General features: G+C 49.0%; 48 protein-coding genes (1 of these 48 cut by a window edge). 11 read left to right on the top strand and 37 right to left on the bottom strand.

Features of this window, described 5'->3' with window-relative positions; all coding sequences use genetic code 11:
* The 6 genes from DXD92_RS17645 to DXD92_RS17620 all read right to left on the bottom strand — a co-directional run.
* Nucleotides 1-120 carry the beginning of a biotin--[acetyl-CoA-carboxylase] ligase gene (locus tag DXD92_RS17645; RefSeq protein ID WP_118641179.1) on the bottom strand. Its footprint begins 873 nt before the window's first position, so only the first 120 of its 993 coding nucleotides appear in the window; its start codon is at nt 118-120; its stop codon lies off the left edge, out of view.
* Between the two features lie 166 nt (nt 121-286).
* Nucleotides 287-1276: an ornithine carbamoyltransferase gene (gene argF, locus DXD92_RS17640; RefSeq protein ID WP_118641177.1), complete on the bottom strand. Its 990-nt coding sequence runs from the start codon at nt 1274-1276 to the stop codon at nt 287-289.
* A gap of 320 nt (nt 1277-1596) precedes the next feature.
* Nucleotides 1597-2565: an SPFH domain-containing protein gene (locus DXD92_RS17635; protein WP_117510131.1), complete on the bottom strand. Its 969-nt coding sequence runs from the start codon at nt 2563-2565 to the stop codon at nt 1597-1599.
* A complete protein-coding gene (locus DXD92_RS17630) occupies nt 2562-3029 on the bottom strand; it encodes an NfeD family protein (protein ID WP_118641175.1) in 468 nt (155 codons plus the stop codon). Before DXD92_RS17630 ends, DXD92_RS17635 begins: the two co-directional genes overlap by 4 nt.
* Nucleotides 3030-3145: 116 nt before the next feature.
* Nucleotides 3146-4732 (bottom strand): glycosyltransferase, encoded by a 1587-nt coding sequence (locus tag DXD92_RS17625; RefSeq protein WP_118641173.1) that lies wholly within the window; start codon nt 4730-4732, stop codon nt 3146-3148.
* 29 nt (nt 4733-4761) lie between these two features.
* Nucleotides 4762-5025: a PqqD family protein gene (locus DXD92_RS17620; RefSeq protein ID WP_158581803.1), complete on the bottom strand. Its 264-nt coding sequence runs from the start codon at nt 5023-5025 to the stop codon at nt 4762-4764.
* 235 nt (nt 5026-5260) lie between these two features.
* Here DXD92_RS17620 and DXD92_RS17615 point away from each other — a divergent pair, with 235 nt between their 5' ends.
* Nucleotides 5261-6424 (top strand): nucleotidyltransferase domain-containing protein, encoded by a 1164-nt coding sequence (locus DXD92_RS17615; RefSeq protein WP_158581802.1) that lies wholly within the window; start codon nt 5261-5263, stop codon nt 6422-6424.
* A gap of 236 nt (nt 6425-6660) precedes the next feature.
* On the opposite strand, the gene DXD92_RS17610 is transcribed toward DXD92_RS17615, so the two are convergent.
* On the bottom strand, nt 6661-7635 hold the full coding sequence (locus DXD92_RS17610) for a cell wall hydrolase (protein WP_118641167.1): 975 nt from the start codon (nt 7633-7635) through the stop codon (nt 6661-6663).
* Between the two features lie 562 nt (nt 7636-8197).
* Between DXD92_RS17610 and DXD92_RS17605 the strand changes: the two genes are divergently transcribed.
* Nucleotides 8198-9325, top strand: a complete 1128-nt coding sequence (locus tag DXD92_RS17605; RefSeq protein ID WP_118641165.1) for a hypothetical protein — start codon at nt 8198-8200, stop codon at nt 9323-9325.
* Nucleotides 9326-9414: 89 nt separating this feature from the next.
* Here DXD92_RS17605 and DXD92_RS17600 read toward each other — a convergent pair whose 3' ends face one another.
* The 6 genes from DXD92_RS17600 to DXD92_RS17575 all read right to left on the bottom strand — a co-directional run bounded on the left by DXD92_RS17600 (nt 9415) and on the right by DXD92_RS17575 (nt 14481).
* Entirely contained in the window at nt 9415-10140 is a 726-nt protein-coding gene (locus DXD92_RS17600; RefSeq protein WP_118641163.1) for a glycosyltransferase family 2 protein, read from the bottom strand.
* A 98-nt stretch (nt 10141-10238) separates the two neighbouring features.
* A complete protein-coding gene (locus DXD92_RS17595) occupies nt 10239-11168 on the bottom strand; it encodes a nucleotidyltransferase family protein (RefSeq protein WP_118641161.1) in 930 nt (309 codons plus the stop codon).
* A 15-nt stretch (nt 11169-11183) separates the two neighbouring features.
* The gene (locus DXD92_RS17590) at nt 11184-12443 is read right to left on the bottom strand and encodes a M20/M25/M40 family metallo-hydrolase (RefSeq protein WP_118641159.1); all 1260 of its coding nucleotides are present in this window, start codon (nt 12441-12443) and stop codon (nt 11184-11186) included.
* Between the two features lie 38 nt (nt 12444-12481).
* Nucleotides 12482-13228: a copper homeostasis protein CutC gene (locus DXD92_RS17585; RefSeq protein WP_118641157.1), complete on the bottom strand. Its 747-nt coding sequence runs from the start codon at nt 13226-13228 to the stop codon at nt 12482-12484.
* Between the two features lie 87 nt (nt 13229-13315).
* The gene (gene spoIIID, locus DXD92_RS17580; RefSeq protein WP_055220903.1) at nt 13316-13573 is read right to left on the bottom strand and encodes a sporulation transcriptional regulator SpoIIID; all 258 of its coding nucleotides are present in this window, start codon (nt 13571-13573) and stop codon (nt 13316-13318) included.
* Nucleotides 13574-13641: 68 nt separating this feature from the next.
* Nucleotides 13642-14481: a C39 family peptidase gene (locus tag DXD92_RS17575; protein WP_118641155.1), complete on the bottom strand. Its 840-nt coding sequence runs from the start codon at nt 14479-14481 to the stop codon at nt 13642-13644.
* Nucleotides 14482-14795: 314 nt separating this feature from the next.
* On the opposite strand from DXD92_RS17575, the gene DXD92_RS17565 reads away from it, so the two are divergent.
* Nucleotides 14796-15176 (top strand): 4Fe-4S binding protein, encoded by a 381-nt coding sequence (locus DXD92_RS17565; RefSeq protein WP_022463049.1) that lies wholly within the window; start codon nt 14796-14798, stop codon nt 15174-15176.
* Between the two features lie 221 nt (nt 15177-15397).
* Here the strand turns inward: DXD92_RS17565 and pulA are convergent, their stop codons facing one another.
* The 6 genes from pulA to DXD92_RS17540 all read right to left on the bottom strand — a co-directional run bounded on the left by pulA (nt 15398) and on the right by DXD92_RS17540 (nt 25611).
* Nucleotides 15398-19363, bottom strand: coding sequence for a type I pullulanase (gene pulA / locus DXD92_RS18630; protein ID WP_158581801.1), 3966 nt, complete (start codon nt 19361-19363; stop codon nt 15398-15400).
* 19 nt (nt 19364-19382) lie between these two features.
* Nucleotides 19383-19937, bottom strand: coding sequence for a hypothetical protein (locus DXD92_RS18385; protein WP_147399313.1), 555 nt, complete (start codon nt 19935-19937; stop codon nt 19383-19385).
* A gap of 15 nt (nt 19938-19952) precedes the next feature.
* The gene (locus tag DXD92_RS17555) at nt 19953-20831 is read right to left on the bottom strand and encodes a sugar ABC transporter permease (protein WP_227094136.1); all 879 of its coding nucleotides are present in this window, start codon (nt 20829-20831) and stop codon (nt 19953-19955) included.
* On the bottom strand, nt 20831-22153 hold the full coding sequence (locus tag DXD92_RS17550; protein ID WP_243104946.1) for a carbohydrate ABC transporter permease: 1323 nt from the start codon (nt 22151-22153) through the stop codon (nt 20831-20833). The genes DXD92_RS17555 and DXD92_RS17550 overlap by 1 nt, the downstream gene beginning before the upstream one ends.
* A 163-nt stretch (nt 22154-22316) precedes the next feature.
* Nucleotides 22317-23888, bottom strand: coding sequence for an AAA family ATPase (locus DXD92_RS17545; RefSeq protein ID WP_117761311.1), 1572 nt, complete (start codon nt 23886-23888; stop codon nt 22317-22319).
* A gap of 148 nt (nt 23889-24036) precedes the next feature.
* On the bottom strand, nt 24037-25611 hold the full coding sequence (locus DXD92_RS17540) for a carboxylesterase/lipase family protein (protein WP_117805276.1): 1575 nt from the start codon (nt 25609-25611) through the stop codon (nt 24037-24039).
* 299 nt (nt 25612-25910) lie between these two features.
* On the opposite strand from DXD92_RS17540, the gene DXD92_RS17535 reads away from it, so the two are divergent.
* Nucleotides 25911-27272, top strand: coding sequence for an MATE family efflux transporter (locus DXD92_RS17535; RefSeq protein WP_118641153.1), 1362 nt, complete (start codon nt 25911-25913; stop codon nt 27270-27272).
* Between the two features lie 114 nt (nt 27273-27386).
* On the opposite strand, the gene DXD92_RS17530 is transcribed toward DXD92_RS17535, so the two are convergent.
* The 8 genes from DXD92_RS17530 to DXD92_RS17490 form a co-directional block, all read right to left on the bottom strand.
* On the bottom strand, nt 27387-28097 hold the full coding sequence (locus tag DXD92_RS17530) for an HAD family hydrolase (RefSeq protein WP_117801642.1): 711 nt from the start codon (nt 28095-28097) through the stop codon (nt 27387-27389).
* A gap of 311 nt (nt 28098-28408) precedes the next feature.
* Entirely contained in the window at nt 28409-29293 is an 885-nt protein-coding gene (locus tag DXD92_RS17520) for a homocysteine S-methyltransferase family protein (RefSeq protein ID WP_055220913.1), read from the bottom strand.
* A gap of 215 nt (nt 29294-29508) precedes the next feature.
* Nucleotides 29509-29796, bottom strand: coding sequence for a hypothetical protein (locus DXD92_RS17515; protein WP_055220917.1), 288 nt, complete (start codon nt 29794-29796; stop codon nt 29509-29511).
* Nucleotides 29797-30043: 247 nt separating this feature from the next.
* The gene (locus DXD92_RS17510) at nt 30044-31453 is read right to left on the bottom strand and encodes a SurA N-terminal domain-containing protein (RefSeq protein WP_118595553.1); all 1410 of its coding nucleotides are present in this window, start codon (nt 31451-31453) and stop codon (nt 30044-30046) included.
* 187 nt (nt 31454-31640) lie between these two features.
* The gene (mfd, locus tag DXD92_RS17505) at nt 31641-35165 is read right to left on the bottom strand and encodes a transcription-repair coupling factor (RefSeq protein ID WP_118595552.1); all 3525 of its coding nucleotides are present in this window, start codon (nt 35163-35165) and stop codon (nt 31641-31643) included.
* A gap of 5 nt (nt 35166-35170) precedes the next feature.
* Complete coding sequence (pth, locus tag DXD92_RS17500; protein ID WP_022462621.1) at nt 35171-35755, bottom strand: aminoacyl-tRNA hydrolase; 585 nt, start codon at nt 35753-35755, stop codon at nt 35171-35173.
* A gap of 220 nt (nt 35756-35975) precedes the next feature.
* Nucleotides 35976-36935 (bottom strand): TIGR03943 family putative permease subunit, encoded by a 960-nt coding sequence (locus DXD92_RS17495; protein ID WP_022462622.1) that lies wholly within the window; start codon nt 36933-36935, stop codon nt 35976-35978.
* Between the two features lie 198 nt (nt 36936-37133).
* Nucleotides 37134-38339 carry a GTP-binding protein gene (locus tag DXD92_RS17490; RefSeq protein WP_118641151.1) on the bottom strand — a complete coding sequence of 402 codons (1206 nt, stop codon included), beginning with the start codon at nt 38337-38339 and terminating at the stop codon, nt 37134-37136.
* Nucleotides 38340-38565: 226 nt separating this feature from the next.
* Here DXD92_RS17490 and nhaC point away from each other — a divergent pair, with 226 nt between their 5' ends.
* The 3 genes from nhaC (at nt 38566) to DXD92_RS17475 (ending at nt 42064) form a co-directional block, all read left to right on the top strand.
* Nucleotides 38566-39981 carry a Na+/H+ antiporter NhaC gene (gene nhaC / locus DXD92_RS17485; protein WP_022462624.1) on the top strand — a complete coding sequence of 472 codons (1416 nt, stop codon included), beginning with the start codon at nt 38566-38568 and terminating at the stop codon, nt 39979-39981.
* 73 nt (nt 39982-40054) lie between these two features.
* Nucleotides 40055-40930 (top strand): MBL fold metallo-hydrolase, encoded by an 876-nt coding sequence (locus tag DXD92_RS17480; RefSeq protein ID WP_022462625.1) that lies wholly within the window; start codon nt 40055-40057, stop codon nt 40928-40930.
* 294 nt (nt 40931-41224) lie between these two features.
* Nucleotides 41225-42064: a TraX family protein gene (locus tag DXD92_RS17475; RefSeq protein WP_118641149.1), complete on the top strand. Its 840-nt coding sequence runs from the start codon at nt 41225-41227 to the stop codon at nt 42062-42064.
* A gap of 143 nt (nt 42065-42207) precedes the next feature.
* Here DXD92_RS17475 and DXD92_RS17470 read toward each other — a convergent pair whose 3' ends face one another.
* A complete protein-coding gene (locus DXD92_RS17470) occupies nt 42208-42711 on the bottom strand; it encodes a GNAT family N-acetyltransferase (protein ID WP_117761329.1) in 504 nt (167 codons plus the stop codon).
* 215 nt (nt 42712-42926) lie between these two features.
* On the opposite strand from DXD92_RS17470, the gene DXD92_RS17465 reads away from it, so the two are divergent.
* Nucleotides 42927-43388 carry a hypothetical protein gene (locus DXD92_RS17465; protein ID WP_022461593.1) on the top strand — a complete coding sequence of 154 codons (462 nt, stop codon included), beginning with the start codon at nt 42927-42929 and terminating at the stop codon, nt 43386-43388.
* Between the two features lie 22 nt (nt 43389-43410).
* Here DXD92_RS17465 and DXD92_RS17460 read toward each other — a convergent pair whose 3' ends face one another.
* The 5 genes from DXD92_RS17460 to DXD92_RS17440 form a co-directional block, all read right to left on the bottom strand.
* Nucleotides 43411-44076, bottom strand: a complete 666-nt coding sequence (locus tag DXD92_RS17460; protein WP_055225761.1) for an MBL fold metallo-hydrolase — start codon at nt 44074-44076, stop codon at nt 43411-43413.
* 113 nt (nt 44077-44189) lie between these two features.
* Nucleotides 44190-46160 (bottom strand): 1,4-alpha-glucan branching protein GlgB, encoded by a 1971-nt coding sequence (glgB, locus tag DXD92_RS17455; protein ID WP_082424829.1) that lies wholly within the window; start codon nt 46158-46160, stop codon nt 44190-44192.
* Nucleotides 46161-46174: 14 nt separating this feature from the next.
* Nucleotides 46175-47536: an alpha-amylase family glycosyl hydrolase gene (locus tag DXD92_RS17450; RefSeq protein WP_118601732.1), complete on the bottom strand. Its 1362-nt coding sequence runs from the start codon at nt 47534-47536 to the stop codon at nt 46175-46177.
* A gap of 25 nt (nt 47537-47561) precedes the next feature.
* Nucleotides 47562-48143 carry a TetR/AcrR family transcriptional regulator gene (locus tag DXD92_RS17445; protein WP_022461597.1) on the bottom strand — a complete coding sequence of 194 codons (582 nt, stop codon included), beginning with the start codon at nt 48141-48143 and terminating at the stop codon, nt 47562-47564.
* Between the two features lie 551 nt (nt 48144-48694).
* Complete coding sequence (locus tag DXD92_RS17440) at nt 48695-48898, bottom strand: hypothetical protein (protein ID WP_243104942.1); 204 nt, start codon at nt 48896-48898, stop codon at nt 48695-48697.
* 93 nt (nt 48899-48991) lie between these two features.
* Here DXD92_RS17440 and DXD92_RS17435 point away from each other — a divergent pair, with 93 nt between their 5' ends.
* Together DXD92_RS17435 and DXD92_RS17430 are read left to right on the top strand one after the other, a co-directional pair.
* Nucleotides 48992-50026, top strand: a complete 1035-nt coding sequence (locus DXD92_RS17435; RefSeq protein WP_055225768.1) for a threonine aldolase family protein — start codon at nt 48992-48994, stop codon at nt 50024-50026.
* Nucleotides 50027-50158: 132 nt separating this feature from the next.
* A complete protein-coding gene (locus DXD92_RS17430) occupies nt 50159-51007 on the top strand; it encodes an LD-carboxypeptidase (RefSeq protein WP_022461125.1) in 849 nt (282 codons plus the stop codon).
* On the opposite strand, the gene DXD92_RS17425 is transcribed toward DXD92_RS17430, so the two are convergent.
* The 3 genes from DXD92_RS17425 to coaBC all read right to left on the bottom strand — a co-directional run bounded on the left by DXD92_RS17425 (nt 50989) and on the right by coaBC (nt 55248).
* Nucleotides 50989-52992 (bottom strand): NlpC/P60 family protein, encoded by a 2004-nt coding sequence (locus tag DXD92_RS17425; protein WP_022461124.1) that lies wholly within the window; start codon nt 52990-52992, stop codon nt 50989-50991. The genes DXD92_RS17430 and DXD92_RS17425 overlap by 19 nt on opposite strands.
* An 85-nt stretch (nt 52993-53077) precedes the next feature.
* Nucleotides 53078-53848: a TatD family hydrolase gene (locus DXD92_RS17420; protein WP_022461123.1), complete on the bottom strand. Its 771-nt coding sequence runs from the start codon at nt 53846-53848 to the stop codon at nt 53078-53080.
* A gap of 203 nt (nt 53849-54051) precedes the next feature.
* Nucleotides 54052-55248: a bifunctional phosphopantothenoylcysteine decarboxylase/phosphopantothenate--cysteine ligase CoaBC gene (gene coaBC, locus DXD92_RS17415; protein WP_117813435.1), complete on the bottom strand. Its 1197-nt coding sequence runs from the start codon at nt 55246-55248 to the stop codon at nt 54052-54054.
* A 166-nt stretch (nt 55249-55414) separates the two neighbouring features.
* On the opposite strand from coaBC, the gene DXD92_RS17410 reads away from it, so the two are divergent.
* Nucleotides 55415-56200, top strand: a complete 786-nt coding sequence (locus DXD92_RS17410; RefSeq protein WP_022461121.1) for a type III pantothenate kinase — start codon at nt 55415-55417, stop codon at nt 56198-56200.
* A 488-nt stretch (nt 56201-56688) separates the two neighbouring features.
* Here DXD92_RS17410 and DXD92_RS17405 read toward each other — a convergent pair whose 3' ends face one another.
* Nucleotides 56689-57399 (bottom strand): hypothetical protein, encoded by a 711-nt coding sequence (locus DXD92_RS17405; RefSeq protein ID WP_118641147.1) that lies wholly within the window; start codon nt 57397-57399, stop codon nt 56689-56691.
* Between the last annotated feature and the right edge of the window lie 272 nt (nt 57400-57671).

Raw genomic sequence — 57671 nt, 5'->3', positions numbered from 1 at the left:
CATCATTTTCCATACTGCGGTGCGGGAAATCCCAAAATGTTCACACAGCTCCTGTCCGGAAACATTTTTCCCGGATTCCCGCAGAAGGCGCAGCGTCTCGGCTCTCTTATTTTCCAGCATATCGTATCTTCACACTCCCTGTGTCGCTTTCTCACATAAGAAGCACGCTTTCTTCGTTTCGTAAATTCAACAGCAGCGCTGCGGAAGAGTTTTCCGCAGCGCTGCTGTGCGTGTTTCTTCGTTATTCTATTATACACAGTCTATTCCGGTTTTTCCACCCAAAACTTTATGCTCCGAGAGTCGCTGCCATAACTGCTTTGATCGTATGCATACGGTTCTCTGCTTCTTCGAATACTCTCGACTGCGCAGATTCAAACACCTCATCGGTTACTTCCATCTCATTCAGGCCGTAGCGGTCGTGGATCTCTTTTCCGATCTTTGTTTTCAGATCGTGGAAGGACGGCAGGCAGTGCAGGAATACGGCGGTATCTTTTGCATTTGCCATTGCTTCTTTTGTGACACGGTACGGAGTCAGATCGTGGATTCTCTCCTCCCATACGCTGTCCGGCTCACCCATAGATACCCAGACATCGGTGTAGATAACATCGGCATCTTTTGTTCCCTCTTTTACGTCCTCGGTGAGGGTGATGGTTGCACCGCTCTCCTTTGCATACTCCTCACACTGAGCCACAAGCTCTGCGTTCGGGAAGTATTTCTTCGGTGCACAGGCCACAAAATCCATTCCCATCTTGGCAGATGCAATCATCAGGGAATTTCCCATATTGTAACGGGCATCGCCCATGTAAACGAATTTGATGCCTTTTAAATGGCCGAATTCTTCCTTGATCGTCAGCATGTCGGCGAGCATCTGTGTCGGATGATACTCATTCGTCAGTCCGTTCCATACCGGAACTTTCGAATATTTTGCCAGCTCTTCTACAATCTCCTGACCGAATCCACGATACTCAATTCCCTCATACATACCGGCAAGAACACGGGCTGTATCTTTAATGCTCTCTTTTTTGCCGATCTGGGAACCGGTCGGATCAAGGTATGTTGTTCCCATACCGAGGTCGTGTGCGGCTACTTCGAAGGAACAGCGGGTTCTGGTGCTGGTTTTCTCGAAGATCAGCGCAACGTTTTTGCCGCGCAGGGTATCCACCGGAATGCCTTTCTTTTTCTTCTCCTTCAGCTCTGCGGACAGGTCCAGCAGATAGGCAATCTCTTCCGGTGTAAAATCCTTCAATGTCAGAAAATCGCGTCCTTTTAAATCCATGGTTTGTTCCTCCTTATATCTGCATATGGTGTATTTTATTATTTCCTATACTGTGATGTTGGGTCAAAAGGTTTTTTGCCCCCTTGGTTTCCTTGAATAGTCTCTATTATGAAACAGACCTGTTCATCTGTCAAGAGGAAAATGTATATTTTTACGCATTTTCTTTATAATATTCATGATATATGTATTTTTATGCATTCCATTGTACTTTTCATACAGAAAATTCTCCCGTGTCCGGCTTGATGCTTTTCACGGGAGAATCCTGTTTTACTTATTTCTTTATCTCTGTTTTATTTCTGATCTCTTCTAACTATTTCTGATTACTTCTGCACTTCTTTTCCTGCCGGCACTTTCTGTTCCTCCACAATACCTTTGAATGTGGTGGCCAGACTTGCCAGTCCCTGCAGATCGGACGGAACAACAATCTTTGTTGCCTTTCCATTTGCCAGAACGCCAAGTGCCTCAAGGCTCTTTAAGGTAAGAACGGCATCGTCCGCACCGGCTTCTTTGATCGCGCGGATACCATCGGCATTTGCCTGCTGTACTTTGAGGATTGCCTCTGCCTGGCCTTCTGCCTCACGGATCCGTTTCTCTTTTTCTGCCTCTGCACGAAGAATAGCCGCCTGTTTTTCAGCCTCTGCATCGAGGATGGCCGACTGTTTTTTACCTTCGGCAACAAGGATGGTCGATTTTTTCTCTCCTTCTGCAATCAGGATTGCTTCACGGCGTTCACGCTCTGCCTTCATCTGTTTCTCCATCGCTTCCTGGATGGCTGCCGGAGGCATAATGTTTTTCAGCTCGACACGGTTTACTTTAATTCCCCACGGATCGGTCGCGATATCAAGCGCAGCCTGCATCTTCGTGTTGATGATCTCACGGGATGTCAGCGTTTCATCGAGCTCCAGATCTCCGATGATGTTTCGAAGTGTTGTTGCCGTCAGGTTTTCAATTGCCATCAGCGGATTGACAACGCCGTAAGCGAACAGCTTCGGATCGGTAATCTGGAAGAATACAACGGTATCAATCTGCATCGTAACATTATCTTTTGTGATAACCGGCTGCGGCGGGAAATCCACCACCTGCTCTTTCAGATTCACGCGAATCGCTACACGCTCGATAAACGGAACCTTGAAATGAAGACCGGTTGCCCAGGTGTCCTTGTATTTTCCAAGGCTCTCTACCACGTAAGCACTGGCCTGAGGTACAATTTTCACACACGATGCTGCGATAAACAATGCCACCACAAGAAGCAAAATCAATAAAATTCCTGCAACTCCTCCACCACTCATGTTTCATTTCCTCCTTCTTTTTCTTTGACCTTTACAATCAGCTTGACGCCTTCCACACGGAGCACCGTAACGACTGCATCCACGGGAATCGTACCTCCTTCGTTCTCTGTACGCGCAGTCCACATGTTTCCTCCAAGCGAAACCTTTCCGGTTCCCGCAAGATTGGAGATTTCCTCCGTCACGACTCCTTCCATGCCAACCACACGGTCCACGTTCGTCTTCAGTGTATCCTTATTCAGAAAGCGAACGGCGAACGGACGTGTAAAAAACAGAAGTACCAGCGATACAACAAGAAACAGTACGATCTGAATCACAATCCCGGCTCCGCACATGGCAGCGATCAAAGCAACAAGCGCCCCACCTGCAAACCAGATCGTCGCAAGACCAAGTGTTGCTGCCTCAATCACTAAAAAAACGACGAGTGCGATCAGCCAGTAAACCGGCAGGTAAGCTGTAATACCCATGCGTTTTTCCCCCTTTCTGAAAAAATTGGCTGTTGTATTCATCATACTATAATGATGAAAAAATAACAAGCAAAGTTAAAAACATTCAGAAAAAAGAAAGATTTGTCAGGAATCGTCTACAGACTGTCAATTCCAAGCCGGGACATGAAAACGAGGATGGCTGACAAAAAACCATATGCGTGAATACGTAAAAATAATACGAGGGTGAAGCTTAATAGTTTCCAGAATACCGATTTGATTTGAACTCCGTAATGCAGGCAATTCCGTATCGTCAGGGTTTTTCGAACAAACGGATCTGACCCATACTGTTTCAGCAGCTTTTTGACCACAGAAACATTTTCTCCTTCATACGTCATCTCTTCCTTCGCCAGATACATTGCACCAATCACCAGGTGAAACAGCATCAGGTCACCATAATCCTTTTCAATCCTGCGTTCCTTCAAAAACGCTTCAAAGTCCGAGGCAATCTGAATCCAGTTTTGCATCAGCTTCTTTTTCGGACGAAACGTCGCAGACTGCAGATTTTCCCGGTAGAGCACAATGCTCTGCGGTACAAAAGCATATTTCGGTTCGCATGCGCAGCAGCGGAAATTGTGTGCTTTGTCCTCCGCGTAAGTATATTGCGGCACCCACAGTTCATGTTCTGTTAAAAACTCTCTTCGATAAAGTTTTCCCCAGTCGTACGATAAACTTCCGGATTGAAAGAAACCTTTAAACCGAAAAGCGATGCTATCTGGCTCTTCGTCTTCTAATGAACTTCCGCTTTCAACGCTTTCACCATTTTCCTTCCATCTGTGATACTTTCCGATTACAATATCCGCTTTTTTCTCCTCGGCCTGTATCACCATAGAACGTATCGTATTTTTCTCATCCATTTTATCGTCTGCATCCAGAAAAAGAAGATACTTTCCCTCCGCCGCAGCAATCCCTGCATTCCGGGACGCTGCACAGCCTGCGTTCTGCTGAATCAGTTTCGCCAGATCCATCTGTGTGATGACTTCTCCCGATGTGATGTGGTACAGCGGATACTTCGGGTGTTCCTCCATCATCACGCGGTACGCAAATTCGACGGCGTCGTTCTGATAGATCATCGAAAACGCGTTGCGGCTGTTGGCTGCAATCTGATTTGTTTTCAGCATCTCCAGCGTCATCTGGAAACACGGATTGTTGTCTGCTTTTCCTTTCCGCGGAATATCATGCAGATGATCAAACCGCAGAATCCGTGTGTCCATCTCTCTCGTGTCACGGTAGCTCTTGCAGATATTTTCGCCCTGCAGGATCGCCATCGCCTGAAAGCTTTTGGCGGATGCCGGTTCTGTCTCGTGAATATCCGCCATATAGGACCGGCCGTAAACTGCCTCGGAGGACAGGTAGACGAATCGTCCTTTGGGATTGAATGCGTAAGCGGACAGAAGATTGGTCAGATCCGCCGTGAAACGGACAGACTCTCTTCTTGCATCGCTCCAGTCATAGTTGGTATCATAGGCCCCGAGAAAAATCACAAGATCCGGGTTTACGTTTGAAAAGATTTCGCGGACGCTCTCGCTGTCGTACGGGAAATTGTACCGTTCAAATACGCGACGGTACTTTCCTCTTCCATCCCGCTTTCCCGTAAGCAGATACGTTTTATGTCCGTCTTTTTCCATTTTGGTGATCAGGGCATCCATCAGTCTGCTCTCGCCACCGACCAAAAATACTACCATACTTTATCCTCTTCATTTTCGTAGATTCCTCACTCCAGGATCCCGCAGTTCCGAAATGTTTTCAGCACCGCGCTGACATCCTCCTGCACTTCCTCCGCCGGCACATCGTAGGCTTTTCCAAGCCGCTCCGCAATCTCCTCTGCGGATGCGGCATCGCCGGTCTGCTCGTAAATAAAAGCAGCAGTTTCGCTTAGTGTGAGTACCTGATTCATTTTTTCTGTCGTCGCCCCATATGGAATCAGAACATATTCGTCTGCAAGCCGTCTGAGTACAAAATCACCTTTTCTGGTCATTTTTATCTCCATTCACTTAAGTTTTGCTTTTCTTCCTGACGGCAGGAAAAAGCAATCATACTAATAATTTTATTATAGCTCTAACCTGTTACATTATAAACTATATTTTACTTTTTATTGATATCTGTAATAAAGTTTTAGTTATTTTCCATTTTGTGGTATACTAAATCATATCAAACTTTTCCCAAAAAGGAGTCTCTTATGCAGCCGCTTGATACCGTTTATTTACAGATTTTTGAAAAATTTATGCACAGATTCATCTGATCCCGTCACGCTTACCGGTGTGGATGCTTCCGCTTTATACCGCCTTGCGGAAAAACACTGTTCACTTCCGTTTCTTCTGCCATATTTTGAGAATCAGCCGCAGTTTTCCGCCCTCAAACAGCAGACGAAGCAGATGCTGCTCTCCTATTATCAGTTAGAACACTTTACCAGTCTCACTTTTTTGCTGCTCCTCGCAGAGAAAATCCCGTGCTTTCTGTTAAAAGGAATCAGTCTCGCCGCCAATTATCCGGTTCCCGAATACCGGAAGCTGGGAGATCTGAATCTCTATATCAATGAAAAAGAAGCTTTTTCCCGTGCCTGCCGGATTCTCGAGGCGCATGGCTGCGTCGAGGAGCCGGAAGACAGTGACCACCACGTTACCTACCGCTATACATTCCCGGACACGCACCGTTCCTTCACGCTGGAGCTGCACTACCGCATCGTCGGCGTCTATCAGTTTGCCCGTGCGAATGAGCTGGTGGACGAGATTTTCTCCGCGGATCATCTGAAAGCATCTTCCCTTACGCTTTACGGTCAGTCCTATCCGGTGCTGCCGCCGACGGAAAATGTTTTTTACATGCTGCATCATATGCTCAAACACTATCTCTACAGTGGTTTCGGCAGCCGTCTGCTCTGCGATTTTACCTTGTATCTGAAGCAGTATGCATCTAAGATTGATTTTGAGAAAATCCACTCCTGGTGCCAGGAATCAAAAATTTTTCATCTTTATGAGCTGATTCTCGGATCCTGCCATCTTTATTTCGGTCTTTCCGCTTCGATTGACCCGCAGATTCGTTCTTCTGCCGCTGACTGTGCTGCCTTTCTGGAACAAATTCTCGCAGACGGCGACTTTGGCAGTGACACGGAGCGGAAAATCGTAAGCCGCGGCTCTTACCGGCACGCCGGTGTCCGTGCCTGGTTCCACGAAGGGCATGTTCAGATGAAGCTTCGATTTTCCAGGCTTCATAAATGTGTGTTGCTCTGGCCGGTATTTTGGGGAATCACTTTTTTCTGTTTTCTCTCCAATACCTACCGCGTCCGCCATACAACACTACGTCAGACATTAGCAGACTTCCGCGCCGATAACCAGAAAACCAAGCTGTTGAAAATTTTTGAAAATAACGATGTCCCGTAACTGGAAATCCAACAACATTTCCTGTAAAACTCCATAAGGATAGTCTGCACTTTTTGACTATCCGGTAGTATTTGTTTCAGAGTAAAAAAAGAGTAAGTGAACGTCTCCCCTTGTTCACTTACTCTTTTTTCTATACCGTCGATTCCATCTCATTTTTCATGACTTTGAACCGATCACAATCTATGGAAATGCATACTCCCTCCGCCTATCCCCTTGCGAAGGTTACACGCCTGTTTTTAATAAAAATGCTGATATCCGATCTGGATTCCGCTGCCGTAGCCGCTGTTAAAATACAGGCATCCGCCAACCGGGCTCTCGCCGGAAAGTGCTGCCTGTGCAGCTGCATAACAGTCACTTCTTGCTCCGCGGGAAAGCACGCTCTGGAAGGTTCCGGTCGCAACCGGTGTAAACTGTCCACCCTGATAAATAACGCCGGAAACACTGTTCGGGAAGGAACCGCTGTTGACACGGTTTACTACAACCGCTCCGACTGCCACCATTCCTGTGTAGCTCTCGCCGCCTGCCTCGCACTCGATCAGTGCTGCAAGCATTGCCACATCATTGCTGTCTGCGGAAATTACCGATGCACTGCCTGCTGTGGAGGCTGCTGCTGCGCTGCTTGCCACACAGGCCTGTGATGCCTGGTATTCCTCCATGGAAACAGCACCTTTTAACTCCTCTGAAAGTGTCACATAGTCTCCATGAACATATGCGCTGCTTCCGCTGTACTGGATCTGATACCAGTCAGCCTCTTCGCCGAATACGCTGACTTCACCATTCTGTGTTAGTGTTCCAACCTGCGCGGAATCTGTGGATGCTGCCTCACGGACACGAAGGCTGTCCGCCTGAACAACTCCGATGATACCGCACATATTGCGGTAATGTGCTTTTGCCTCTTCCCCAAATACCAGATATTCATTCTTTATGTAGCCTTCTACGCCATTCGAAGAAATCTTACTCCACTCGTTTCCTTTCTCCGTTACCGCAACTGCGTAACCCGGCATCAGAACTCCGACGATCTCGGAATCCACGCTTGCCTCGCTGCGGATGTTGGCATATCCTTCTACGTTTGCTGCAGCCATTGTGCTCCAGTCTGTTTTATTTAAAATGGTTTCTTCCTTTGTCTCTGCTTTTACGGGTGCAGCCATGATAACAGTCAGTGTGAGCACGCTCCCCAGGATGCCCGGCACATAACTTTTTTTGAATGTCATACTTACCTCCTAAACAATTATTACGTTTTTGTTACATCTTGTTACAAACCGATTCTACCAGTGTTACATCTTTTTGTCAACTAGAATATTTCGACAACATTCCTGTCTTTTCCCATCGTTTTTTTCATAGAACCCACAATTTTTCACCACTTTTCCGCTTTTTTGACGAATTGGATCGGTTTTTATTCCCACTTTTTCTTCTGCATGCGGCCTGCCTGGAATACTTTTCCGTGTCTTGTTTCCTTCTTTTTATTTTGCTTTTGTTTCACATTCTGCCCTTTCTGCCCTCTTTTTCCGCAAATATTTTTTAAGAAATTGTGACAGTTCTTTTTCTATTTTTCGACATGCATTACAAACCTTTTCCACTTTTGACGCATTTTCAAATTTTCTTTTAACTTTTTATTTTTACATGATATTTCTTTCTACATATGGTATAATCTTTAAAAAGAAAGAAAATTTATATTTTATCAATTATTTTTCTTTCAATTTATACGTGAAACTTACCGCAGGAAAATAAAACAGACCGACATTAGAAACCGATCAGGTGAAAGGAGGATGTCATATGTTACACAGCACACAGACAACGAAAAAACACACAGGAAATTTGATTCTGAGATTCGGAATGGCAGGCCTCCTGGCGGCCGGATTATTTTTTTCCGCTCCGTATTCGGCAGCAGCCGAGACAGTTCCAAGTGCAGAAAATACAGACGCCGGTGAAATTACCATTCACTTCACCCATTACGATGCACAGGACCTGGAATTCTATCTGAACACCGATCAGGCGGCCCTTGCTTTTACCGATGCTGCCCTGACATTTCAGGATTCCACAATGGATGCGCCGGTCACCATGTCATATCTTTCCGATGATGGTTCCTATGTCCTGTATCAGAACAGCGAACCGGTCGAGGAAGTAAACGGAACGTTCTCCGTATCGATGGTTACGGAACCTGGCTACACACTGGATATGGATCAGATTTCCTTCTATGTTAATGGACAGGCCGTTTCCAATGGCGGTTCCGTTGTGATTACGGATTCTTCGGCGGCGATGACTTCTCTTGTTTACTGTACCGCAATCCCGGAAACACCGGCAACTGACCCGGAGCCATCTCTTCCGGAAGAGCCATCTGCACCGGAAGTTCCGGAAGAACCGGCCGCTCCAGAACCATCCGTTCCGGAACAGCCATCCGCACCGTCAGAAACCCCGACCGTGGTACAGCCATCTGCTTCGGAACAGCCGGCACAGGAAAATATTCTTCCGGAAACCGCAGCTCCTGCATCCAAAACCGCACCGGAACAGGTTCCTGCATCCGAACCGATCGCAGCAGAACCGATTGCCAGCGCAGTTGTTACAGAAGACGAAGAAGTTGATCTTTCCACCATCCACCCGGAAGTTACCGCATCCGCTGTTACTTCTTCCAGCCAGCTTCCAGCCGCAACGCAGATTGTACCATCTGCCAGAACAACAGACCCGGATGCACAGATTATTACTTCGGAAACTGCAGCTCTTGAAAATGCCGCACAGGCCGAGAATACACAGACTGCACACACAGGAATCGGCTCCTGGTTCCATCAGCGAACAAATCAGATCCTCGCAGTCATGATCGCTGTGATCCTGCTTCTGATCCTGATCGAATCACTTCTGGCACTAAAGGATTCCATGAATCAGAAAAGATCGCATCGCTTCTATTAAAAATAAGGTCCATAATAAAAAATAAGCATACAAAAAGAAGGAACGTATCTCATGAAACATGGGATACGTTCCTTCTCTTATATTATTTTTTATCCTCTTTTTTTCGCAGCCGCTTTCTGAATCTCACAGAAATCGTGCAGCGCCTGACGGCCGATTTTTACGATTTTACGGATGTTGATGGAATTTGTTCCGCCCTGACGCGGCTTGAAGCTGATCGGGATGAAACGGATTTTCCGGTGAAAATACGCTCCGAAGGCAGTCAGCAGTGCGTTCGGCAGATTGTAGTTTTCCGGCATCAGCGGCAGATACTCGGCCACGTAGTCTGCTTTCATCAGACGGAACGGGGCATTTGCATCCGGCACGGATACATGGAAATAGGTCCAGAGCACCGCGCACAGCACTTTTTCCACGACAGCGCGGGAAAAGCCGTCGCCGCGGCTTGTGCGGTTTCCGAAAATGGCGTCGTAGCCCTCGCGGATCTGCCAGAACTTTTCGAACTCCGCCGGATCGGTCTGACCGTCGGAATCGGTCTGGAAGATATAGTCCGCACCGTTTTCAAGTGCATAGCGGTAGCCGTACAGAACGGTGGAACCGTGGCCGCCGTTTGGCTTCGTCAGCACGGTGAGCAACGGGCGGGTTTCGCACTCTGCTGAAGCAATTTCATACGTATCGTCGCGGCTTCCGTCGTTGATGATCACAAGACGGGACGCACCGCCGCCGTTATGCTTCTCCACGACGGGACACCATTCCTCGATCGTTCTTTTGATATTTTCCGACTCATTATAGGCTGGTATTACAATATATAAGGTATCCATTGGTATTCTCCTTGCATTTCCTTCCATCCATTATACAGGATTTCTTTTCATTGCGAAAGATGCTCTCATGGAGAAAATTTCCCAGTACCGTTCGTTTGTTATTCTTCCCACAGTTTCTGCGGATAACGGCCCTCGTCTTTTAATTTCTGCAGTGCTGCCATGACATTTTCTTTGTCTTCTTTGTACGTTACGCCGTACCAGTTATCATAGGAGCGGAGTACGGTGACTTCCGCTTTTTTCTCCTGCAGCAGTTCATCGACAACGAACGGCAGGAAGTATTCGCCTTTTAACGGGTTAGTTTTGTATACATCCTCGAGGAACGGCAGGAAGCGGCGTTTCAGCTCAATCAGGATACTCGGTGTGAAGCCCCAGAGGTTCATGGAAACGATCGTTCCCTGCGGCAGTCCGGTCCAGGTTGCGCCGTCATCCTCGGTGTATTCGGCCTGTCCGCCGTGGTTTTCGATTCTTGTGCGCTCATGAATGCCGACAAGGTGGTTCTGGTCGTCTGCGGTGCAGATACCGCGGGCTACGTGGCCATTGTCGGTCAGGGTTTTGTACAGGTCGTAGGCAACCATCGCGTACTGATAGGTCGCGCCGTCCTGCTCGGTTGTCAGCTGGCGGTAGATCTCCTCGAATGCTGTTCTTCCATAATAATCATCGGAATTGATGACGGCGAACGGTGCGCCGTCGATGGCTTCTGCCGCACAGAGAATCGCATGACCGGTTCCCCACGGTTTGACGCGGCCTTCCGGCACTTCGTAGCCTTTCGGGAGAACGTCGAGTTCCTGGTAAACATACTCTACATCCATGTATTTCTCAATTCGCTTGCCGATGCCCTCGCGGAATGCCTCGTCGATGGCTTTTTTGATGATAAAGATGACTTTCTCAAAGCCTGCCTGTTTTGCATCATAAATGGAAAAGTCGATAATCATATTTCCGTACGGGTCAACCGGATCAATCTGTTTTAATCCGCCGTAACGGCTTCCCATTCCTGCTGCCATGATGACTAATACTGGTTTTTTGCTCATGATGTTCTCTCCTTTTTATTCTCCAAAATAAGCTTTTAATCTCTCCGCAAAGTCTGCCGGGATTTCTCTTTCAAATGGAAATGGTTCTGCATCCGCCAGATACTCGGCGATTTCGCCCAGGACACCGGCGCTCCGGTTCAGTGACCAGGCGGAGATCCAGTCGATCGTATCGTGGCAGGTGTGCATGCCGAAACCATCGCGGTTCAGCGTCATCGCCGGGATGCCCTTCCATGCGAAGGTGTTGGAATCGCTGCTCCAGATGTTGTTGATGAGCGATACGCCTTTGTCCGCCTGTTTTAAGTGCTCCATGATCACGTCGCATGCCTCTTTCGTTGCTGCCACGCCAAGCACGGTTCCGCCGATGGCCTGTCCGGCGAGGTCGACGTTCATGTTGAAGCGGTGCTGCGCCAGCTCGGCTTCGTGCGCTTTCACATATGCCCGGCTTCCGCAGAGACCCAGCTCCTCCGCGCCGAACCAGATGCATTCCAGTGTCCGTTTCGGGCGGTTTTCGGCGAAGTAGTGTGCCAGCTCCATGATGATCGCTGCGCCCGCCATGTTGTCGTATGCACCAGGTCCCTGCGGAACGGAATCGTAATGAGCCGTCAGCGTCAGGATTTCCTCTGGCTGCCCGGTTCCCGGGATGCGCAGGATGATATTTTTCGACGTTCTCCTGATTTTTTTCTGCTGTAAAACGAGGCGTGCACGGCTCGCTCCCCGTTCTACCAGTTCCATCGCATCAAGATAATGAATGACGGCGCACGGCAGTTTCGGATTTTTTACGCCGCGCAGGGTGCGGTAGTCCGGCAGACGGTCCTCGTCTTTGTCCAGCGGCGTTCCGGTCAGGATCAGAAATCCGACGGCTCCTGCTTTTTCCAGTTTTTCATAGTTTTCTGCATTGGCACCGCCGTTGATCAGGACGATTTTCCCTTCTGCATGGGAAAGGCTGACCGGGTCGCCGTTTTCTACGTAGAGGAATGGTGCCTCCACGCCTTCCGGAGCGGTATTGGCTGCCGCGAAGCAGCCGCGGACGGTGTATGTTTTCTCATATGGCTCTGTGACCGTAAAGACAGCTTCGTCAACCTGCCATGTCTCAATCTCGAACGGCTCGCGGCGGATCTGCAATTCGCCCTGCCCCCATTTTTCTGCGATTTCAGAAAGTTCTTTTTCGATCCGGCAGGCTGCTTTTTCTTCGCCTTCCGTTCCGGCTTCGCGGATGTAGTTAAACTGGCTGACGAACGCATACTGCCGCTGGCCGCTGATGGTATTTGCTTTCATAATAATGTTATGTCCTTTTCTTTTCTTTTTTTATTTTCTTAAAGTTCTTCCAGTACCACTCTCGCGCTGCGTACGGCTTTGACGTCCGTGCGGTAGAGGGTGTATTCGCTTAAGGATGGAAGTCCCATGTTCACATTTTCTTTCCGGTACTGCATCGGGCTCGCCAGTTCGATTTTTCCGGACATATGGTAGGCGGTCACGCCGGTTTTCGGATACAGCTCGCGGATCGCATCCGCGCAGATACCGCCGCCCGCCTGAATACGGATGCGTCCCGCCGCCTGGCGCTGCAGTTCGGCGAGAAGCTCTGCTCCTTTTACCGCACTGTTCTGCTGACCGGAGGTAAGAATGGTGTTCATACCAAGCGATACCGCCTGCTCAAGCGCTTCTTTGGGATCGCGGCAGACATCAAACGCGCGGTGCAGCGTCACGGACATGCCGTCGGCTGCCTCCATCAGCTGTTCCATTGCCGCCATATTCATCGTTCCATCCTCTTTCAGCACGCCGATCACAACGCCCTCTGCACCGAGTTCGCGATACATCGCAACTTCCTCGCAAATTTCTTCTAATTCATATGGGGTGTAGCAGAAATCCCCGAACCGCGGGCGGATCAGTGCATGAATCGGAATGGTTGTCTGTCTGCGGATCACCTCAAACAGCTTCGAACCCGGCGTTGTTCCGCCGATCACCAGATTCTGACACAGCTCCAGCCGGCTTGCCCCGCCTTTTGCCGCCGCAAGCGCCGACTCCGCCGAGTCCACACAGACTTCCAGGATATAATCGTTCATAAAATTCCCTCTGTTTTCGTAAGTTTTCTTTCTCTATCATACCCTATTTAGGGCGATTAGGAAAGAGCTTCTTTGGTTCACTTTCGTTCACTTCTGCTTCTGATGCAGATATTTTTCTCTCGTTGCCATGCCGCCGCGAATGTGGCGTTCAGACTTGTTCACATCCAGAATTTTCCTCGCCTCTGCCGCCAGACCCGGATTCACCTGTACCAGACGTGATGTCAGATCCTTATGCACGGTACTTTTGCTCACTCCGAATTTTTTCGCCGTCTGCCGTACGGTCGCTTTCGTCTCAATCATGTAAATTGCTGTCTCCACAGCACGCTCTTCGATATAGTCCCTCACAAAAAGCCTCCGAAGACGCTGTTTTTACAGTGTATTCGGAGGCTTTGATGGGTATGTCTTCTATTTTATTATTTGTAATATACCCATACCGCTTTTGTCTGTTCCAGCACCTGATCGATATCCCAGGTTTTTTCGGAATTTTTTCTGCTGTTTGGGTCGTTGATTTTCAGTCTGCCATTCTGCAATCCGGTAAGAACGATAAAATGACCGTTGCTGGTAAACTCCCCGGGTCCCATCAGGGCAATGATGAGGTTTCCGGCCTGCAGGTTGTTTTCCACCCGTTCCCGTTCCACAGGGATTTCTTTGCTGGAAAGGCCGATCTGCCGGGCTCCTTCCAGCATCAGAGACCAGGCGGTTCCGCTGCCGTCTACGGCATAGCCGTTCTGTGAGGCAAAATCGGCGACCCAGCGCGGATTTTTTGTGATATCGCCGGTCATGAAAATGGCAACCATGGAAAGTGCTGTCGGTCCGCAGCCGCTTAATCCCATCACTTCACCGGCATATCGGTGATAGCCCCATCTCTGATCCCACTGCAAGAGAAGCGGAACCTCCGATGCGGATGACAGGTCGCTCAGGTCAATCTCCGGCTCCTCCTCTTTTTTCAACGGATATTCTTCGACGAACGTCTCCGTCTCATTGTTTCTCTCGTAAAGCGACAACAGCTCCTCCGGGTACTGATCCATTGAAATGCCGTTTGCTTTTGCATACCGTTGGATCGGATTCTGCCGGAAGCGCCGCACACCGCCCAAAAGCAGAAGACAGCCGAACAGCAATAGCAGCCCGCGGATCCGCCATACCTTTCTTTTTCGTCTCCGTGCTCTTTCTCTTCTTTGTATTATCCTTCTTTGTGTCATTCTTTTTTGTTCTGCTGTCTCTTGCCATTCCAGTGTATTGTTTTCACGGATCATGAAAAATCCCCCTCCCGATCTTATGGTGTACTCCAAAAATCTTTCTGTGCCTGATTTTGTGAGATGATTGAGAGTACATTCTTCCTTTTCATCATAACAAATTTCTGATTTTTCTTTTTGTATATTTTCCGAAGAAACACTGCTTTTTTTCCGTCTGCTTTCTTAAGATTTTTTGTATCTGTGCAAAGCCATGCGAAACGGAAGCAAAACCGCAAGCAGGAAAAAGATGGCAAATTCCGGAAATATCATTGAGAAAAAAGTTCAAAAATGGTAAAATAGGAAAAACAACATCTTTAAGCGGAGGATAAAACAAAATGAAAAAACTGAAAGTAAAAAAAGGCAGCACCTGTATGGCTTGTCTTGCCTGTGTGGGAGCATGTTCTGAGGCATTTTATAAGGTATTTGATCCGGACAAGGCATGTCTGCAGATCGTAGAGAAAAAGGCTGTTCGCCCGATCGCCTGTCCGCAGTGCGGTAAATGTGCCGAGGCCTGTCCGGAAGGCGCCATCACCCAGAACCCGAAGGGCGTTTACATGATCAACAAGAAAAAATGTACGGGATGCGGAGCCTGTGCGAAGGCCTGTCCATTTGGCCTGATCGTAAAAACCGAGGGCAATCCGGCTTCCAAATGTATTGCCTGCGGTATCTGCGCGAAAGCCTGTCCGATGGATGTACTGGAAGTTGTGGACGAATAATGATCCGAACTCTTAGATATCGCCAGGATCTCGTGTAAGCACAGATCCTGACTCATTGCTCACATAAACATAAAAATGCACTGTGGAACGTCGTCGGACAATTTCACAGTGCATTTTTATCTTAAACGAAAAACAATTGATTCCCGCTCGCTGCCTGGCAGAATGATCGATGCCCGTTTCCACAGACGGCATTCCGACAAAAAGGGACAAAATTTACAATTTTACTCCCACGCCAGCAGAACCATCGATTTTGCCGGAAGCATCATGCTTTCTTTCATCTCTGCTCCATCCTCTGCACAGCGTTTTCCATCGCAGAGCAGTTTCCAGTTTCCTTCCGGGAGTTTCTGAAAAGCTTCTTTTTCCCATGGATTGTAGAAGACGCAGACTGCGCGGCCATCCGGGTATTCCAGTTCGTAACCTGCGATCTGGTTTTCACGGAAAAATGTCTTTTTACAGTCCGGCTCGCACGTTCCGTATGCCTGAAATTTTCGGCGCAGAGCGAGAAGACCACGGTAATAGTCCACCAGCTCTTCCTGCTCTAAGGCGCGTGTCCAGTCAATTTTGTTGAGCTGCCACGACGATTTGAAGCTGTTTCCTTCGCCATGCTTCGTGCGCGCAAATTCCTCACCCGCCTGGAAAAACGGCATTCCCTTGCAGGTCATCACAATGCCCGCCGCCAGACGGTTCATCGAAAGCGTCCGCTCATCCATCTTGTCAAAATCCGGCTCCGCATCCTCCTTCCGCTTCGGATCGGACAGTTTTAATTTATCCCACAGTGTATAATTATCATGTGCCGACACATACGGAATCAGCTGGCTCGCATTGCGCGGCTCATAGGCTCCTTTTCCGTCCAGCCAGCCGTCTGTCGCGGAAAGTATTCCTGCTGAAAGACGCTCTTTTCCATTGACATAGCCTCCCTCTGCGGCAATGAAAACACTTCCCTTGATGGAATCTCTCGTATCGTCACAGAACATGGAAATGCCATCCATCAGCTTTCCGATATTCTGTTTATCCGAAGGGAAATATCCCTCCTGCATTGCGCTTGCCGCTGCTTTCCACGGTTCACCGTAAACCAGAATCTCCTCGCCGCGCGGCATCCGGTTCAGAGCTGTGCGGATCGCATTCATGGTCTCCGTGTCATGCAGTGCCATCAGATCGAAGCGGAAACCGTCGATATGATATTCCTTCGCCCAGTAACAAACCGAGTGAACCATAAAGCGGCGGAACATCTCCCGCTCACTTGCCGTCTCGTTTCCACAGTCGGAGCCATTGGAAATCGTGCCGTCCTCCCATTCACGGTAATAATAATAAGGAACTGTTTTCTGAAGCGGCGAATCGAGATTATACGTATGATTGTATACCACATCCATAATCACGCCGATGCCGGCTTTATGCAGTGCCTGAACCATTTCCTTCATTTCCCGGATACGTACCTCTCCGTGGAAAGGATCGGTTGCATAGGATCCCTCCGGCACATTGTACTGCACCGGGTCGTAGCCCCAGTTGAACGCTTCCGCATCGTCTTCCGGCACACTTCCGAAATCGAAAACAGGAAGCAGATGCACATGAGAAATGCCAAGCGACTTCAGATAATCGAGCCCTGTCGCATGAATTCCGTCTCCATTCAGTGTTGTGCCTTCTTCCGTAAATGCCAGAAACTTTCCACGGTGCTTATCCGAAACACCGGAATTCGGATCGCTTGAAAAATCCTTCACATGAAGCTCATACACACAGCGGTCCTCCGGCCGGATTTCCGGTCTTTCATCCTGCTCCCAGCCCACCGGGTCCGTCTCTGCAAGATTTACTACCATACTCCGCTCCGAATCAACACCGGAAGCCACGCCGTACGGATCGACCGTATCAAAAACGCCATCTGAGTGCAGAATGTGATACGTATAATACGTTCCATACCGCGCTCCCTGCAATGCACAACTCCAGACACCCTTTTCGCCGCGCGTCATCGCAATCGAGGCTATTTTTCGGTCCCCGTACTCCCGGCTGCTGCCACGTGAAAACAGCTCCAGCGAAACCTCCATTGCTGTCGGCGCCCAGAGCTTCCACTCTGTCACAAACTGCTCATCCTTTTTCGGCATCTGCCAGTTTCCATCACATTCCCTGCTCTTCTTCACCGAGACACCGAGGTCATCCCCTTCATACGTAAAGTTTTCCACAAATTCTTCCGATTCAAAAAAGCTTTTCCACTCCGCCGGCGTTCTTTTCACCACCGCATTCATCTTCTTTCCCTCCATTTCTTTGTAAACCCGCAGAATCTCTCCGACACTCCACGCCTGCGCATAGCAGCCCTTCGACATCACCGGCGCCGCACCATCATAAATCTCCGCCAGATGAAACAGGCATCCTTCCTGCATCCAGCTCGCAAGACGGTCCAGTCCGCGGCGCACTTCCTGTTTTCCCTCCTTCGGGAAATAGTTCAGCACCGCACGGAAATACGCCCCAAGCGGAAATCCCCAGACTGTCCCCTGATGATATGCCCTGTCACGCTCCGGCTGGCTTCCGCCGATCCATGGATGAAATGCCGGATCCTCCATCTCCAATGACCGCAGTCCTGCTGTCGTATACAGCTTTTCTTTAACCGCCTGTAAGATCCGCTGCCCCTGCTTCTGACTCATCATCTGAAACGGAAGCGCCAGCACAAAGACCTGATTGCATCGAAACTGCTTCTCTTCATACGTGCCGTTCAGCACATCCTTCAGATATCCTTCCTCTTCCATCCAGAACTTTTCGAGGAAACTCTTCTTCACCTGCTCCGCAAGCTTCCCATACGCCGATCCATCCTTTCCGACAAACGGCGCCAGCTCTTCCAGAATCCTCAGACCATTATACCAGTACGCATTAATCTCCACCGGCTTCCCGTGACGCGGTGTCGGCAGCTCCTTGTCAATCCGCACATCCATCCACGTCACCTGTTCCAGACCGCCCCCGGCCATAATCAGCCCGTCACTGTCCATTTTAATATGGAAATCCGTTCCCTTCTGATACCAGAACACAATATCCTCCATCACCGGAAACGCCTCGCACACAAACTCCAGATCTCCTGTTTCAAGGTAATACTCATACACCACATCCAAAAACAAAAGGGCCGCATCCACCGTATTATACATCGGAAGCGCATCCCCCTCCGGAAACAGGTTCGGCATCAGTCCTTCTTTTGTATATGCCATAAAGGTTCGAAGAATGCTCTTGCACTCTTCATATTCCCCAATTGCCAGCGTGCACCCCGGCAGCGAAATCATCGTATCCCGCCCCCAGTCCGCAAAATAAGGAAAACCAGCCATAATACTCTTCCCACCTGTCGATGCACGTTCCGTAATATACTGACTCGCACTCACCGCCAGCCGCTTTCCCACCGGATCAGAAATCCCGGACTTTTCCGCAATCGCCTCCTGCCGCTTCTCTTCCTCTTCTATCCACAGCGCAATCCTTTCCTCATCCCACTTATCCACATCATCCGCGAGACTATACACAACAAAAAAGACCTGCTCCCTGCCGTCTCCCGTCATCTCAAACCGAATCCGATGATTCACGACAGCACTTCCGATGCCATCTCTTCCATCCCGCGCATCCTGCTCAAAAAACAAATCCCTCCAGATCCTCTCCTTCTCCATCTGAAGCTCCCCATTCGTTCCATAAGAAAGAATCACACCATTACTCGCAATGCACTTCCGGTCCACCGCAAAATTCTGCCCCTCCTGCAGCTGCTCCCCCTTCGCCGCAAACCGCATCACCGGCCGAACCGAAAAACTCCCCTTCTTCCCACTTCTCACCCGATACCGGACAAGAACCGTATTCTCCCCCTGAACCATCCCAATCGTCTTCTCAATCTCAACCCCCTTCACCCGGTAAAACCATACCGGCAGACTCCCCATCTCAAATCCTTCCAGAAACCGAAACCCCTCCACATTCTGCGTCCGATTCACAAACTCCTGTGAAAACAGCTCCGTCTCCTCACCATCCACCTCCAACGTCTCCCAGACATTCGAAATCAGATGCTCCCGCACCGTAGGCGCCTTCAATGCTCCCATTAACAGCGCCTGATCATTCCTCGCCGCATTCCCCATCACCGTCAGCGAACAATAACCTCCCAGTCCGTTTGTCAGCAAAAAACACTTCTTTTCTCCACTCCGGAAATCCATCCACTCCGAAGCATTCAGTCGAATCCTATCCATACCCAAAAACCTCCAAATTTCACACAATATCTTCCCGAAACTTTTCTGTTCTCATAAAATCAAGCACAAAAAACTCCGAAAATATTTTTTTCATTCTATCTCCAAACTTTGCACCAGTCAACAAACTCACGCCGATTCGCCCTCCAGGCGAATCCAGCCCCTCTCCCCGTCCTCCAACACACTCTCCCCTTCCACATACAACAATCTCACGCCGATCTGCCCTCCGGGCAGATCCAGACCACTCCTCCCGTCCTCCAACCCCAGGATCTGGCTCCGGCGTCGTGGCACCTGCCGCGCAGACAGGCGCATTGGCATCGGCGGCATGCGGATGATGCACACGTGGGAGGCGGTGGATTGAGGATGACGGACGGCCATCCAGGCCGGAAGTCAAGAGGCTCTGAGACGGGAAATCATCAGATTTCCTGTCGAATAGCCTCGGTTCCTCAATCCACCGCCTCCCACACGTCATCATCCGCCCGCCGATGCCACCGCGCCCGTCTGTGCGGCAGGTGCCACGGCGCCGGAGCCAGATCCGTCCCTCCCCCCCACACAAATAGAGCAGCCGACCCCTCATCGGCTGCTCCACAAATCATCCTTTGACGGCTCCTGAAAGCCCATCTGTATAATATCTCTGCATTACAACAAACAAAATCGCAATCGGCACCGAAATGCAAACCGCTCCCGCCGCAAAGCAAGTATACCAGCTGTCGATATACTCCTTCTCCAGCATCTTCCACAGACCCAGTGCAACCGTATAATACTTCGCATTCGCCCTGCAGATAACCTTTGCGAAAATAAAGTCCAGCCACGGTCCCAGAAATGCACTCAAAGTCGTGTACACAATAATCGGCTTACTCAGTGGAATTGTCACCTTCGTAAATACCTGGAATCTCGTTGCTCCATCCAGATAAGCCGCCTCATCCAGTGCCTTCGGAACCGTATCAAAAAATCCCTTTGCAAGCAGGAATCCCGCTCCGGAACCGCCCGAGTACACCAGAATCAATGCCACACGGATCATCGATCCCTCCGAAAGGCCAACTGCCTTTAAAATATAGTAGACAGCAACCATCGACATAAATGCCGGGAACAGACCTAAGATCATCGCGATGTTCATGTAAGTCTTACGGATTTTAAACCGCATTCTCGACATGCAGTAAGAAACCGAAAGCACAAATATTGTAGAAATCAGACAACTGAACACCGCAATGATAAATGTGTTCTTAAACATCTGCGGAAAGTCTAACACCTGCGTATCTGTAAACAGACGCACATAGTTATGAAGCGTATATCCCTTTGGGAAAAAGCTGGTAACATAAGATCCCTTCTGTGTACTGAAGCTTAAGAGTGCAATCCACAGAACCGGAATCACCCACACAATCGCAAGCAGTGCCAGAACCACATGTACAATCACATCGGAAATCATTCCACGCGCTTTCATGGAGTGTGTTTTTTTCTCTTTGTTATTCATTATTGGAATCCCTCCTCGTTCTTGTAAGAACCAGTATTCCGGTACGTGATCAGTGAAACCACAGCCAGAATGACAAAGGTAAGAATACCGACAACCGCACCAACGTTAAAGTACTGTAAGTCAACCGTCAGCTTGTACAGCCAGGTAACCAGAAGGTCCGTCTTTCCGGCGGTTGCTCCGACCGGAACCGGTGCTCCTGCAGTCAGCAGATAAATAACGTTGAAGTTGTTGATATTACCCGTAAACGTCGTAATCAGATACGGAGTCGTGACAAACAGCATATACGGCAGCGTAATCTTAAAGAAAATTGTCACAGGACCTGCGCCATCAACACGGGCTGCCTCGTAAAGCTCACCCGGAATGTTCTGTAAGATACCGGTAACCTGCATCATGGTAAACGGAATACCAACCCAGAGGTTGATGATAACAACCGTTGCTCTCGCCCAGGTCGCATTTGTCAGGAACGGAAGCGGACTGCTGATCAGACCGGCCTGAACCAAGAGGTTGTTGATCAGGCCGTTGTCCTTTAACATCGTACGCATCAGAAGAAGAGAAACGAACTGCGGAATTGCAGCGGAGAGCATAAAACAGAATCTCCAGAATCCCTTGATACGGGTTGTTTTACGATTGATGACAATCGCAAGAATCATACCAAGAATATAGTTCAGGAAGGTAGCGAGCACAGCCCAGATCAGGGTCCATCCAAGAACAGACCAGAATGTCTTGCCGATCGAGTTGCCCATGCCAAGAACCGTACTGAAATTTTTCAGTCCAACCCAGTGGAAAATCGTCAGATGGTCGCCGACTTTACTGTAGCTGGTGAAAGCCATACAGATCATAAAGACCAGTGGAAGGATTGTGAAAATCACAATACCAAGAATCGGAAGTGTCAGCAGGGTCCAGTGCAGTCTCTTGTCAACGAGTGCTTCCAGATCCTCTTTGATGGTGTTGATATGTTTCCCTTCCTTTGCACGACACTCTACCTCATAAGCGCTCTTCATATTGACACGCCAGATCATAAAGAAGAGAACCGTAATAAAAATCGTTGCTACTCCGTAGAGCAGGAACAGAATTGTCATATCGCCGCCGGTATATTCATAAATACCCTTGGCCTCATTCCACACCTCTTCCTGCGCACGGCCGCCCAGGGTGATGAGATGATAGAGATTGTTGATACCGCCTTCGATCATAAACAGGAGATACGCAATTTCTACTGCCAGAAATAAAATACCCTTTACGATCTGTTTGTGAGCCAGATTTCCCAGTCCCAGAAAAATAACGCGCTCTTCCGATGTATCCGTGTCCGGGAAAGACAGGATCAGACTGTTTTTCTGCTCATCTTCCCACCTTGTCGTCTTTCCCTCAAGAATCTGATTCTCTCCCACCAGCAAATCTTCAAGTAAATCCCCAAAAAGATCCTGCAAATTACCGTTGAAGTAAAACGAATATTACGATTTTCAGTATTCATAATACCTTCTCTCCCTTTTACTTCTGATATTCCTCAATTCTGCAAACATGTTCTTTTGTCTTTTTATTATAATTAATTCCTACCAGAAGCAAGTTTCCCTGATATTCTTCCAGACTTCTGCAATATTCTTTGTCCTTAATCTGCGCAAGCGCACCCTCTGCTGTTTTGTCCCATTTCAGTTCTACAACCAGCGCCGGTTTGTCCTGGTATCTTTTTCTTGGTACGAAAACAAGATCCGCAAACCCTTTTCCCCCTGGCAGTTCACGGTAAACCGTGTAAAAATTCCGTGCTGCATACAGTGCCAGTGAAATCGTATAGCTCAACGCATTTTCATCATTGTACTGAAGCTGTGACGTTTCAAAATGTGCCAGCCGAATTCCCTCTGCTACCTGTGTTTCCTGTTTTTCCCACACAGCCTGCAGAAGATCTGCGGAATTTTTCAGTGCCTTTGAAATATCTCCCCATTGGGAAACGGTTACCGCACTGGCATATTCTGACTGTACCTCGGCATTCGGAATAAAAACATATTTATTCTGTTCCTCATAACCAAGATATCCAAGATGAATCAGCAGTGTCAGCACATCATCCTCTGTCCGGAAAGTTGTCATATCATTCGTAAAACTGCCCGTGTTCACCGGAATCTTTTTCCCTGCCATCATCTGCAGTACGTCATCCCGCAGGCCGTCAAAATTCAGATCAATATACCACTGTAGTGCTTCAAATGTTTCTGTCTGATTCCAGTAATTGCCGATTTTCCGGAATCGCATGGCATTGACAACCGAACGCGGGCTGTAAACCGAACTTTCTCCCGGGAACGAATAGCCGTCATACCAGTTTTTAATTTCTGCCAGATCCATCTGATACCGGCCGCAGAGTTCTTCTACTTCCTGCTCCGTAAATCCTACATATTCTGCGAGCGGCCCTGGATCAAGCATTGTAAATTCATCAAACATATTCAGTGCAGAATGGGTTCCATATTTTTTGATCGGCAGAATACCCGTCAGATAGGCAAGTGCTACGTAAACCTTATCTTTCAGAAAATCCCGCAGGAAATCAAGATACTCTTCCTGTGCTTTTTTATCCTGCTGATATTCCCGGAAAACACAGTCCCATTCATCAATGATAATGACAAACGACTGTTTTGTTGCCGCATAAATATCCTGCAGCGATTCTACCAGATCCGTATCGTCAAAGTAGTCCACGTCCGGATAACTGTTTTTCAGTTCCCGCAGCAGCATTCTTCGAACACGGTCAATCACCTGGCCAATTTCCTTGCTCCGGCTCAGAAATTCCTGCATATTCAAAAAAATCGTAGGATATTGATTTAAGTGCTGTGCAAATACAGCATTTTGAGAAATTTTCAATCCAGAAAAAAGTTCTCTGGAATCGCATTCCTTCCCATAATAAGCCGTCAGCATATCCGCCGTCATAGATTTTCCAAAGCGCCGCGGACGGCTGACACAGACATATCTCTGCACAGTATTAATCACCTGATTGGTATACTCGATCAGCCCTGTTTTATCCACATAAATTTCGGACTGAACCGCTTTTGCAAATTTTTCATTTCCCGGATTCAGATAAACTCCCATATTCCACCTGCGCCTTTCTCTTTCTACCTCTATCATACGATATTCTTGCCTTAAGTTCAATTTAGCATAAGTTGAAAAATGCCAGAATGTTTTTAACTGAGGCAAAACATTCTGGCTGTTTTTTCTGGGATTGCTATGAGTCAATTAATTAATGAATAAAGAACGCGTCCTCTTCCTCGTCTTCCACAACCGGTGTCATCGGGTTATACTCGGTTTCCACCAATTTTTTCACCAGCTCGTGATCGAAGTTGCGGCGGATTTCACAGGTTCTGTCGAAAATCATGGTTGCTTCATCCCCTGGGGTGCATGCCGGCCAGTTCGGGAGGGATGGGGTTTCCGGACTTCCGTAGCGGGCAAAGTTGATCCAGGCGGTGGCCATACGCTCCTGCAGACGGTCTGTTTCGCCCGGGACATTGCATACGGCGATGCGGTCGATGTTATGGAATACGAACGGAATCTCGGCACAATGCCATGCGGCTTTTCCGCCATCGATCGGGAATTCATAGGTAAACTGATAGGAATAAGTCGGCGCTTCTGTAAACTCCGATTTCTGACGAATGAATTCGATCGTGTCCGGACGGAAGAACGTATCCACAGACCACAGATCCACAATTGTTTTGTCCGGATATGCTTTTTCAAAAAGAGAAATCAGCTCCGGCGTTGCATCACCATATTTTCTTGTCAGAAACGCAATCTGTTCCTCACGGTTCATCTCATGTTTTCCCGGCACAACCGGTCCAAAATCAAACTCACCGATGTTGGTTCCTGCCAGCACCGGAATCGTTTTGGCGTGATCCGTAAATCCGCATTTGATCGGATTTCCGCGGAACCAGCCGTTCTCCATCGGTCCCTGTCCGATATAGCAGCCTTTCGCAGCAACCTCTGCCTCAACTTTATTGTACGCATTTGACAGCTCATAATACGGGATCGTCTCAAGCTTCTCCACCTCGGATTCGTCCAGATTCAGTTCTTTTAACAGAGCCTTCACAATCGCGGTGCCGTCTCCGTCCTCTTTCTGATAAACCTTTGCCTCATAAACACCGCTCTCGATGATACCCTTCTGGAACAGGCCGTCTGCTGCCGGCGTATTCATCAGCGTTGCCACCTTCATACCGCCGCCGGACTGACCGAAAATCGTAACATTCTCCGGGTCTCCGCCGAATGCCGCGATATTGTCATGTACCCACTGCAATGCAGCTACCATATCTGCGTTTCCTGCATTCGCAGAATTTTTGTATTTTTCGCCAAACGGCGAGAGATCGAGATAACCGAGGATATTCAGCCGATGGTTCACGGAAACAACAACGACATCACCGAACTCGCTTAAGTGATCCCCCTCATATGCCACATGCTCAATCGCAGAGCCGGCGCTGAAGCCGCCGCCGTGGAGCCATACCATGACCGGCTTTTTCGCACCCGGATCAAGACTCTGTGTCCAGACATTCAGGTTCTGGCAATGCTCGTCCTGCGGCCAGTAACGATGCGGTACCAGCACCTCCATGTTCGGCTCATCCTGCTTTAAAAGCGGACATACATAGCCGTATGCCAGTGCATTTTTGATTCCTTTCCATGGTTTCACCGGCTGTGGCATCTGGAAACGGTCCGCCTCAGCGTAATGGATTCCATGAAACGCGTATGTCGTATTCAGGCGGAAGCCACGTACCTTTCCCGCCTTTGTCTCTACTACCGGATCTGTTTTACTGCATACAAAATAATCTCCCATATTTCAGCTACCTTCTTTCTATCCTGTTCTGTGACGCGCAGTTTCCAAAAAGCCACCGCAAAATCCCCCTGATCTTTCCGTTTTTGCACCGGTCTTTGAAGCATCTGTTGTTTTTGCATTTACGCATCTGCTCCTTATTATACCAGACAATTTTTTCAGAAACAATTCTTTTCACTTTTATTTTCGGCTGTTTATATCAACAAAGTCCGAAAATCACGTCAAAAATGGATATTTCCATCACAACTTCAAAGTGCTACAATAAAAAAGAAGGTAAAATCAACGTAAAAAAGGGGACTACTATGACGAAAACAGTACAAAAGAGCAAAGCCCGCGATATGACCCAGGGCTCTATCTGGAAACAGCTTCTTCTCTTCTCGCTTCCGCTGATGGCCGGAAATCTCTTCCAGCAGCTTTACAACACCGTTGACAGCATCGTTGTCGGCAACTTTGTCGGCAAGGAAGCACTCGCCGCCGTCGGCTCCGTCGGTCCGATCATCAATTCTCTGATCGGCTTTTTCATGGGACTTTCCACCGGTGCCGGTGTCATTATCTCTCAGTATTATGGCGCAAAGGCGGATGAAAAGGTCAGCCGCACCGTCAGCACGACACTGGTGATGACGTTTATTCTCTCCATTGTCTTTACCATTCTCGGCATTCTCATCACGCCGTACATGCTCCGCATGATGAGCACACCGGACGATGTCATCCGTGAGTCGGCAACGTATCTTAAAATTTACTTTGGCGGTGTTGCCGGTCTGATGTTCTACAACATGGGCTCCGGCGTTCTCCGCGCTGTCGGCGATTCCCGCCATCCGCTGTATTTCCTGATTTTTTCCGCTGTTGTCAATACCGTGCTCGATCTTTTGTTTGTCGTTTCCTTCGGCATGGGAATCGAGGGTGTGGCGCTTGCAACCGTTATTGCACAGTGCCTTTCGGCGGTTCTGACGCTGTATGTGCTGACCACAACAGACGGCCCGTACCGCATCTGTTGGAAAAAGCTCTGCATGGACTGGTCTTTGCTGTACCGCATCGTCTGCGTCGGACTGCCGGCAGCGATCCAGCAGATGGTGACTTCCGTTTCCAACGTTTTCGTGCAGTCCTATATCAATGTATTCGGCTCGGATGTTATGGCAGGCTGGAGTGCCTGCATGAAAATCGACCAGTTTATGATGCTGCCGATGATGAGTGTTGGTCTTGCTTCGACCACCTTCACCGGACAGAACGTCGGTGCCAGCTACATTGACCGTGCAAAGAAGGGTGCTACAACCGCATTCCTGCTTGCTGAGCTTGTAACCATTGTGATGATGATTCCTCTGCTGATTTTCGCCCCGCAAATGGTCTATCTGTTTAACCAGGAGACAGCTGTGATTCGTTATGGAACTCTGTTCCTGTATCTGCTCTCCCCGTTCTACATTCTCTGCTGCGTCAACCAGGTTTACTCCAACGTCCTGCGCGGCGCAGGAGACACCAGAACACCGATGATCGTGATGCTCGGAAGCTTCGTCGTGTTCCGCCAGATTTATCTGTTTGTGATGTCTCATATATTTGATTCCATCATTCCGATTGCACTTGGTTATCCGGCGGGATGGCTGGTATGCAGTGTTCTGATCTATGCCTGCTATCGAAAATTCCGGTGGGATAAAGGAATGCGGAAAAGCTGAAGGATTCCTTTCCTGACATAAGCAAAAGGGGCTGTTGCACTAAGAAAATGAACGTAGTGCGACAGCCCCTTTTTTCGCATTATTTTTTCAGGAGTGCTGCTGAATGCTCTTCAGTTAAAATAACTCCGCAATCGCCGCGATCTTCTCACAGTTTTCCGGCAGCGGGTCGTTTATTTTCGGTGACTGGCGCGTTGCCACGTAACGGCTTGCAATTCCGGCAGAGGCTGCACCGTGGCAGTCAGCGATATCGTCATTTCCTGTCATCAGGCATTCTGCCGGATCGAGGTGATACTGCTTCAGCAGCATCTCATAAAACGCCGGATCCGGTTTTTTCACACCGGCATCCGATGAGAGCAGGATTCCATCAAAGTATTTCGTAAGGCCGAGCAGGGAAATTTCCGGCGCGGTGAAAAGCGCCTGTGCGTTGGACAGCAGAAAAACCTTCTTTCCTGCGTCTTTTAAACGCTGCAGCATTTCCGGCACGCCGGGGAACAGTTTCAGTTCTTCTATCGAAATCGCACGGAACATTTTCGCCAGATCTGCAATTTCTTTTTCCGTTACCGAAACAGCTTGATCCTCAAACAGCTGCCGGAACACATCCGCAATGTCGATTTCCGGTACATGGCTGCCGCGGCATTCCATTTTAAGCGCAGCTTCCTGCTCTTTGATTTTTGTCTCATACGCCATCCGGAGTTCTTTCGGCTCATAGGCGGCCCCTTTCATGCCGAAGAACAGGCTCATTTTTTTCCAGAGATACGCTTTCTTTTCATTCGTATGTATATCTACCAGAGTTCCATATAAATCAAAAATATAATTCTGATACATCCTTCATCATCCTTTCTTACGGAAAGTTTTCCACACGACACGTATTCTACCAGACTTTTCTCCACAATTCCATGTCTTTTTTCCAGACTTCCTATCTTTTTTTCTCCACCCAGACTGTCCACCAAACCAGATCGTTGAAACCTGTTTTGTCTTGCTCTCTGTAAGAAAGAATCCTGCCCGGAGGGCTTTTTACTTTATCGGAAAATTCAACGAAGTTTCCGGTAACGTAAAAAAATTCCCCCGTACAGATTTTGTCCGCAACAGGGGAATTCATTACATCTCACAGTCTCCTGCGAATTGTAATCTTTGATTTACTTTCTCGCATCCAGCATTTCTTTCACCAGACGAATATACTCCGGTGTCGTTCCGCAGCAGCCGCCGACAATGCCTGCACCCGCGTCTACCAGAATGTTCATATATTTTGCAAACGTCGGCGCATCCATGCTGTAGATTGCCTCACCGGTCGGCGTGATTTTCGGCAGGCCGGCATTCGGTTTTACAATAACCGGTACTCTTGCCACTTTTTTCATGGAATTTACGACTGCCTCAAGCTGATCCGGTCCGACCGAGCAGTTCAGTCCTACGGCGGATGCTCCCATTTCCTGCAGTGTCTCAACTGCTTCCACAGCGTTTCCGCCGAACAGGGCAGAACCGTCTGCTTCCAGCGTCAGAGAACACATAATCGGCAGATCGCAGACAGAAAGTGCAGCATCCATAAAGACACACGTTTCGTCTACGCTCAGCATCGTCTCCGCTACCAGAAGATCAACGCCCGCATTTGCTACCGCTGTTACCTGCTCTGTGTAGGATTCCAGCAGCTCTTCATAAGAGAGATCGCCTTTTGGCTGCAGCATTTTTCCTGGTGTGGAAAAATCTCCCGCGATCAGCGCACCTGTTCCGGCAAGCGCTTTTTTCGAGATGTCCACCAGGCGTGCATTCAGCTCCTCCACCTCGTTTTCTCTTCCATAATCCGCTAATTTCAATCTGTTTGCACCAAAGGTCGGCGCATAGACAATCTGGCTTCCCGCCTCCACGTAAGCCTTCTGTAAATTTGCCAGAATATCAGGGTGCTCCAGAACCCAAAGCTCTGTACTGACTCCTTTTGGCATTCCCGCTTTTGTCAGATTTGATCCGGTTGCGCCATCCAATAAAATGACACCTGCTCCGGCAAGCTGTTCAAATTCTTCTCTTGTCATTTTCTTTTCTCCATTCTGCCCGAGTTACCTGCAGCACATGTCCGCGTATACTGACAAATCCCGGCTGTTTTTTCTGAACCTGCCGCGCTTTTCGCGTCAAATTCATGTTCAGTATAGCATTGTATTGTTTTCCCGACAAGTAAAAAAAGAGGTATCCGTTTTGGATACCCCTTCGTCTGTTTCTGTTCATGAATGTTCAGCAAACCCCGACATTCTCAATCATGATGCGCGTCTGAATGATGTGTCTCCGAATGATGCGTCTCCGAATGATGTGTCCTGCCCGAGCTGTTCCCCCCACCGGACGGGATATTCTTCGGTGACCCCGGAGACAAATTTGTTCCCTGGTTCACACGGGTTGCTTTCTGTCCATTTTCCACCTGCGAGGATGCCGATACCGTTGAAACACCCGAATCGGAACTGTTTTCCGTTGCAGCATTTTTTCCACACGCAACGAAAGCCAATACTGCTGTACCGACAAGTACGGAAATTACTGCCTTCTTCATTTCTCCACCTTCTTTCCTGGTACATCGTTTTCGCCTGAACATTAGAGCGTGTCCGAAAAATTATTTCCGCAATTTGCGAGATACACTCTGGTTGTAATTTCATTTTAAATAAGCTTCTTACTATTGTCAATTTATTCTACAAATTCCCTATTATTTTCTTTTTTTTGTTCCAAAATATTTTCAGACACAAACAGCAGCCGGACCCCTCTCCCGGATCCGGCTGCCGTTTGTCCTGTATCGTATGCTTTTATTCTGCAGTGCTTGAAGACGTTGAAGCAGTGCCTGTGCTGCTTGTCGATGTCGTTTCGGTACTGCCTGATGTCGTGCTGTCAGACGTTGTACTGTCCGTTGCGGTACTGTCCGTTGTTGTACTGTCGGTTGTGGTTCCATCTGTGGAATCTGTAGAAGCGCTGTCAACTGTCATCGTATACAGATCTGCGTCCGTTACTTCAAGTTTTTTCCAGTTGGATGCGACCTTGATATCGCTCTCCTTTACCCATCCATCCAATGTATCGTTGTACTTATCCGATTTGCGGTTGGAAATGATAGTCTGTCTTCTGGACTCGGTTTTGTCCTCGTCGAATGCTTTATCTACACGGATCACATAATATGCATCGTCGCCTTCGATGACACCGTCATAATACTCGCCATCCTTCAGCTTTGCTGCTTCTTCCGCTACTTTATCTCCAAGAGAACAGGTATCGTCATCGTCTTTCTCCGATCCGGTTCCAAAGGATGTCTCGGAAGAGGTCAGATAAGAAACCTCAGAGGAGGAATCGCTGGCGGAACTGCTCGATGTGCTCGCGCTTGAAGCGTCGGATGCGCTTGTGTCGGAAGCATCGGAAGAAGAGCTGCTCTCATCGGAGCTGTCGGCAGAATCGGTGGAATCTGCGGTATTCTCCGCATTTAACTGATCGTTCAGCTCCTTGCGCAGATCGGTAAACGATGCGGCTGCAGGATCCTCAGACTCTTTTAAGAGATCCAGGAATCTCTGTGCGATTTCTTTCTTTGCCGCTTTTTCCTCGTCCGTCAAATCAATCGTTTTTCCATCGTCATCCTTCTCGGTTCCTGCTGTGGATACCGTGATGTAGCTGATGGAGGTCTGCTTTGCCTCTTCATCGGATACCTCGGTATCTACATTTGCGATGATCGGATCATAAATTTTGGTTTGAATAACATACAGCTCCAGTGCATCCTGGATGTCCTCAACGGTTGCGTGCAGCTTTTTCATCACATCGTCACCGTTCTTATCTGCGAATGCCTGTGCAGCCTCTTTCGCCTGCTGTTTTTCCTCGTCTGTCAGGGAAATTCCGTATTCCTCTGCGTGCTGCCGCATCAGAAGCTCTTTTTCGATCGTATCAAGAGACTGCTCCTTGAACGTTTCCCCGGTAGTCTTTCCATCGTCGCCTTCCTTGTCGTACATCTCAGACGGCATCTGCATTCCGTACATCGAGTACATCTTGGAATAATAATTGTACATGGTTGCCTGCTGATATCTCAGCATGAAATTTGCCTGTCCGAGTGTAATCGACTCGTCATTTACAGTAATTGCCGTTTTTGTTCCGTCCACATTGTCGGAACCGCAGCCAGTCAGTCCCATCGCTGCCATCGAAGCACTCAGCATAACGCAGACTGCTTTTGCTTTTAAATTTTTCATTACTTCCTCCTCATGCAGGGCGAAATGTATGCTCAAAAAGAGTTTTTCTTTTTACACGTTCGAATTTCCGGTCCTGCATCGATTTTTATAAACGCTTTTCCTATTATACCCTTTTTGTTGATACAGGGCAACTTTTTTCTTCCCTGTTCACGCCTTTTTCACACGATCTTGTGGTTATGCGAGTATTTCACTCCTGTGTGATCTGCAGCAGATCTTCCACCAGTGCATGGCTCTTCTCCAGCAGATCGATCTTTTCCTTTGAATTTCTCCGCCGCGGCGTGTAGACAAACGCCAGCGACTCCATCTGGAATTTCAGTTCGTCTCGGTATTTCTGCAGCAGCTCCGGAATCCGCGCCACATCGATTTTTGCATGCTGCTGTAAGGTGACTCGTACCGAATCGCCCATCTGTTTCAGCTCCGTCACATACGCACAGTGCGCCAGCGCTTTCAGTTCTGCAACAGCCAGAAGATTCTGTACATTTTTCGGCGGTTCCCCGAAGCGGTCGGTCAGCTCCTCCGTCATGTCCTCATACTCTTCCTTATTTTCAATCGCCGCAATTCGCTTATAGGTGTCAAGCTTCAGAGACTCGTTGCTGATGTAGCTGTCCGGAATATAGGCACTGACATTCAGATCAATCGTTGTCTCGAACGCTTCTGCCGGTGCGATGCCCTTCGCCTCCTGGACAGCCTCTGCGAGCATTTTACAATAGAGATCGTATCCAACCGATTCCATATGGCCCGACTGCTCTGCGCCCAGCAGATTTCCGGCGCCTCGGATCTCAAGATCACGCATTGCAATTTTAAAGCCGCTTCCCATCTCCGTAAATTCACGGATCGCATGGAGACGCTTCTCCGCCACTTCCTTCAACATCTTGTTTCTGCGGTACATCAGAAATGCGTAGGAAGTCCGGTTCGACCGTCCGACGCGGCCGCGGAGCTGATAGAGCTGTGACAGTCCCATCTGGTCGGAATCATGGATAATCATGGTATTGACATTCGAAATATCGAGTCCTGTCTCAATGATCGTTGTTGACACGAGCACATCGATCTCTCCGTTGATAAAGCCGTACATGATCTTTTCCAGCTCACGCTCTTTCATCTGTCCGTGCGCAAAGCCTACATTTGCATCCGGCACGAGCTTCTGGATCGTGTTCGCCATATCCGCAATCGACTGGACGCGGTTATAGACATAGTAAACCTGCCCGCCCCGCGCAAGTTCACGGTTAATCGCCTCGCGGACCATTTCTTCATTGTATTCACAGACAAAGGTCTGGATCGGCTGGCGATCCTGCGGTGCTTCCTCGAGCACACTCATATCCCGGATGCCGATCAGGCTCATGTGCATGGTACGTGGAATCGGCGTCGCCGTCAGTGTCAGAACATCCACATTTTTTTGCAGCTGTTTGATTTTTTCTTTATGCGTCACGCCGAACCGCTGCTCCTCATCGACAATCAGAAGGCCAAGATCTTTGAACTTTACGTCCTTCGACAGAACGCGGTGTGTTCCGATGACAATATCCACGAGTCCTTTTTTCAGATCCTCCAGCGTTTTTTTCTGCTCTGCCGGCGTGCGGAACCGGCACAGAAGATCAACGCGCACCGGAAAGTCCTTCATGCGCTCAACGAACGTATTGTAATGCTGCTGTGCCAGAATAGTGGTCGGAACGAGGTAGACGACCTGTTTGCTCTCCTGTACTGCCTTGAACGCTGCACGGATTGCAACCTCGGTTTTGCCGTATCCGACATCGCCGCAGATCAGGCGGTCCATGATCTTTTTGCTCTCCATGTCCGCCTTTGTCGCCTCGATCGCCGCAAGCTGATCGTCCGTCTCCTCAAACGGAAACAGTTCCTCAAATTCCTTCTGCCAGATCGTATCCTTTCCGAACTGATAGCCGGATGACGCCTGCCGCTCGGCATACAGCTTCACGAGATCCTGTGCAATATTTTTTACCGCATGGCGAACCCGTGTTTTCGTCTTATTCCATTCCTGACCGCCGATTTTATTCAGCTTCGGCACCTTTGCAGCTTCGCCGGACGCATACTTCTGCAGCGTATCAAGCTGGGTGGCCAGCACATAGAGGTTCGATCCGCCCGCATACTCGATTTTCATGTAATCACGCGTTACGCGGTCCATCTCAATTTTTTCGATACCGCGGTAAATACCAAGACCGTGGCTCTCGTGCACGACATAGTCACCGATCGAAAGATCCGCAAAATTTTGGATTTTCTGACCGGAATACTCCGATTTCTTCCGGTTTTTCTTCTTCTCTTTTCCAAAAATATCCGTCTCTGTAATCAGCACAAATTTCTGCATCGGATATTCAAAGCCTCTGCGGGCCGCGCCGTGGATCAGCATGACCTCGCCCGGTTTCAGAACACGCTCCGCATTCTCGCTGTAGAAGGCCGGAATCTCCTCATTCTGCAGGTCCTCTGCCAGATGCTGCGCCCTCGTCCGCGACGGACTCGCCAGTACAATACGGTAACCCGCTTTTTTCCAGGATTTCAGATCTTTTACCAGAAGCGGGAACTGATTGTTATACGAATTGACCGATTTCACCGTCACACTGAATTCGTCACGGATATTCCACTCGCCCTTCTGCGGCTCCATCAGCGATACGGCAACACAGCCGCGGCGGTTCAGTTTTGCCACAAGCTCCGCCGTACTGCACATCAGCTTCGCCTGTCCCGGCAGGAGGTATCCCTTTTCGAGACGGTGGCTCACGCTCTCCTGAAATTCTGCTTCCAGCGCATCGGCACACTCGATGATGCGGTTCGGCTCATCGAGGAAAATGCGGCTGTTCTCCGGCAGATACTCAAGAAACGAGACGGTCTCCGGATAAAAATAATGAAGATACTGCTCCGCTCCCTGCAGAATTTCGCCCTCGCCGATCTGATCGCAGATTTCCTCTGCCGCATGGCGGATACGCGCCGCTTCCTCCGTCATCATCTTGTCGCGGAACTTTGTGCTTTGCGCTTTTGCCTCTTTTTTAATCGCTTTCACACCGCGCGCAATCGTATTCTCTGTTAAAATCAGCTCCGATGCCGGATAGATTGTGATTTCCTCGAGGTTTTCAATCGACCGCTGGCTCTCCGCATCGAAGCTTCGGATGGAATCTATCTCATCGCCCCAGAGCTCAATCCGGATCGGGTTCTGTTCCGTCAGCGGATAAATATCGAGAATGCCGCCGCGGACGGAAAACTGGCCGGTCGACTCCACCTGAAAGGTACTCTCATAGCCGAGCCGCACCAGCTCTTTTCTTATTTTATCCAGATCGAGTTCGCTGTCATTGCGCAGATGGATGCAATGTTTTTCGAACACGCCAAGAGGCAGAAGAAAGTCCATACATCCCCCTACACTGGTGATGATGGTAACTTCCTTCCGCTCAAGAAGTGCCTGGATCACCTGAAGCCGCTGCCGGATCAGCAGATTTCCGTGAATGTCTGCCTGATAGAAAATCAGGTCCTTCGCCGGATAATACAGCGTCTCCGCATCGTACAGCCGGTAATCCTCATATAATTCTTTTGCTTTTAATTCATTTTCCGCGATCAGAAGCCGCACCGGGGCATCCTCGGAGAGACCTGCAATCATGTGGGCTTTCTGGCTTTCCAGACAGCCCGAGATCACCGTCACACCTGCGGTTCCTTTTTTCAGATCACGGAACAGCTCGTCAAAACGGGCAATTTCTTTGATCGGTTCTAATAACGCTTTCATTTTCCTTACTCTGCCGGGTTTGCAGATTTGCGGTTATACTCATTCATAGCTGCGTCCACATCCCCGTTCAGCATCTGCTCGATTGCTTTTGCCGCATGCTCGATCGCCAGATTTACAAGGGGACGTTCGTCTTTCGTAAACGGACTTAACACGTAGTCCGCCAGATCCCAGTTTTTCGGTTTCTCACCGACGCCGACCTTCACACGCATAAAATGGTCGGTGCCAAGATTGGCGATGATGTTTTTGATGCCATTGTGGCCGCCCGCGCTTCCTTTTTTGCGGATACGGATCTGTCCCGGCGCCAGGCTGATATCATCGTAAACCACGATCAGCTCGCTCTCCGGATCCACTTTGTAATAGTTCACCAGCTCCCGCACAGACTCACCGCTCAGATTCATATACGTCATCGGCTTTGCAACGATAACCTTCTGACCTGCGATCATGCCTTTTCCGAACAGAGCCTTGTGGCCTGTACCGGAGGAAGGGATCTGATATTCATCGATCAGATAATCGATGGTATCAAATCCGACATTGTGCTTCGTCCCTTCGTACTGGCGCGTTGGATTTCCCAGACCTACTATAATATACATAAATTCTCCTGTCATCAGACCATTTTCCGGCGCAGTTTTTGTTCACGTCACGGTCAAAACGGATATTCTCCATCCACTTCGCTACTTGCGCATAACCGAATAGCTGCTTCGCCGCACCGAAAAATGATATATTGTTTTTCCATCTGTCATAAAGAAAGAACACGAACAAAAGAGCAGCCTTTTTCCTGCTCTTTTATTCGCTGAAATGCTTCGGCAATGTTTAGTTAAAGTATACCAGTTCGCTCTCCGGTTTCTTGGCCGGTTTGATTTCTTTTGCATACAGAACCGGGCCTTCGCCATCGTAAACCTTCATATAGCCCCATTTTACCGTTGCAGTCACGTCAACCCAGGAACCCATTACGAGAGATTTGGCGCTTGCGCATTTGCAGACATAGCCGATAAAAGAAGTATCATCTGCACAGCAGGTCATTGCCATACGACCCGGAACAAAGAAATCGGCTCCGACATCCTTGCTCTTTAATACCATACCGCGGAAATGAACAGTCTTGCCCTCGTAACGCTCCGGGTTGTCGCCCATATCGACATACCAGATTCCGTAATCGGCATCGTCGATTTCGATCACATCGGCATCGGTATCAAACGGCATCTGATCCTCAAAAATGTTGTCAATTTCGCCTTCTTCATTCTCAAACAGAACGTCGCACGCCTGGTTGACTACTTTGATGCTGCGGCGGAAGGATGGAAGCGGATCTTCCGGACGGCAGCGGTTGAACATGACCATATCGGCATTTTTTGCCATCTCCATGAAGACGGATTTCATGTTCTGCATATAGATCTGGAAGCAGCTTGCGTCGACGGTCACGATCTCCTGTACGATGCCCCAACCGCGCGGCAGTTCCATTTCTTCGAGTTTTTTTACGCTCCAGAGCGGGTTGTATTCGAGAATGATTCGCTCCGGGCGGTATTTGCGGTTCAGTTTTTTCAGGTAATCCAGGGTAAACTGCTCTGGTCCTTCTACGATTTCCAGGACGGTGTTGTGTTTGAGCAGTTCTTTTTCGTCGTACTCTACTTCACCTTCTTCGGTTGTGATCAGAAGGGTTGGTCCGTCGATCTGGAAATAGTCCTGTGCTACGGTAAAATTGATAAAAGAGGTTTTTCCACTCTCCAGAAATCCTGTTATGAGATAAATCGGAATTTCTACTTCGTCTTCTTCGTACATTTTGTACCTCCGTTGTCTTTGACGTACTCCCGGAATCTTTCTGCACTTGCTTTTGCGGCTGAGATTCCGGGCGTGCCTTTTGCTTTGTCTCTAAATCAAGAAAAAAGCTGCCACATCGGATTTTGTTTCTGATGCGGCAGCTTCACTACAGTTCACAGGTACCCTGCGGACCGTAATTTTCGCAGCTACTTTGTATTTTTACAGTCCGAACAGCTCTGCCAGCTTATCTTCTGCTAATTTGGAACCGATGACACAGATTCTTCCGGTGAATTCCGGTGCTCCGTCACGTACTTCGTACTCTTCCGGAACCATATCGAAATAGATCCACTGTCCATCGGCGCCTGCTACCATACCTTTGGCACGAAGAACCATACCATAAGCGGTATCCTCGGAAAGTTTCTTTAAGATGCCTTCGATCTGCTCTTTGGTAAAGGTCTTCACAGTCTCCTGACCCCAGCTTGTGAAAACTTCGTCTGCGTGGTGATGATGGTGATGCTCGTGACCGCAGCCACACGCATCATCGTGATGATGATGCTCATGGTCGTGATCGTGACCGCAGCAGCATTCGTCATCATGGTCATGATGGTGATGCTCGTGTTCCTCGTGATCGTGACCGCAGCAGCATTCGTCATCATGGTCGTGATGATGGTGCTCGTGCTCCTCGTGATCGTGACCGCAGCAGCACTCGTCATCATGATCGTGATGATGGTGCTCATGCTCCTCATCGTGGTCATGGCCGCAGCAGCACTCGTCGTGGTCATGATGATGGTGATGATGCTCTTCCTCTTCTACCTGCGCAAGGTTGATGATGGCACCTTCCATCGTATCGAGTACTTTCTTACCACCCAGTACTTCAACCGGTGTGGTAATAATGTGTGCTTCCGGATTCAGTTCGCGGAGCATTTTTACAGCTGCCTCTACTTTTTCGGTATCGGCTTTATCGGTACGGCTCAGGATGATGGTTCCTGCGCTCTTTACCTGATTCTCGAAGAATTCGCCGAAGTTTCTGAGATGCATTTTGCATTTCATAACGTCGACTACGGTTGTTGCGGAATTCAGGGCTACGCCTGCTTCTTTTTCTACACCGTCTACAGCCTTGATGACGTCGGAGAGTTTACCTACGCCGGACGGCTCGATGATGATGCGGTCCGGGTGATATTTGGTGATAACGTCTTTTAATGCTGCGCCGAAGTCTCCCACAAGAGAGCAGCAGATGCAGCCGGAGTTCATTTCACGGATTTCGATACCGGCATCTTTTAAGAAGCCTCCGTCGATTCCGATTTCACCGAATTCGTTCTCGATCAGGACAACCTGCTGGCCTTTCAGTGCGTCTCCGAGGAGTTTTTTGATCAGGGTTGTTTTTCCTGCGCCCAGGAAACCTGAAATAATGTCTATTCTTGTCATTGATTTAACCTCTTTATCTTGTTGATTCCGTTTATAGTTAGCTGCAAAAGGGCCGAAGTTTATCCTCCGCCCCACACTCACGCTTATTATAGCAACCATAGAACAAAAAATCAAGAGAATTTCCCTTGCTTTTTCTGCATTTCACCATTATAATATATTACATGTCTTTTCTACTTTAACGCGTTGAACGGGCAAATCATTTTACCTATGAATGGGGGATTTTTTTATGAGCGGAACGAAAGAAAAAAAACTCAATCTGCCACAGTCACTGCTTTTGCTGCTGCTGATCATCGTATCCGTCGCAGTCTGTATCCGCCTGAAAACCGGCGGTCCTATGATCGGCCTGTTTGCAAGCTGGATTTTTATCTATCTGTTTTGTAAGATTTTCGGTATTTCTTACGCCAACATTGTTGCCGGCGCATACGATGCCATCCGTATGGTCGTCCCGACGCTCTGCCTTCTGATGGCCATCGGTGTCATGATCGGCACCTGGCTGCAGAGTGGCACCATTGCCACCATCATTTCCTGGGGCTTAAAAATGATTAACCCGTCCTGGCTGCTGCCTCTGACGCTGCTGTTCTGCTCCATTTTGAGTATTGTAACCGGTACTTCCTATGGTTCCGCCGGAAGCGCAGGTGTTGCCATGATGGCGATCGGAAACGCCATGGGTATCCATCCTGGCATGGTAGCCGGTGCTGTCATCTGCGGTGCCATGTTCGGTGACAAATTAAGTCCTCTTTCCGATACCACAAACCTTGCTCCGGCCGTTGCAGATGCCAAACTTGGCGATCATATCCGCTCGATGCTCTGGACCACCCTTCCAACATATGTGATAACCTTAATTCTTTTTACTATTCTCGGTTTCCAGCAGACCAGCGGAAGCTATACCGAGGGAAGCATTACCGTTTACATCGATGCTTTAAACGGTGAATTCCAGCTCGGATGGATTACCATGATCCCTGCCATCCTGATTATTGTATTGCTCCTCTGCAAAGTAAATGCGATCTCTGCACTTGGTCTTTCCAGCTTCGCTGCCGGATTTGTTTCCTATTTTGTGCAGCACGATACTCTGCAGGGCATCATCCGCACAGCTTACAACGGTTACACAACCACAATCGAAGAACCGGTATTACAATCCATCTTAAACCGCGGCGGCATGGGAAGCATGCTCCAGTACGTAGCCATTATCTGCTTTGCTGTCGGCATGGGCGGCATGCTGGAAAAACTCGGTGTACTGGATCACATTCTTCAGGCGATTGTAAAGAGAATCAACAGCGATGGAAGTATGATCCTGGCAACGATGATTGTCGGTTACGTGACCAGCCTCATCAGCTGCTCCCAGCCGATGGCACACGTTCTGACCGGCCGTCTGATGGCACCTGTCTTTCAAGAGCGCAAGGTTGCACCGGAAATTCTTTCCCGCTGCCTCGAAGACTCCGGAACTATGGCTGGTCCTATGATTCCATGGCATGGCTACGGCGTATACATGGCCGGCACACTTGGTGTTGCATGGTCGGCATTTTTCCCGTACTTATTCCTGCTTTACCTGACCCCGGTTTTCAGTATTTTCTATGGATTTACCGGAATTTCCATTAAGCATCTTCCGGAAACCAAAAACAACGAATCAAAAGAAGAGAAATAAGGCAAAAGCAGAAATCGTAACAGAAAATCATAAACAGAAACAGAAACAAAAAAAGAAAAGGAAAAGAGAAAGAATGCAGACAAAACTTGTTCTTCTCGGAACCGGCACACCAAATGCGTGTCCGAATGCCAACGGACCTTCCTCCGCTGTCGTGGTCGGTGACCGTGCTTATCTGGTAGATTTTGGCCCTGGCGTTGTCCGCCAGGCCTCAGCCGCCTATTTTAACGGCGTGGATGCCCTGCGGCCGGATCTTCTGACCGTTGCCTTCTGTACGCACCTTCACACAGACCATACCGCAGGGTACCCGGATCTGATTTTTACTCCGTGGGTGCTGGAGCGCCCGGTTCCATTGAAAGTTTTCGGGCCAAAGGGCTTACAGCACATGACCGATCATATTTTACAGGCCTATGAAACCGACATTGATTTCCGAATTCACGGTTTCGAAAAAGCAAACGAATCCGGCTACCGCGTTGAGGTAACAGAAATTGAATCCGGCATTATCTACCGGGATGACCTGGTTACGGTGGAGGCTTTTCCGGTCAGCCACGGAACACTGGAATGCTACGGCTATAAATTCACCACACCGGACCGCACAATCGTCATCACCGGCGATACCGCTCCGCTGGATCTCGTGGCAGAAAAATCGAAAGGCTGTGATATCCTGCTGCACGAAGTGGAATACGCCGCCGGAATCTCCTGCCGCGAACCAAAATGGCAGAAATACCACCGGGAAGTGCATACGTTAAGCACGGATCTTGCCGGTGTTGCAAAAAAGGCAAATCCGAAACTGCTCGTTACGTATCACCGGATTTACCATATGAATGTACAGGATAACCACAAAAACCTTGCCGCCGAGATGGCATGGCGCGATGCCGCGATTCTGGATGAAATCCGGGATGCAGGGTATGACGGATATGTCGTGAACGGAAAAGACCTGGATGTATTTTAAAATACGGGGCAGCGTACCAATTCTGGTTTACGAATTGGTACGCTGCCCCGTTCGTTTTGGGATGAGCCCGGAGACGCTTTCTATTTTCATTTACCCGACTGGCAGATTCTACCATACTCTGCGTTATTTCAGAACTGTTTTTTCTTTGACATTAACCTCCTCAGAACGTATAATCATAGTATTACAACTCTGGCAAAACAGCAGGATTTTCTGCTGTTTGTCGTTACAGGAACCTGATCCGCAGACGGCTTGCACAGTCTGCCTTTCGTTTGCGTTCCAGAAAGGATGTTTTATATGGCAGCTACTACTGCGAAACCCGTAAAAAGCGCCGGTAAAATTCCCGGCAGTACCTTGAAAATCATTGCGATGGTCTGTATGCTGATCGACCACACTGCAGCTGTACTTTTCGACCGAATCCTGATTTCCCGTGGTCTTCTGGATGCGGTGAACGCTTCGGACGGAGGCGCATCATTTCTCTCTACCGGAAACACAGCTGTGATTTATTATGCGGATATGATTATGCGCGCAATCGGAAGGATCAGTTTTCCGATTTTCTGTTTTCTGTTGATTGAAGGGTTCATGCATACGCATGATGTGAAAAAGTATGCGCTGAATCTTGGGATTTTTGCACTGGTTTCGGAGATCCCGTTCGATCTGGCATTTGCGGGAAAACCGTTTTATCTGGATTATCAGAATGTCTTTTTCACTTTATTTATCGGCCTTGTGATGATGATTTTTCTGCAGAAAATCGATTCAAAAGCGCAAAAAGATGCCGGTGCATGGCAGAGGGCGAACTGGAAGGTTTCGGTTGGCAAGCTGCTGGTGATTGTGGCAGCCTGTGCAGTGGCCACGCTGTTGAAGACAGATTACAGTGCAATGGGAATTCTGACGATTGTGCTGATGTATAATATGAGAAAGAATAAAATGTACTGTATCGGAATCGGGTGTGCGGTGCTTACGCTGTTGAGTCTGAATGAAATCACCTGTTTTCTGGCTATGATCCCGGTGCATTTTTATAACGGAAAACGAGGATTGAATCTGAAGTATCCGTTTTATGCGTTTTATCCGGTGCATCTGCTGGTGCTGTTTGCGATTGCGGCGGTACTGGGGATGGCGGGGGTTGCGGTTGTTTAAAAAACGGACACCCGGAAGTGCACCTGCGCCGCCTGGGACTGTGCCCTGGGGCACAGTCCCAGACGACACAGACGCACTTCCGGGCTGACATTGAGCCGGGCGGTGGGGAGGTCTGGATTTGCTGCGCAAATCGGCGTGAGATTCTACTTAATATACTTCTTAACTTCCAACGGATACCCCAAAAGCTCTTCGCTGCGAATCACTTCAAAATTCTCCGGTTGAAAATCTTTGCGTAACGTCACAGTGTTCAGGCAATGATATCCCAATCTATGATAGAGTTTCATCGCTCCAAAATTTCGTGCAGCTACCTCAAGATAGACAGATTCAGAATACTTTTTTATCTCGGCTTCAACCAGCGCAATCGCATGACTTCCGTATCCGTTTCCCTGGTATTCCGGAAGTACGAAAAGATCTTCGATCCAGTCAACTTCCGCCCCGCGGCTTCCGAGATGCACAAATCCAATGGGGATCTCTTCTTTTAAGATAAAATAAAACACATGCCCTTTGTCTGTCCAGGCAGCAAGATTCTCCGCGGCCTCTTCGTCGGTTATAACATAATCACCATGAGCCAGCCAAAAGCCTCGAATCAGCTCTTTTGCAAGTTGTGCTTCGTTTTCATATTTCTGTAAAGCTATAATTTCATTCATTTTTTCATCTCCCTTGTTTGTTTAACCGAATCAAGTAAGTCCCAACCCCCTGCTTATTGCTTCGCGCAATGGAAGCAGGTGACTTGCTTGATTCGGTTAAACTATGATATACTCAAATCATCATGATACCAGGCTCAAAAAGCTAATGCAAGCTCGCTTGCAAGAGGATTTTTGAACTCTTGACCTGTCAAAAACATGACGAGGAGTGCAATGATATGAAAAAAGCGACAAATTTGATATCCTTTCTGATTTTAATGATGGTACTGGTCGGCTGTAGCAAAGAAACGGTCCATATCGACTTTCCTTTTGAAGTTGGAGATGTTGAAAATATCGAAATGTACCACTATGCGGGAGCACCGGTATCAGCAGAAAAGAAAATAGTCGTTGCAAAAACTGATATAACAGACTTGTATCATATGTTTGAAAACTTATCATTGACAGACAAACAAGTCGAGGAAATCACAGGCGCAGATGTGACCAGTTTTCGATTTAACCTTTCGGATGGGACAAACTACGAACTGGTTTATGTCTGCAATGGAGTCAAGAACGGAAAGCTGAAATCTTCCACGGGCAATTTTGAATACTTCACAAGTTCAGATATCGGCTCATATTGGTCGAATATGGATCTTGAATCAGTTTCGGTGAAAGAAAGTGAATTGCCGAAGTGGCATAACTGATTCAGCCTCGAAGGACTCCCTGTCATAAGCGCTGGGGTGTTTTTATATATGATTCATCTCGTTTCCGTTTCTCATAAATCGCTTCCATCCATTCCAGCACATCCTCTTTGTTCTGCTGAAACGGTTCGCTGTGACTTAGGAAAAAATGCGGCGCACGCACGTTTTTCAGAACTCGGATTTCTGCCAGCAGGCGCTCGGCATTATAAACGGTCTGTCCGTTTTTCTGCGTCGCATATGCCGCATCCCCGAGAAAGCACCACGTCTCATCCACTTCCAATGCAAGCGATCCTTTGGCATGACTCGATGGAATCGGAAATAAATGTAACCACACGTCACCGTCCTGAAACCACGTATCTTCTTCTATCACAGTTCCTGTTTTTGTATAACGAAACGTATTTTTCCCCTGGTAAACCGCTTCGCACGAAATCTCCGACAGATTCCCGATATGGTCGGGATGAAAATGGGATAAAATCACCCGAATTTCTTTTCCTGTCTGTTCTGACTTTTTCTGCAGAATTTCTGAAACCGCAGGATGATTTCCCACGTCATATACCCAGAAAAATGCATCACCCTCGATGATCACAACATTTGCCGAAAGTGGATGTTCTGTCGGTGTAAGATAGGAAATGTGATCGTTGATTGTCTGGATGTGCGGAATCTGTATCGGCTCTTTTCTTTCTTCTTTCATCAAATCAACACCTCTTTTCCTTCGAACACAAAACACAATGACCGACAGATTTAAGAAATCTCTTTCGTTCTCTGCCGGTCATGATATTAATGAAAATTAGTAGCTATCTTATTTTAGAAGCTGAACACCGCCACACCATACGCCGGAAGTGCATATGCAATCCGATATGGCTGGCCATCGCATTCTCCCTCTTTGGCACGGTAGGCTACCTGGCGTTTTTCGGTCGGGCCGCCGTATTTCATATCGGAGCTGTCGAGTATCAGGCGGTACTGTTTTTTGCGCGGTACGCCACACATATAATCCGGACGCTCGACCGGTGTGAAATTGCAGACGAACAACAGGTTGTTTTTTCCTGTCGGTGACCAGCGGACGAAGCTGTAAATGCTGCGGTCGCCGTCGTTGGCATTGATCCACTGGAAGCCTTCGTAGCCGCAGTCGTTCGCGTAGAGTGCCGGGTACTTGCGGTACATTTTCAGCAGGTCACTGAAGAAGGTCTGCAGATGCTGATGCCCCTCATCTGCCAGCAGGAACCAGTCGATCTCGCGTTCCTCGCTCCACTCGCGGAGCTGTCCGAAATCCTGTCCCATGAACAGAAGTTTTTTGCCCGGGTGCCCGAACATGAAAGCATAGCCTACCATCAGGTTCTGGAATTTTTCCTCCAGATCGCCCGGCATTTTGTTGATCATCGAGCATTTCAAGTGGACAACCTCATCGTGCGAGAGCACCAGAATGTAGTTCTCGGAAAATGCATAGGTCATGCCGAAGGTCATCTTGTTATGGTTGTATTTGCGGAAGTATGGATCGAGCTTCATGTAATCGAGGAAGTCATGCATCCATCCCATGTTCCATTTGTAGGAGAAATGCAGGCCGCCGTCCTCTACGCTTCCCGTTACCTTCGGCCACGTTGTGGACTCCTCGGCAATCATGATGACACCTTTGTTTCGTCCGCGCACCAGGGTATTCAGGTGTTTGAAGAACTCGACGGCTTCAAGATTTTCATTTCCGCCGTTCTTGTTCGGCACCCACTGGCCCGGCTCTTTTCCGTAGTCGAGATACAGCATCGAAGCAACAGCATCGACACGGAGACCGTCTACGTGGTACTCTTCTACCCAGTAAAGCGCATTTGCCAGCATAAAGTTTTTCACTTCATTTTTGCCGTAATCAAAGATCTTCGTTCCCCACTCCGGGTGCTCGCCCTTTCTCGGGTCGGCGTACTCATACAGCGGCTGGCCATCAAAATCAGCAAGGCCGTGCGCATCTTTCGGGAAGTGTGCCGGTACCCAGTCCAGAATAACACCGATTTTATTTTTATGCAGATAATCAACAAGATATTTAAACTCTTTCGGTGTTCCGTAGCGGGAGGTCGGTGCGTAATAGCCCGTTACCTGATAGCCCCAGGAACCGTCAAACGGATGCTCTGCAATTCCCATCAGCTCTACGTGGGTATAGCCCATTTTTTTTACGTAATCGGCAAGCGAATGTGCGAACTGAACGTAATTGTAAAATCCGTCCGGGTTGGATTCGGACCACGGATGTTTCATCCAGGAGCCCGGGTGCACTTCGTAGATGGAGAGCGCGGATTTCTGAACGTCAAATTTTTTGCGGTTCGTCAGCCATTCGCTGTCACCCCAGCGGTAGCCTTCGATTTCCGCTACTTTTGACGCGGTACCCGGCCGTTTTTCGGATGCAAATGCGTATGGATCTGCTTTGTACAGTTCTCTTCCGTCCGGTGTGCGGATGTAATATTTATACATCATTCCCTCGGTCACGCCCGGAATGAACACTTCATAAACGCCGTCCTCGCCGACTTTCCGCATCACATTGGCATGGGCATCCCAGCCGTTGAATTCGCCGATGACAGATACTTCCGCCGCATGCGGAGCCCATACGGTGAACCAGGCTCCTACTTTGCCGTCTTTTTTGTCCAGGTGCGCACCCATTTTCCGGAAAATATCGTAATGGGTTGCCTGTCCAAATAAGTACTGATCCAGTTCAGAAAATCTTGGCTGATAGCCCGCCGGTTTTTTTGGCGCTTTTCTGGTTTTTGCTGTTGTTTTTGCCGTTGTTTTCGCAGTTTCCTTCATAGAAAAAATCCCCTTTATGCTTCTTTTTCAATCAGAACACAGCCGCACGGAGGTACTTCAACAAAAAGTTTTCCATTTTCCGGAGAAATGGCTTCTCCGGTTACCGCGTTTTTCCATGTTCCGTCGCAAGATGCAGGAATCCAGACTCCCGCACTCTGGTTTTCATCATTATTTACTGCTGTGATCAGAGCGTCTGTCTCATCCAGGCGTGCAAAGGCATACTGGCGGTTGGTCAGCATGAGTTCGCGGTATCTTCCCGTTCGTGCTGCAGGATGTTTTTTTCTGACGTCTGATAATGTTTTGATCCATGCCGGAAGTTTTTCTGCCGGCGGATTTTTCTCCAGTTCTTCCAGATTCAGCGCCGGACGCAGCGGATCGTCGTTTCCGCCTTCTTTTCTTCCCTCGATGCCGAATTCCGATCCGTAATAGATGGACGGGATGCCCGGCAGGAAGTACAGCAGCGCATAAATTGGAATCATGTTTTCTTTTACGTTCAGCTTGCTGGCCAGACGGTCTACGTCGTGATTGTCAACGAAGCTGTACAGTTTCTTTCCTTTGTAAATGCCGCCGTTTTCGTCAAATTCGCGGCGGATCGTATGTGCAATTTCGAAGTAGTTATGATCGTTATGTCCCGAATAAAGTCCTTTGTGAAGCTCGTAGTTTGTGACACTGTGCAGCAGATGCTGGCCGTCTCCGATGTAGCGCGCATAGTCGCCGTGGATGACTTCGCCCATCAGCCAGAAATCCTGTTTTTTGGCGGATGTGCGTGCGCGCATCTGCTCCATGAAGCCGAAATCCAGGCAGTCGGCGCAGTCGAGACGGATGCCGTCGATGTCGAATTCGTCGATCCAGAAGTCGATGACATCAAGGAGATAGTCGCGGACCTGCTGGTTCTGGAGATTCAGGTTGACGAGTTCGAAGCAGTTTCTCCATGCTTCGTAGGAGAATCCGTCGTTATAGCAGGTATTTCCGCCGAACCAGATTCCTTTGTACCATCCGCAGTACGGGGACTGTTCTCTTTTTTCCTGAATGTCGCGGAAGGCAAAGAATTCGCGGCCGGTGTGGTTGAAGACACCGTCTACGACGACTTTGATGCCGAGTTCGTGGGCTTTTTTTACGTATGCGGCAAAGTCCGCGTTGTCGCCTAAGCGGCGGTCTACCTGTTTGTAATCTTTTGTGTCGTATCCATGTGTGGTTGATTCAAACAAGGGGCCGATATAGATTGCGGTACAACCGAGATCTGCGATGTGCGGAAGCCACTGTTCCAGTGTGGAAAAGCGGTGTACGGTTTCTTCCGATTCATTTTTCCTCGGCGCACCGGTCAGTCCGATCGGATAGATGTGATAAAATTCTGCCTCTTCATACCATGGTGCCATTTTGTTTGTCCTCCTTGTTTTTGGGTTATGAGTAAATTCCATACATGAACTGGTGTACCAGACGGTAGACTTCTTCGTCCCGGACGACGAGGTTGGAAAGATCGGATTGATCTCCTGCTGTCATCATCAGGTAGTGCATCAGGATTCCGGAGAAGCCTACGGCGAATTGTTCCTGACGGCCGTTCATGTTGCCGAGTTCGGCGCTGGCGTTGTCGAAGACGTCGACGCACAGGTGATAGAACCGGTCAATCATTGGGTATACGGTGCGGAAGCCTTCGCTTTTTCTTCCGGAATAGAACAGTGCCATCATCAGCATATGGAATTTCGGGTCTTCGGAGGCTCCGTTGAAGAAGGCACGCGCGATGCGGTACAGTTTTTCGGGGATGTTTTTCCCGGTTTCGGAGGCTTCGATGAGTTTTTGTTCCATGGGCTGAAAGTGCTCGTTTAGCAGGGCTTCAAGGAGGCCTTGTTTGCTGCCGAAGTAATAGTACAGGGTTGGTTTGGATACTCCGGCGGAGTCTACGATCTGCTGAACACCGACGGCGTCGTACCCGCTTTCGTAGAAGAGGGTCAGAGCTGAGTTCATGATTAGCTGACGATTGTCCATTTTGAATCCTCTTTGTTGCGGAAGGGACGCTCTCTGGAGTTCGCCTGGCCGCGGTGTGTTTGGGTGGTTGTTTGTTACGTGTGAGTTGGCATTTGTTTTGGTTTAAAATGCTTTTGTTGATTTTGTATTTAAGAAGTCTGCTTTTGTGTGTGATGGTCGAATTGCGTGAGTTTTTGGCAATTTTGACGAATTTTGTTGGATTTTGCAGGTTTCTTATGTGTGTTTCTGTTATCATTATACCAATCGGTATATAAAAAGTCAATGCGAAATATATAATGGATGAAAATAGATGCATAGAAAAAGAACCGGCGGGGAAATCTTTAGTTTAGTTCTCAGATTTCTCTGTCGGTTCTTTTCTTATTTTCCGATACTGTTTTTATACGAACTGAACCTCACATGACTAAAGTCACGTGCTTCAGACCGCTTTAGGCGGCAGACAAAATATCGGCGGATACGCCTGTTTCTTAGATCTTGCGCGGATACGCGCTTCTTCCATGCCGGATACGGCAGGTCTCCACATAACAGGTAGTCCACGGTATATCTGCCTGTGTTTATGCTGCTTTTCGCAGTTCCATTTCTGAAATTAAGTCTCTCAAATCCGCATAAACACATGAGGTTCTACGCTTTACTGCAGGAACTTTTGCCTCCAGCAAAGACCTTTCCGTTGCCGGTAAGGGTTTTAAAATTTCACGGATAAAATATCTTGCTCCAATATTGTACGATGCAGATAATCCTCCTTCTGCATTTTTTTGCATTTTCTCTTTTTGTTCTCCAATTGCTGTTTTCCTTCAGATGCCGTATAATGGAAACAGCATTTTTCAAATTCAAATTAAGGAGAACATAAACTGATGATACGATTTAATAATGACTACAATCACGGTGCGCACCCGGAGATTCTGGAGGCGCTGGGGGCTATTAATGGGAACAGTTATGGTGGATATGGGGAGGATGAATGGTGTGAGAAGGCTGCGGAGCTGATTCGGGAGAAGATTCATTGTGCGGATGCGGCGGTTCATTTTTTTCCGGGGGCGACGCAGGCGAATTTTATTGTGACGGCGGCAGCGCTTTCGCCGGTGCAGAGTGTGATTGCGGCGGATACCGGACATATTAACTGCCATGAGGCGGCTTCGATTGAAAATACCGGGCATAAGATTCTGGAGCTGCCGAATACGGATGGTAAAATTTCGGCGGAACAGATTGCGGCGTGCGCGGCGGCTTATTATGAAGGCGGTGAGCCGGAGTATCTGACGGAGCCGAAGATGGTATATCTTTCATTTCCGACTGAGCAGGGAACGCTGTATTCGCTGCAGGAGCTGACGAAGATTCACGAGGTCTGCCGGAAGTATGATATGTATCTGTTTGTGGACGGGGCACGGCTTGGATACGGGCTTGGATCAGAGAAGAATGATGTTTCTCTCGAGGATCTCGCTGCTCTCACAGATGTTTTCTATTTCGGCGGAACGAAATGCGGTGCGCTGTTTGGTGAGGCCGTTGTGCTTACAGCTGACTCGCTGAAAAAGCGGTTCAAAGCCTACATGAAACAGAACGGCGCTGTCCTCGCAAAGGGATGGCTGCTCGGACTGCAGTTCCACTGCCTGCTGGGGCATGATCTTTATTTTACTGCGACACGCCGCGCCGATGAACTTGCCATGAAACTCCGCAAAGCATTTGCGGCGCAGGGGATTCCATTCTGGGTGGAGAGTTTTACGAATCAGCAGTTTGTGATTCTCACCGATGCGCAGAAGGAAACTCTGGAAAAACGCTATATTTTCGAGCCAATGGGGAAATCCGCGGACGGCGGAAATATTGCGCGGTTCTGCACCAGCTGGGCAACGACGGAAGAGGAAGTGCAGACACTGATTGATGACCTCAAAGCTTTATAATTTTTGTCCAAAACGGCATTCTGCAAACACCGGCGATCTCTAAATCTGCTTTGCAAATTCAAAGAAAAAGCTGTACCGGTGTGCCACGAAAATGCAGATTTTGCCTTGTTTTACTCCGAGAAAGGAATCTTTATGTCTCATAAAATTGGTATTACCGCCTGCTCCAACCCCATGCATCCTTCCTTTTCCGCCGATCTGGCGCGTCTCTGTCAGATTCTGCGGGAGCTGGGCTTCGATCCTGTTTTAAGCCCCTGCCTCTACGACAACGGTTCCAGCTTTTCCGGCACGGGCGCGGAGCGGGCGGATGCGTTGATGAACCTTTACTGTGACCCAGAAATCACGGATATTTTTGATGTTTCCGGCGGCGATATGGCGAATGAAATTCTGCCGTATCTGGATTTTTCTGTCATCGCCGCCTCCGGCAAGCGCTTCTGGGGATACAGTGATCTCACGACGATTGTCAATGCTGTCACGACTGCGACTGGAAATGAGTCGATGCTGTATCAGGTTCGAAATCTGCTGTACGACCACAGCGCCGAACAGATCACTCTGTTCCAAAACGCTTTTTCCGGGCAGTCTCCCAGCCTCTTCGACCTCCCTTGCACATTTCTGCAGGGCGATCACATGGAAGGTGTGATGATCGGCGGAAATATCCGCTGTTTTCTGAAGCTCGCCGGAACGGATTTTCAGCCGGATTTCCGCGGAAAAATCCTGCTCCTCGAAGCCATGGGCGGCGGCGTTCCGCAGATGGTTACGTTTCTGTCCCAGCTGAAAATGATGCATGCCTTTGAACAGATCAATGGTATTCTCCTCGGAACATTTTCCCAGATGGAACGCGACCAGCTGACGCCGGATATGCCGCAGCTTGTCCGCCAGGCGGCCGGACCGGATCTCCCGATTGCAAGGACTCCGTATATCGGCCACGGCACGGATGCACATGCCGCCGTGATCGGCAAATTTTATCAGATTTCTTCTGACTGATATACATCCGCGTAGCGCACGCCGAACTCCTCTGCGTCTGCATGGCGTTCCATATAGATATCAATGTGGCCGTACGGCGTGCCGCGGTCCTCGACCGTATAAATTTTTCCGCCGATATTCAGCTTCGTTCCAAACGGCAGAACGCCGGTTGCAATGGTCCGGCCCTGCACCGGCATTTTTCCGGATGCGGTCGGGCCGCCCGCCCAGCGGCCACAGCAGACGGCGCAGTTGCAGTAAGCGGTCAGTTTAAAATTGCCGAGATATTTTCCCGAAGCGCTTTCCAACCGATCACCTGCGGTACTGTTTTCTGCACTTGTATTCTGCACATTTTCTGCTCCCGCCTTCTGTTTTCCACCATTCCCGTTTTCTGTTGTCTGGTTATCCACAGAGTTTCCTTCTTTTCTCCCATTATCCACATCTCCCGTTTCTATTTTGCTCTCACGCATTTCCTTCGAAATCACCCGCACAGCAAATTCTGTCGATTTCTCATAGTTAAAATCTGAAATCAGAATCCCCGTCGCCTCGCTTCCAGCGTGGATTACTTTTCCATCACCGAGATAAATCATGACATGGTAAATAAACCCGCTCTCCCGCTGGTAAAACAGCAGATCACCAGGCTTTGCCTCCTGCACCGGAATGCGTGTTCCAGCTTTCGCCTGCTGGCGTGAGGTTCTCGGAAGGGTATACCCGAAATTAGCAAAAATCTGCTGGGCAAAGCCGGAACAGTCGCAGCCGTTTGTAAGACTCGTCCCGCCCCAGACGTACGGATTTCCCAGGAATTTTTTCGCGTACTGCAGGACCTCGCCGCGCGCTTCGTCAGAAGAAAGAAGTGTTCTCGTCGTTGCATATGTATAGGTGTACGCCTTATTATTCCATGGCTTCACCCACATTTCCGCCATGGGAAAACTTTCCTCCTGCCAACGGTTTACCTCTTTTTCAGCCTCTTCTCCGCGCAGGAGATACCGCGCGCAGACAAATCCACGGACATCGCCGGATTCCACATAAACCCAGTCAGAATCCGCATCCGCTAAAATATAACAGAGGCTTCCCTTCGGCAGGATTCCGACGATTTTCTGATTTGTGCCTTTTCCTTCGCGGACGTGAAGCCAGGAATTCACATCGGCGATAGCATATGTTTTTTCAACCGTATGAAACAGCCACGGCATACGGGAAATCGTGACTTTTTCAGCTTCTGCCGCCTGCCACTCACTGTAGCTTTCCCGCGTGCGCTCAGCTTCCTGCTCTGCCGAAAAGACGGGTTCAGCCTCGGCGGCTGGCGGTTCCGCAGACTGTGATAAGTCAGAATCCGAAGAGACTTCTGCCGTCTTGTCCCCACCAGTTGCATCATCACTTCCTGCAGATCCGTTTTCTTCCTCCGGCGGTTCCATCTGCTCCCCATCTCCGCCGCCGATTTCTTCCTGCCCCGGCCATGGATCGTTGGAAATATCTTCCCCTTCGCCCGGCCACGATCCATCCATTTCACTGTTTCCCGGTGTTTCCGGCATGTCTCCCTGATCTCCCGGTTCTGGATTTTCCGGCTCCTCTGGCTCTGTCTCGCCTGCCTCTCCCGGTTCTGCATTTTCCGGCCCCTCTGGCTCTGTCTCGCCCGTTTTTCCCGGTTCCGTCATTCCTGCATTCTCTCTGCCGTCAGGCTCCTGCGGTTCCGGTTCCTCCGGGACTGTCTCATCTTCTTTTCCCTCGGATCCACTTTCCTCTTCCATCTCATCATTCTGCGTACCTTCCGGTTCTGTCACCTCTTCCGCTTCCGCAGGTGCCTCCTCCGCCGCATCTTCCTCCACGCAAAAAGAAGCAGCCCCAACGGCTGCTTCCCCTGCAATCTCAATTCCAATCTGTCCCGGATCGGCCGTTTCCTCTTCTGCTGCATAAACGGCTGTCGGGTTTCCCAGTGTCACTGCGAGCGCACCGATCATCGCGGCGCGCACCAGCTCGGCGCATTTGTCGCCCATCATTGTTTTATCAACCATTTTCGCTTTCTCCTATTCAATTTGTCCGGCCAGACGGAATTGATCCGAACAAATAAAACAGAAGAAACACCTCTGGTATCGCTTCCTATTCCTCTGCTCGAAACAGTCTGACCGCATTTTTTTCTGTCGTCTCAATGACTTCTTCTTCCGAAATTCCCTTGAGTTCTGCGATCTCCTGCACAACGTACGGCAGATACAGAGATGAATTTCGTTTTCCCCGGTACGGAACCGGTGCCAGATACGGACTGTCTGTTTCCAGCAGAATGCGCTCCATCGGAGCCATCTGAACCACTTCTTTGATCTTCTTCGCATTTTTGAACGTCACCACGCCGCCAATGCCAAGATAAAATCCCATTTTCAGGTATTCCTCTGCCATCTCCACAGAGTAGGAAAAACAATGAATGACGCCGCCGATCTCCTCCGATTTTTCCTCTTTCATGACGCGGAGCGTATCGGCCGCCGCCTCCCTGCTGTGAATAATCATCGGAAGTTTTTCTTCCCGAGCAAGCGCAATCTGACGGCGGAACCAGTATTCCTGCTTCTCGTGATTCTCCTTGTCCCAGTAATAGTCAAGGCCAATCTCACCGACCGCGACCGCCTTTTCCATGCGGCAGAGTTCCCGCATCCGCGCCATCACGTCCTCGTTCAGATCGCCCACCTCATCCGGGTGAAGGCCGAACGCGCCGTAGATGAACGGATACGCTTCCATCAGTTTTCTTGTATTTTCCAGTGATTCCAGATTTGCCGAGACATTGATGATACGCCCGATTCCGTTTTCCTGCATCGAGGAAAGCAGCTCTGCGCGGTCTTCATCAAATTTCTCATCGTCATAATGTGCATGTGTTTCAAATATCATATCCGAATTTCTCCTTAAAAAAACGAAACAGAAACGGAAGAAAGCTCTGCATAGCCTTCCCCTGTTTCCGTTTCCACGTTTATCCATCCTATCGTTCGTTGTTTTCGTAAAAGTAAAGTGCGCCGCTGCGCCTGTGCTTATTATAACGCATTCATTTTTCCCGCGTCAACCAGGAAACGAAAAAAAGTCACTCTTCAACATGATCACCGCCGCGCCGCAATCTCATCCAACAGGCAGCCCGCCACTTCGTCTTTTCCCATGAGCGGAAGCTCCTTGATGCCGTCCTTCGTGATCAGCGTCACCACATTCGTCGCCACACCGAAGCCGGCACCCTCTGTCTTCAAATTGTTTGCCGCGATCATGTCCAGATGCTTCTTCTCCAGCTTTGCACGCGAGTTTTCCACCATGTTCTCGGTTTCCATCGAGAAGCCGCATACAAACAACCCCGGATGACGGTTCTTTTCCACCCATCCCAGAATATCGTCGGTGCGCTCCAGCGGAATGCTCATGTCACCGTCCTTCTTTTTGATTTTCTGATCCGCCACCGTCACAGGCCGGTAATCAGCAACCGCGGCCGCCTTAATCAGAATATCCGTCTCCGGCAATGTCTCCCGCACCGCCTCCAGCATGTCCTTCGCCGTCGTCACCGGTCGCATCGCAACGCCTGGAACCGGGGCTAATGAAACCGGGCCGGAAATCAGCGTCACCTGCGCGCCGCGGAGCATCGCCTCCCGCGCTATCGCGTATCCCATGCGGCCGCTGCTGTGGTTCGTCAGATACCGCACCGGATCGAGGGATTCCTGCGTCGGGCCTGCAGTCACGGTGACACGCACACCAGCGAGCGTCTTTTCGCGGGCAAGCTCCATCGCGATATAATCGAGCAGCACCTCCGGGTCCGGCAGTTTTCCTTTTCCGACGTCCTTGCACGCCAGCATTCCCACGGTCGGCTCGATGATGCCGAAACCGTATTTTTTCAGCGTCGCCAGATTATCCTGCGTAATCGGATTTTCCAGCATCGCCGTATTCATCGCCGGAGAGACCAGCTTTTTGCACTTCGCTGCGAGCACCACCGTTGTCAGCATATCATCTGCAATGCCGTGTGCCATTTTTGCAATCACATTGGCGGTAGCCGGGGCAATCATAATCAGATCCGCCGCTTTTGCCAGCGAAATATGCGTCACCTCATATTTAAAATCACGCGCAAACGTATCGACCACGCAGCGGTTGTTGGTCAGCGTCTCGAACGTCAGCGGGGTGATGAACTGCGTCGCGTTTTCGGTCATGATGACATGCACGTCTGCTCCGGCTTTCCGAAGACCGCTCGCCACATTTGCCATTTTATAGGCGGCAATTCCGCCTGTCACACCAAGTACAACACATTTTCCGTCAAGATTTTCCATTGTAACTCCGTTCTGCTGCCTCGAAGCAGCTTTTTTCCTATGATAGTTTTAAGTATAGCAGACAGAAAAACAGATTACAACCAATCCTGTTTGCCATTGATGCAAAAAGGCTTTATAATAAAAGGACAAAAGAACTCTACTTTTAAAATAATCGCGAGGTATTTTTATGATTTTAGCCATTGATATCGGGAACACAACCGTTACGCTCGGCGGCGTCCGGATCGCACCGCAGCAAGCGTATTCCCTCGAATTCACAGCCCGGATTGACATCAACCACACCTGGTCTGCCAGCCAGTATGAATCTGCGATCGAGCAGCTTTTTGAAGACAAGAATCTTTCCCCGTCCGACTTTCGGGGCGTCATCATTTCCAGCGTTGTTCCGTCGGTTCTGACGCTTCTGCAGGAATGTGTCCGTAATCTGTTCGGCACAGAACCGCTGCTCGTCACATCCGAAAGTGATCTCGGCATGACATTTTCCATCCCGGAACCGGAAAAAGTAGGCCGCGACCGCCTCGTTGATGCAGCCTGGGCCGCCGCACATTATCCGCTGCCGGTCATCACCGTGGATCTTGGAACAGCGACGACCTTCAATGTCATCCGGGAAAACAGCGTCTTCTGCGGCGGCGCCATCGCACCGGGACTCGATATGGGACTTGGCGCCCTCTCCGAGCGGACCGCCCAGCTCCCGCGGCTCGACCTCCAGATCCCGAAACGCATCATTGGCAGAAACACCGAAGAATGCATTCTCTCCGGCACCATCGTCGGCATGGCCGCGATGCTCGACGGAATGGTCCAGCGCATCGAAGCCGAACTCGGCTCCCCCGCCACCCTCATCCTCACCGGCGGCGCGGCACGCTTCGTCGAACCGCTCGTTTTACATCCTCATATCTATGACCCGAACCTTCTGCTGAAAGGGCTGGCGTTCCTGTGTGAGCGGAATTGTGCAAATTAAAATCGTACTTCCAAATATTCATCAGACTTTTTCATTCTGCATGACGTTAAAAAGCGTGTCTGTTCTCCAGGCACGCTTTTCTCTATTTTTCTATGGAATCGTAACCCTTCTTTGTGTTGCCTCTCCGCTTTTCAGTTTTTCCTGATTCTCCTCTTTCAGGTTTAAAATACACGGGCGAATCACCTCTCTTCCAAAACAGACATTCCGGGAACCTTCCAAAAGTTGAATTTTCTCTTTTCAGTATATCATAAATTTTTCCGGGACACACTCTTTTCCTTCTCCCTATGCACGGAAAAACTCCCGGCACTGCCGGGAGTTTATGACTTTCTTATTTCATAGTAACTATTCAGAACCCCATCTCGATTCCGCTTGCGCTGCATCTCGATGTTGCTTCTCGCCATATGAAATTCCAGAAAACCGTTCATTCATGCAAGCATGATTCACGATTTTCTTCCATTTCGCATGGCTCTGAATAGTTACATTTCATATTACTTTTTCACCTGCTCATATACCAGTCCCGGATAAGCTTCGAGGCTGACACCGTTTTTTTCAAACATTGGAAATGCTTCTGCGCCGTATGCGCATACGGCGGTTGCCATGCTTGTCTGTTCAGTGTAGCTCTCCCAGTTGTCGGCAGTAAGGCCAGGCTGGTATGCTTCCCAGGCAGTTTCGTATTCGGTGCTCTTATCGGAAGGAATCGCATCTTTCAGGCTCTCGCCGGACCAGACGGCAAGCTGATCTGCTTTTTTGTAAGTATATTCCGGGAGCTGATCGTCGCCCAGCGACTGGTACAGCTCATAGCGGGTAATGGAGTCTTTGGAACTTCCGTAGGATTTTTCCATCTCTTTTTTCACGGTATCCATATCGGCATCATCCGGGTAGGTGATGTCTACTTCGCACAATACCGGTTTTCCCGTCGCTCCGGTCTGATCGAGGTTGATAAACTGAAACATGACTCTGGAAGTTTGCTCGCCGAAAACAGTGGCTTCTGTATCTACTGCGATCGCGGCTGCACTTTCGGTCTCAGAGAAAATTTCCACCTGATCCCGATCTAAATTCCAGTCGGCAAGCACTTCATCCACTGTTTTTCCCCATCCGGTATCCGGCGGCGTAATTTCCTTGCTGCTCTCTTTCGCTCCCTGACATCCAGTCAGCAACAGAGCACACATTGCAAAAATACCTGCTAATTTTTTATTCATACACCTGCATCTCCTTTCCGCTTTGTTATTTTTTTTCACATACTTTTTTTGTTAGCCCTATACTACCATATATTCTTCTGAAAATCTATGACGTTTGGTGAAAATTTTCTTACATTTTTCTTATGCATTCGATTTAAATCAAAGAAAAAGCAACAACATCCCTTATAGAAATTCTCTACCGCTAGTGAACCTCACATGACTAAAGTCACGTGCTTCCGGCCGCTTTAGGCGGCAGACAAAATATCGGCGGATACGCCTGTTTCTTAGATCTT

The organism is Blautia sp. TM10-2 (assembly GCF_003480845.1).
GTDB classification, from domain to species: domain Bacteria; phylum Bacillota; class Clostridia; order Lachnospirales; family Lachnospiraceae; genus Fusicatenibacter; species Fusicatenibacter saccharivorans.
This window is presented reverse-complemented; position numbering and strand designations above follow the sequence as displayed.

Bases quoted from the DNA above. Each gene is read 5' to 3' on its own strand.
- argF (WP_118641177.1), bottom strand. From the start codon at position 1,276: ATGGATTTAAAAGGACGCGATTTTCTGACATTGAAGGATTTTACACCG.
- DXD92_RS17635 (WP_117510131.1), bottom strand. From the start codon at position 2,565: ATGAGTGGTGGAGGAGTTGCAGGAATTTTATTGATTTTGCTTCTTGTG.
- DXD92_RS17630 (WP_118641175.1), bottom strand. From the start codon at position 3,029: ATGGGTATTACAGCTTACCTGCCGGTTTACTGGCTGATCGCACTCGTC.
- DXD92_RS17625 (WP_118641173.1), bottom strand. From the start codon at position 4,732: ATGGTAGTATTTTTGGTCGGTGGCGAGAGCAGACTGATGGATGCCCTG.
- DXD92_RS17620 (WP_158581803.1), bottom strand. From the start codon at position 5,025: ATGACCAGAAAAGGTGATTTTGTACTCAGACGGCTTGCAGACGAATAT.
- DXD92_RS17610 (WP_118641167.1), bottom strand. From the start codon at position 7,635: ATGACATTCAAAAAAAGTTATGTGCCGGGCATCCTGGGGAGCGTGCTC.
- DXD92_RS17605 (WP_118641165.1), top strand. From the start codon at position 8,198: ATGTTACACAGCACACAGACAACGAAAAAACACACAGGAAATTTGATT.
- DXD92_RS17600 (WP_118641163.1), bottom strand. From the start codon at position 10,140: ATGGATACCTTATATATTGTAATACCAGCCTATAATGAGTCGGAAAAT.
- DXD92_RS17595 (WP_118641161.1), bottom strand. From the start codon at position 11,168: ATGAGCAAAAAACCAGTATTAGTCATCATGGCAGCAGGAATGGGAAGC.
- DXD92_RS17590 (WP_118641159.1), bottom strand. From the start codon at position 12,443: ATGAAAGCAAATACCATCAGCGGCCAGCGGCAGTATGCGTTCGTCAGC.
- DXD92_RS17585 (WP_118641157.1), bottom strand. From the start codon at position 13,228: ATGAACGATTATATCCTGGAAGTCTGTGTGGACTCGGCGGAGTCGGCG.
- DXD92_RS17575 (WP_118641155.1), bottom strand. From the start codon at position 14,481: ATGATCCGTGAAAACAATACACTGGAATGGCAAGAGACAGCAGAACAA.
- DXD92_RS17565 (WP_022463049.1), top strand. From the start codon at position 14,796: ATGAAAAAACTGAAAGTAAAAAAAGGCAGCACCTGTATGGCTTGTCTT.
- pulA (WP_158581801.1), bottom strand. From the start codon at position 19,363: ATGGATAGGATTCGACTGAATGCTTCGGAGTGGATGGATTTCCGGAGT.
- DXD92_RS18385 (WP_147399313.1), bottom strand. From the start codon at position 19,937: ATGAGGGGTCGGCTGCTCTATTTGTGTGGGGGGGAGGGACGGATCTGG.
- DXD92_RS17555 (WP_227094136.1), bottom strand. From the start codon at position 20,831: ATGAATAACAAAGAGAAAAAAACACACTCCATGAAAGCGCGTGGAATG.
- DXD92_RS17545 (WP_117761311.1), bottom strand. From the start codon at position 23,888: ATGGGAGTTTATCTGAATCCGGGAAATGAAAAATTTGCAAAAGCGGTT.
- DXD92_RS17540 (WP_117805276.1), bottom strand. From the start codon at position 25,611: ATGGGAGATTATTTTGTATGCAGTAAAACAGATCCGGTAGTAGAGACA.
- DXD92_RS17535 (WP_118641153.1), top strand. From the start codon at position 25,911: ATGACGAAAACAGTACAAAAGAGCAAAGCCCGCGATATGACCCAGGGC.
- DXD92_RS17530 (WP_117801642.1), bottom strand. From the start codon at position 28,097: ATGTATCAGAATTATATTTTTGATTTATATGGAACTCTGGTAGATATA.
- DXD92_RS17520 (WP_055220913.1), bottom strand. From the start codon at position 29,293: ATGACAAGAGAAGAATTTGAACAGCTTGCCGGAGCAGGTGTCATTTTA.
- DXD92_RS17515 (WP_055220917.1), bottom strand. From the start codon at position 29,796: ATGAAGAAGGCAGTAATTTCCGTACTTGTCGGTACAGCAGTATTGGCT.
- DXD92_RS17510 (WP_118595553.1), bottom strand. From the start codon at position 31,453: ATGAAAAATTTAAAAGCAAAAGCAGTCTGCGTTATGCTGAGTGCTTCG.
- mfd (WP_118595552.1), bottom strand. From the start codon at position 35,165: ATGAAAGCGTTATTAGAACCGATCAAAGAAATTGCCCGTTTTGACGAG.
- pth (WP_022462621.1), bottom strand. From the start codon at position 35,755: ATGTATATTATAGTAGGTCTGGGAAATCCAACGCGCCAGTACGAAGGG.
- DXD92_RS17495 (WP_022462622.1), bottom strand. From the start codon at position 36,935: ATGTACGAAGAAGACGAAGTAGAAATTCCGATTTATCTCATAACAGGA.
- DXD92_RS17490 (WP_118641151.1), bottom strand. From the start codon at position 38,339: ATGACAAGAATAGACATTATTTCAGGTTTCCTGGGCGCAGGAAAAACA.
- nhaC (WP_022462624.1), top strand. From the start codon at position 38,566: ATGAGCGGAACGAAAGAAAAAAAACTCAATCTGCCACAGTCACTGCTT.
- DXD92_RS17480 (WP_022462625.1), top strand. From the start codon at position 40,055: ATGCAGACAAAACTTGTTCTTCTCGGAACCGGCACACCAAATGCGTGT.
- DXD92_RS17475 (WP_118641149.1), top strand. From the start codon at position 41,225: ATGGCAGCTACTACTGCGAAACCCGTAAAAAGCGCCGGTAAAATTCCC.
- DXD92_RS17470 (WP_117761329.1), bottom strand. From the start codon at position 42,711: ATGAATGAAATTATAGCTTTACAGAAATATGAAAACGAAGCACAACTT.
- DXD92_RS17465 (WP_022461593.1), top strand. From the start codon at position 42,927: ATGAAAAAAGCGACAAATTTGATATCCTTTCTGATTTTAATGATGGTA.
- DXD92_RS17460 (WP_055225761.1), bottom strand. From the start codon at position 44,076: ATGAAAGAAGAAAGAAAAGAGCCGATACAGATTCCGCACATCCAGACA.
- glgB (WP_082424829.1), bottom strand. From the start codon at position 46,160: ATGAAGGAAACTGCGAAAACAACGGCAAAAACAACAGCAAAAACCAGA.
- DXD92_RS17450 (WP_118601732.1), bottom strand. From the start codon at position 47,536: ATGGCACCATGGTATGAAGAGGCAGAATTTTATCACATCTATCCGATC.
- DXD92_RS17445 (WP_022461597.1), bottom strand. From the start codon at position 48,143: ATGGACAATCGTCAGCTAATCATGAACTCAGCTCTGACCCTCTTCTAC.
- DXD92_RS17440 (WP_243104942.1), bottom strand. From the start codon at position 48,898: ATGCAAAAAAATGCAGAAGGAGGATTATCTGCATCGTACAATATTGGA.
- DXD92_RS17435 (WP_055225768.1), top strand. From the start codon at position 48,992: ATGATACGATTTAATAATGACTACAATCACGGTGCGCACCCGGAGATT.
- DXD92_RS17430 (WP_022461125.1), top strand. From the start codon at position 50,159: ATGTCTCATAAAATTGGTATTACCGCCTGCTCCAACCCCATGCATCCT.
- DXD92_RS17425 (WP_022461124.1), bottom strand. From the start codon at position 52,992: ATGGTTGATAAAACAATGATGGGCGACAAATGCGCCGAGCTGGTGCGC.
- DXD92_RS17420 (WP_022461123.1), bottom strand. From the start codon at position 53,848: ATGATATTTGAAACACATGCACATTATGACGATGAGAAATTTGATGAA.
- coaBC (WP_117813435.1), bottom strand. From the start codon at position 55,248: ATGGAAAATCTTGACGGAAAATGTGTTGTACTTGGTGTGACAGGCGGA.
- DXD92_RS17410 (WP_022461121.1), top strand. From the start codon at position 55,415: ATGATTTTAGCCATTGATATCGGGAACACAACCGTTACGCTCGGCGGC.
- DXD92_RS17405 (WP_118641147.1), bottom strand. From the start codon at position 57,399: ATGAATAAAAAATTAGCAGGTATTTTTGCAATGTGTGCTCTGTTGCTG.